Source organism: Ramlibacter aurantiacus, assembly GCF_016722895.1.
Lineage (GTDB): Bacteria > Pseudomonadota > Gammaproteobacteria > Burkholderiales > Burkholderiaceae_C > Ramlibacter > Ramlibacter aurantiacus.
Genome location: NZ_JAEQNA010000007.1, coordinates 223,677 through 278,955, shown reverse-complemented (window position 1 = coordinate 278,955; position 55,279 = coordinate 223,677). Strand labels below are relative to the sequence as shown.

The window sequence follows — 55,279 nt, the reverse complement described above, 5'->3', positions numbered from 1 at the left end:
TGTAGGAAAAGCCCGAAGTCCCGGACCCGGGGGCAAAGACCCCGCGCACAGCGGCTCGGAACCACGTCCTACACACGTCGCGGCTGCGGTCGCGCAAGCTCGCAGGCCATGAGGACTTCCTTGCGCCGCACCACTGCGCACCTGCACTTGACCTATGGCGGCGGTGAAGCCAGCGAGGCCCTGATCGGGCGGCGCTTCACGCTGGAGGTCGAGGGCAGTGCGCTGACCCTGATGATCGACCTGACGCCGAATTTCCAGACGCGCAACAAGATGGCCGCGAGCTACCTGGACGCGACGGCGCTGCTTCGCAACCACGACCGCCTGCAGTCCCTCCAGTGCGACGACAACCTGGTGCGAACCCGCCTGGTGCGCACCTGGAAGGACATGCACGAGCCCACGCTGCGCATGCTGCTGGACCTCGGTCCGCGTGGCCAATTCGCGTACGCGGTGCGGCCGCACCTGCTGTTCACCGGCGGGGTGCAACTGGACGTGCTGCAGGCCCTGGATGCGTCCGCCTTCGACTCCGGCGTGGCCGAGACCGCGTGAGGACAGGCATGCGGTTCTGGTCGCCCTGTTCGCGTGCGGCGTTGGTGTGCTCGCTGCTGCTGGGCCTGCAGGGGCCCGCCCTGGCTGATCCGGCCGCGCTGCGCGAGCGGCACGAGGCGTTGCGCGACGCCCTGCGCGGCAGCCCCTTTGGTCGTCCGCTGCACCTGGAGTCGCGTCAGATGGGCGAGAGCCTGCAGGGCGACGTGTACGCGGTGCTCGACCACTCGTTCGAGAAGGTGCGCGACGCGCTGGCCCAGCCGGCGAACTGGTGCGACGTGATGATCCTGCCGTTCAACACCAAGTACTGCCATGCGGTGCAGGCCGACGGCGGGCCGGCCCTGATGGTGCGCATCGGGCGCCGCTACGACCAGCCGGTCGAGCACGCGTTCCGGCTGCAGTTCGACCACCGGCTGGTGGCCGCCTCCCCGCGCTACTTCGAGTGCCGGCTCAGCGCGCAGGAAGGGCCGGTGGGGACGCGCGACTACCGCATCGTGGTGTCCGCCATCCCGCTGGACGGGGGGCGCACCTTCCTGCACCTGGGGTATGCCTACGGCTTCGGCACCATGGGCCGGATCGCCATGCACGCCTACCTGGCGACCGCGGGCGCCGACAAGGTGGGCTTCACCCGCGTGAACAACGGCGCGGGCGGCCACGGGCTCATCGGCGGCATGCGCGGCGCCGTCGAGCGCAACGCCATGCGCTATTACCTGGCCATCGACACCTTCCTCGATTCGCTCGACGCCCCGCCGGCGCAACGCGCGGAGCGACGCATCCAGGGCTGGTTCGATGCGACCGAGCGATATCCGCTGCAACTGCGCGAGATGGACCGCCGGACCTATGTGTCGATGAAGCGGATGGAGGTGGAACGGCAGCAGACCCTGCTGCCGTGAGTTGCCCCGGTCAGCGCAGCCCGGCCGCTGCACGCAGCACGGCCGCCCGGTCGGTCCGCTCCCAGGCGAACTCGGGTTCTTCGCGGCCGAAGTGGCCATAGGCCGCGGTCTTCTGGTAGATGGGGCGCAGCAGGTCCAGCATCTGGATGATGCCCTTGGGCCGCAGGTCGAAGTGCTCGTTGACCAATGCGGCGATGCGCTCGTCGGGGATGACGCCGGTGCCCTCGGTGTAGACCGTCACGTTCATGGGCCGGGCCACGCCGATGGCGTAGGCCACCTGCACCTGGCACTGGCGCGCCAGGCCGGCGGCGACCACGTTCTTGGCGACGTAGCGCGCAGCGTACGCGGCGGAGCGGTCCACCTTGGACGGGTCCTTGCCCGAGAACGCGCCGCCGCCGTGCGGGCAGGCGCCGCCGTAGGTGTCGACGATGATCTTGCGGCCGGTGAGGCCGCAGTCGCCCTGCGGGCCGCCGATGACGAAACGGCCGGTGGGATTGATGAGGTAGCGGGTTTCCTTGAGCCACTCGCGCGGCAGCACCGGCTTGATGATTTCCTCGACCACCGCCTCGACGAACGAGGCCTTCATCTTGTTGCCGTCGCTCTGCTCGGGGCTGTGCTGCGTGGACAGCACCACGGTGTCGATGCTGTGCGGCTTGCCGTCGACATAGCGCATGGTCACCTGGCTCTTGGCGTCGGGACGCAGGAAGGGCAGGCGCCCGTCCTTGCGCAGTTGCGCCTGGCGCTCCACCAGCCGGTGGGCATAGTGGATGGGCGCGGGCATGAGTTCGGGCGTCTCGTCGCAGGCGTAGCCGAACATCAGGCCCTGGTCGCCGGCGCCGGTGTTCAGGTAGTCGTCGCTGGCATGGTCCACGCCCTGGGCGATGTCGTTGGACTGCTTGTCGTAGCAGACCATCACGGCGCAGCCCTTGTAGTCGATGCCGTACTCGGTGTTGTCGTAGCCGATGCGCTTGATGGTGTCGCGCGCGACCTGGATGTAGTCGACGTGCGCGTTGGTGGTGATCTCGCCGGCCAGCACCACCAGGCCGGTGTTGGTCAGCGTCTCGGCGGCCACCCGGCTGCGCGGGTCCTGCGTGAAGATCGCGTCGAGGATGGCATCCGAAATCTGGTCGGCGACCTTGTCGGGGTGGCCTTCGGAAACCGATTCGGATGTGAAGAGGAAGTCGTTCGCCATTTGAGATACTCCGTCAGTTGAAAGGCGCGTTGCCTTTGCGGGAGCTTCGGCGAACGCTTTAGCAGCTCTTGTTTAACGTCGCCCTGCAAGTAGTCCAATAACTCAGCGACCGCCACATTCTATAGCCGGTTTTTTTCGTCGCTGGCTCCTTCTTCTTGCCCCATGTTGCTGCTGTTCCGGCTGCTGTCCCGTGTGCCCCTGCGCGCCCTGCACGCGCTCGGCGCGGTGCTGGGCTGGGTGGTGTTCCTGGCGTCGCCCACGTACCGGCGGCGCTTTCTCGAACACGCCCGGCAGGCGGGCTACGCCTTCGGCGAGGTGCGGCCGGCGGTGGCGCACATCGGCCGCATGGTCGGTGAGTTGCCTCGCATCTGGCTCGGTGCCCCGGTGCGCGCCGAGATGGAGAACGCCGCCAGTCTCGACGCAGCCTATGCGGCCGGCCGCGGCGTGCTGCTGCTCACGCCGCACCTGGGCTGCTTCGAGGTGACGGCGCAGGCCATCGCCGCACGGCACCAGGCCGCCCATGGTCCGTTCACGGTGCTGTTCCGGCCGGCGCGCAAACCCTGGCTGGCGCCGGTGGTGGCGGCCTCGCGCCAGCGGCCCGGGCTGGCGCCGGTGCCCACCACGCTGGCCGGCGTGCGACAGATGATCAAGGCGCTGCGGCAGGGCCAGGCCGTGGGGCTGTTGCCCGACCAGGTGCCGCCCGATGGCATGGGCCTGTGGGCGCCGTTCTTCGGACAACCCGCCTACACCATGACACTGGCCGCGCGCCTGGCACAGCAGACCGGCTGCGAGGTGCGCCTGGTCTGGGGCGAGCGCCTGCCGGCCGGCCGCGGCTACGTGCTGCACTTCCGCGAGTTGCAGGCGCCGTGGCCCGAGTCGCTGCAGGATGCCGTGGAGCAGATGAACCGCGAGATGGAGCGCGTGATCCGCGAGTGCCCGCAGCAGTACCTGTGGAGCTATGCGCGATACAAGAAGCCGCGCCGCCAGGAGGGCGCATGAATCGCCGTCGCTGGCGCGCACGCCTGGGAGGTTGGGTCACGCTCGGCTTCCTGTGGCTGTTCCATTGGCTGCCGCTGTCGTGGCAGGCGGCGTTCGGCCGGGTGATCGGCGGATGGCTCTGGCAGCTTGCCGGCTCGCGCCGGCGCATCACGTTGCGCAACCTGCAGCTGTGCCTGCCGGAGCTTTCCCCGGCGGATCACGAGCGCCTCGGCCGTGAGCTGTTCAAGTGGTTCAGCCGCAGCGTGCTCGAGCGCGGCCTGCTGTGGTGGGCGCCCGAAAGCCGATTGCGCAAATTGATCCACGTGGAAGGCGACGTGGGCTTCGCCGATCGGCACGAGGGCGCCGTGATGTGGCTGGCGCCACACTTCGTCGGGCTGGACGTGGCGGGCGCGGCCTGCCAGTTGTTCGTGAAGCGGCCGGGTGCCTCGATCTACCAGTCGCAGACCAACCCGGTGATCGATGCGGCCGTGCGTCGCGGCCGCCTTCGGCACGGCCGGGCCGAGATCTTCGCGCGGTCGGAGACGGCCAAGCCGCTGATGCGGGCGGTGCGCCAGGGCGCCGCCTTCTTCAACCTGCCCGACATGGATTTCGGGGCGCGTGATGCGGCCTTCGTCCCCTTCTTCGGCGTGCCGGCCGCCACGCTGCTGGCGCCTTCGCGCATGGCCCGCGCGCTGCGCATGACGGTGCAGCCGGTGGTGTGCACCATGCTGCCGGGCGGCGAGGGCTACCGGGTGCGCTTCCTGCCGCCGTGGGAGGACTTCCCCAGCGACGATGCCGTGGCCGACACGGCGCGCATGAACCGCTGGATCGAGGAGCGCGTGCGTGAATGCCCCGAGCAGTATTTCTGGGTGCACAAGCGCTTCAAGACCCGCCCGCCGGGCGAGCCGCCGCTCTATTGACCGGGGGCCGCTTCGGCGGCGGGATGCACCCACTGCCACAGCAGGTGCGCGGTCTCCTCCACTCCCTGCTTCTTGAGGGCCGAGAACAGCCGCACCTCGCCGCCACCGGCCTGCAGCCGCATGATCGATAGCGCCTTCTGCGCCTCGACCCGGTTGAGCTTGTCGGCCTTGGTCAGGAGCACCAGGAACTTCAGGCCCTGCTCGACGCGCGGGCGGATCACTTCCAGCAGGATCTCGTCGAGTTCGGTCAAACCATGCCGCGGGTCGCACAGCAGCACCACGCCACGCAGGTTCTCGCGGGTGACCAGGTAGTTGGCCATGACCTGCTGCCAGCGCACCTTGTCCTGCTTGGGCACCGCCGCGTAGCCGTAGCCGGGAAGGTCGGCCAGCACGGCGTCGGTGATGCCCTGGCGGCCCAGCGAAAACAGGTTGATGCTTTGCGTGCGCCCGGGCGTCTTGGAGGCGAACGCCAGCCGCTTTTGCTGCGTGAGCGTGTTGATGCAGGTGGACTTGCCGGCGTTGGAGCGGCCGACGAACGCGATTTCGGGGTGCTCGTGCGCGGGCAGGAACTCCAGCCGGGGTGCGGTGGTGAGGAAGCGCGCGGTGTGCATCCATCCCAACGCCTGGGCCGGCGTGATGCCGTCGGAGGTGGGGGGCGTGGTGCTCGGTTCGGGAGAGGCGGGCGGACCCGGCGGATGCGTCATGGGGAAGGTTCCAGCGGCCGGGTGGGCCAGGGACGGCATTGTAGAATCTGCCGGTTTTGCGCCCTCCAACTCGATACGAACTTATGAAGTTGCCCGCTTCCCTGCTGCTGGCGGCCGTGCTTGCGGCGCCGCTGCTGTCGACGGCCCAGGCCCCCCAGGCTCCGCAGGCTGCCCCCGCCCCGTCCGATGCGCCGGCGGCTGCGGCGCCCACCCAGGCTGCCAAGCCGGACCTTGCGCAGGGTGAGCAGCGCTACACCGCGGTTTGCGCGTCCTGCCACGGGCCGGCGGGCAACTCCGGCGCCCCGGCCAATCCCAAGCTGGCCCAGCAGCACCCTGAATACCTCATCAAGCAGCTGCAGGAATTCAAGAGCGGCAAGCGCCCGAGCCCCATCATGCAAGGCTTCGCGGCCCAGCTGACCCCACAGGACATGCAGAACATCTCCTATTGGCTCGCGAGCCAGCAGCTGAAGCCGGGCTTTGCCCGCGACAAGCAGGCGGTCGCGCTCGGTGAGCGCATCTGGCGCGGCGGCATCGCCGACCGCAACATCGCCGCCTGCGCGGGCTGCCACAGTCCCAATGGCGCCGGCATTCCGTCCATGTATCCGCGGCTGGCCGGCCAGCACGCCGACTACACCGCGGACCAGCTGATCGCATTCCGGGAGGGCAAGCGTCCGAACAGCCCGCAGATGACCCAGATCGCCGCCAAGATGAACGACCGCGAGATCCGCGCGGTGGCCGACTACGTGGCGGGCCTGCGTTGACCGCGGTCGTGAGCCGGGTGTGACTCGGCGGCGGCTTCCTCTGCGGGAACCAACGCCGCACCCTCACACCTAAGCAGGCGGGAGCTCCATCGGCCCCCGCCTTTTTTCTTTCCCCCGCCCCTCGTCTTTTTTCCATGACCGCATCGACCCAGGGACTCCAGGTCCGCCGAGGTTCGCACGCGCTGCGCTCCGCGGTGGAGTTGCTGTCGTCGATGCGCTTCGCCATCTCGCTGCTCACCGTGATCTGCATCGCCTCGGTGATCGGCACGGTGCTCAAGCAGCACGAGCCCGCGGTGAACTATGTCAACCAGTTCGGCCCGTTCTGGGCCGGCGTGTTCGGTGCGCTCAAGCTCAACGCCGTCTACAGCGCCTGGTGGTTCCTGCTGATCCTGGCCTTCCTGGTGGTGAGCACCTCGCTGTGCATCGCCCGGAACACCCCCAAGATCTTCGCCGACCTGCGCTCCTACAAGGAGAACATACGGGCGCAGAGCCTGCAGGCGTTCTCGCACCGGGCCCAGGGCGAGCTGGTCGATGCGCCGGAGGTGGCCGCGCAGCGGATCGGTTCGGCACTGGCGAAGGCCGGCTGGCGGGTCAAGCTGCAGCGCCGTGAAGGAACGGCCGGCACGGGCTGGATGGTGGCGGCGCGCGCGGGCGCGGCGAACAAGCTGGGCTACCTGGCCGCGCACGGGGCCATCGTGCTGGTTTGCCTGGGCGGCCTGCTCGATGGCGACCTGATCGTGCGGGCCCAGATGTGGTGGGGCGGCAAGACGCCCTACCAAGGCGGCGGAATGATCGCCGACGTGGCGCCCGTGCACCGGCTTCCCGCCACCAACCCCACCTTCCGGGGCAACCTGCTGGTGGCCGAGGGCACGCAATCGGGCACGGCCATCCTGAACCAGAGCGACGGCATCTTGCTGCAGGAGCTGCCGTTTTCGATCGAGCTGAAGAAATTCATCGTCGAGCACTACTCGACCGGCATGCCCAAGCTCTTCGCCAGCGAGATCGTGATCCACGACCGCCAGAGCGGCGAGAAGATCCCGGCGCGGGTGGAGGTGAACCATCCGGCGCGGCACCGCGGCATCGAGATCTACCAATCGAGCTTCGACGATGGCGGCTCGACCGTGCGGCTGCGGGCGGTGCCGCTCAACGGCAGCACCAAGCCGTTCGAGATCGAGGGCGTCATCGGTGGCAGTTCCCAGTTGACCCGCGGCGACGGCACGGACGCCGATCGCATGACGCTGGAGTACACCGGGCTGCGCGTGATCAACGTCGAGAACTTCGCCGGCGAAAGCGCCAGCGGTGCCGACGTCCGCAAGGTGGACCTGCGCGAATCGATCGAATCGCGACTGGGCGCGGCCAACAAGACGGTGAGCCGCCGCGAGCTGCGCAACGTCGGGCCCAGCGTGACCTACAAGCTGCGCGATGCGGCCGGGCAGGCCCGCGAGTTCCACAACTACATGCTGCCGGTGGACATGGGGCAAGGCACCGGGCCGGTGTTCCTGCTGGGCGTGCGCGACACGCCGGCCGAGGCGTTCCGGTACCTGCGCATTCCGGCCGATGACAAGGGCGAGCTCGACGGCTTCCTGCGCTTGCGCCAGGCGTTGGCCGACCCGGCGCTGCGCGAACAGGCGGTGCGCCGCTTCGCGACCCAGGCCACCGACCCCGGCAAGCCCGAGCTGACCGAGCAGCTGGCCGCCTCGGCCCAGCGCGCGCTCGAGCTCTTCGCGGGCGCTGCGCCGGGTCCCAATGGCAAGACGGTGGGCGGGCTGCAGGCGATCGCCGATTTCATGGAGGCCAGCGTGCCCGAGACCGAGCGCGCCCGAGCCGGCGAGGTGGTCATCCGCATCCTCAATGGCTCGCTCTTCGAGCTCGCGCAGCTGACGCGGCAGCAGGGCGGCCTTGCGCCGCTGGAGCCGGGCGAGGCGACCCAGTCTTTCATGAACCAGGCGGTGCTGGCGCTGAGCGACATGCACCTCTACCCGGCCCCCGTGGCCTTCCGGATGGTCGACTTCAACCAGGTCCAGGCCAGCGTGTTCCAGGTCGCCCGTGCCCCTGGCCGCAACATCGTCTACCTGGGGTGCCTGTTGTTGATCGTCGGCATCTTCGCCATGCTGTACGTCCGTGAGCGCCGGCTCTGGGTCTGGCTCGAGGCGACCGGCAGCGGCAGCGGCAGCCGCGCCAGCATGGCCCTGTCCACCAACCGCAAAACCATGGATGCCGACCGAGAATTCAACCACCTGCGCAGCCAGCTGATCGACACGCAAGGACCCGCATGAACACGGCGACCACCACCCTGATCCTGAACGAGGGCTTCCTGGCCCGGCGCAATTGGCTCGACTGGCTGTTCGCCGCCCTGGTGCTGGCGGGCGGCCTGTTCGCCTTGCAGCGCTACGGCAGCTACATGGACGTGTACGAGAAGGCCATCTTGCTCGGCTCGATCCCATCGGCGATCTGGTTGGGATGGTTCTGGCGGCCGCTGCGGGCGCTGATGGTCGCGGTGGCGGCGTTCTCGTTGCTGGCGATCGCCGCTTACCAGTCCGACCTGGCACGAGCCGACACCGTGTTCTGGTTGAAGTACTTCCTGTCCAGCCAGTCGGCCATTCTCTGGATGAGCGTGCTCTTCTTCATGAGCACCACGTTCTACTGGCTCGGCATGTTCGCTCGTGGGCAGGCGGCCGCGATGGAGCGCATCGGCTCCGGCGTCGCCTGGGCGGCGGTCACCATGGCGCTGATCGGCAGCATGGTGCGCTGGTACGAGAGCTACCTGATCAGCCCGGACGTCGGCCACATTCCGGTGAGCAACCTGTACGAAGTGTTCGTGTTGTTCTGCTGGATGACCGCGGCCTTCTACCTGTACTTCGAGCAGCAGTACGGCACCCGGGCGCTGGGCGCCTTCGTGATGCTGATCGTCAGTGCCGCGGTCGGCTTCCTGCTCTGGTACACGGTCGTGCGCGAGGCCCACGAGATCCAGCCGCTGGTGCCTGCGCTGCAAAGCTGGTGGATGAAGCTGCACGTACCCGCCAACTTCATCGGCTACGGCACCTTCGCCATCGCCGCCATGGTGGCCTTCGCCTATCTCATCAAGATGCACGCCGCCGAAACGCGGTGGTGGAAGCTGGCGCCGCTGTGGGCGCTGGGCGTGGTGCTGTGCTTCGAGCCGCTGGTGTTCCGGCAGTCTGCCAGCGGCGGCATGAGCGACTACTGGGCGGTGTATTTCGGGCTGTCGGCCCTGATCGCCGGTGGCATCGTCGCGCTGCGCGGTCGCATCGCGCAGCGCTTGCCCGCCTTCGAGGTGCTGGACGATGTCATGTACAAGGCCATCGCCGTCGGCTTCGCGTTCTTCACCATCGCCACCGTGCTGGGCGCCTTGTGGGCGGCCGAGGCCTGGGGCGGCTACTGGAGCTGGGACCCGAAGGAAACCTGGGCGCTGATCGTCTGGCTCAACTACGCGGCCTGGCTGCACATGCGGCTGATGAAGGGCTTGCGGGGTGCCGTGTCGGCGTGGTGGGCGCTGGTGGGGCTCGCCATCACGACCTTTGCGTTCCTGGGCGTGAACATGTTCCTGTCCGGCTTGCACAGCTACGGCAACCTCTGACGGGCCGGCCCGCATCAGGGTCTTGGCACCGGGCGCGAGAATGGATCACGATCACTTGACCGAAGAAGGATGGCCATGCAGATCAAGACAGACCGCGACGGCTTCGTGCATCCGGTGCCTAGCGAGATCACCCCGTGCACCGTCTATCAGAACCGCCGAGACTTGATCCGGTGGATGGCGGGCGGTGCGGCCGGTGCGGCCCTGGCCACGTGGGCCGGCCGTGATGCCCGGGCGCAGATGCAGCGGCCAGGAAAGCTGGCTCCGCTGCCGGGCGCGCGCTCCACGGTGGAAGGCGCAGTCACCATGGAAAAGGTCACGCCCTATCAGGACGCCACCACCTACAACAACTTCTACGAGTTCGGCACCGACAAGGACGACCCGGCGCGGTACGCGCACACGCTGGTGACGCAGCCCTGGACGGTGGAGGTCGATGGACTGGTGCGCAAGCCCGGCAAGTTCGGGCTCGAGGACCTGCTCAAGCTGTCGGCCCAGGAAGAGCGGATCTACCGCCTGCGCTGCGTCGAAGGCTGGTCGATGGTGATTCCCTGGGTCGGCTACTCGTTGTCGCACCTGATCGACCGGGTGGAGCCGCTGGGAAGCGCGAAGTACGTGGAGTTCGTGACCCTGGCCGACCCCAAGACCATGCCGGGTGTGCGCTCGCGCGTGCTCGATTGGCCATACGTCGAAGGACTGCGCCTGGACGAGGCGCGGCATCCGCTCACGCTGCTCGCCTTCGGCATGTACGGCGAGGTCTTGCCCAAGCAGAACGGCGCACCGCTGCGGCTGGTGGTGCCCTGGAAGTACGGCTTCAAGAGCGGCAAGTCGCTGGTGCGCATCCGCTTCACCGAGCAGGAGCCGCGCATCGCCTGGAACAAGGCAGCGGCCAACGAGTACGGCTTCTATTCCAACGTCAACCCGAACGTCGACCATCCGCGCTGGAGCCAGGCGACCGAACGCCGGATCGGCGAAGACGGGCTGTTCACCAAGCGGCGCAAGACGCTCATGTTCAATGGCTACGAGGCCCAGGTCGGGCAGCTCTACGCCGGCATGGACCTGCGCAAGTTCTTCTGATGGCGGCTGCCCCGGCGCGCGGGCGCCTGTTCGACCGGGCTTTGAAGCCCGCCGTCTTCCTGCTGTCGCTGGGACCGTTCGCGTACCTGTTCTGGGCAGCCGTGGCCAACGAACTGGGGCCCAATCCGGCGGAGGCCCTGATCCGTTCCTTGGGGGAGTGGGCGCTTCGCTTCCTGTGCCTGACCCTGGCCGTGACGCCGGCGCGCGTGATGTTCAACCTGCCGCGACTGGCGCTGCTGCGGCGGATGCTGGGCCTGTTCACCTACTTTTACGCCCTGCTGCACCTGCTGGGGTACGCGGCTTTCGACATGGGGTTCGACTGGGGCGAGATCGTGCGTGACATTCCCAAGCGGCCCTTCATCCTGGTGGGCTTCACCGCGTTCGTGCTGCTCACGCCGCTGGCCGCGACCTCGTTCAACCGGGCGATCCGAATGATGGGTGCGCGAAGGTGGCAGCAGCTGCATCGGCTCGTCTATGCGGTGGCGGGGCTGGTCATCCTGCACTTCTTCTGGATGCGCGCCGGCAAGAACGACTTCGCCGATGTGGCCGTCTATGGCGCCATCCTCGCGTGCCTGCTCGGCTGGCGCGTCTGGCGCCGGTTCGCGGCGCCGCGAACCGCCCGTCGCGGTGTCATGAGTCGATGAGGCGCTCGAGCCGCAGCTGGTCGGCAATGCCTTCGCGCTGCCGGATCAGGTGGGTGTGGCTGCCGTCCACCAGGATCTCCGCCGCGCGGCCCCGGCTGTTGTAGTTGCTGGCCATGCTCATGCAGTAGGCGCCGGCGGACAGCACCGCGACGTGGTCACCGGCCTTCACGGCGAGGTCACGGTCTCGGCCGATCCAGTCACCGCTTTCGCAGACGGGTCCGACCACGTCATAGCGGGTGGCCGGGCCGGCGCGGCGCTCCAAGGGCTCGATCCGGTGGTAGGCCTCGTACATGGCCGGCCGCGGCAAGTCGTTCATCGCCGCATCGACGATGCAGAAGTTCTTGTGTTCACCCGGCTTGAGGTACAGCACCTCGGCCAGGCACACGCCGGCGTTACCCACCAGCGAGCGGCCGGGCTCGACCATCAGGTGCCGGTCACCGAAGCCCCGGGCGTCGAGCCGCTGGAGCAGTTCGGCCCAAAGCGCATCGGCGGCCGGCGGCGTCTCGCCGTTGTAGTCGATGCCGAGGCCACCACCGAAGTCGATGTGCTGCAGGCGGATGCCTTCGGCTTCGATGGCTTCCACCAACTCGAGCACGCGGTCGAGCGCGTCCAGGTAGGGCGAGCCTTCGGTGATCTGCGAGCCGATGTGGCAATCGATGCCGATGACGCGCAGGCCGGGCAGGGCGGCCGCGCGTCGGTAGGCCTGCAGCGTCCGCTCGTGGGCCACGCCGAACTTGTTGTCCTTCAGCCCGGTGGAGATGTAGGGGTGCGTGCGCGCGTCGACATTGGGATTGACGCGGATGCTGACCGGCGCCACCCGGGCCGCTTGCGTGGCGACATCGCTCAGCACGTCCAGCTCGGCCTCGCTCTCGACGTTGAAACAGCCGATGCCCACGTCGAGTGCGCGACGCATCTCCACGCGGGTCTTGCCGACGCCGGAAAAGATCACCTTGCGCGGCTCGGCGCCCGCCTGCAGCACGCGCTCGAGTTCGCCGCCCGAGACGATGTCGAAACCGCAGCCGGCCCGAGCGAACAGCTGGAGCACGGCGAGGCTGGAGTTCGCCTTCATCGCATAGCAGATGGTGGCCCGACGCCCGGCGAATCCGCGCTGGTAGGCGGCCAGCGATGAGAGCATGGCGGCCTTGGAGTACACGTACAGCGGCGTGCCGTACTGGCGCGCCAATTCGGAAAGCGGCACGTCCTCGATGAACAAGGCGTCGCCGCGGCGGGCGACATGCGGATGTCCGGGCAGGGGCTTCATCGCAGGACCGGTTGGGGAGTGGGTTTCGCCGCGGGAGCCGATGGTGTGGTGCCGGGCTGGCGCGTGGGCAGCAGGGTCTCGGGCAACGTGGCCCGGCCGACGGCCGCTTCGCCCGTGGGCAGGACCAGTGGACCCTTCTGGCCGCACCCCATGAGCAGGGCTGCCATGGCCAGGGCCAATATTCCGCTCGCGGGGGGGCTGACTAGAATCGATTTCGACAACGCGAACATCGACGAATTGTAATGACCGACCTCGAATACATGGACCGGGCCGAGGCCTTGCTGCGCAGCGTCGAGACGACCTGCGACCGCATCAGCGACGAGTCCGATGCCGACCTCGACAGCCAACGCGTGGGCGGCATGGTGACGATCACCTTTCGCAACGGGAGCCAGATCGTGGTGAACCTGCAGAAGCCCCTGCAGGAGGTCTGGATGGCCGCGCGCGCGGGCGGCTTCCACTACCGCTACGACGGTTCGCGCTGGATGGACACCAAGGGGCAGGGCGAGTTCTTCGCCAGCCTGTCCCGGCTGGCGAGCGAACAGGCTGGACAAGCGCTCAGCTTCACCCCTTAGCGGAACAAGTCCAGGATGCTCTTGCGCTCCACGTTGGGAGGCAGGTGACGATCGGGTGGCTGGCCGTCCGAATTCATCAGGCTGCGGTCCCAGGTGGGATTGTTCGCCGGCGGCTGCTTCGCGCCATCGCGGAACAGCACCGGCGCACCCTCGCCCAGCGGCGCCAGCGGCGTGGTCGGCACGCCGAGGCTGCGCACGCCGCCACCCAGTGCGTATTCGCTGTAGGTCCACTCGCCGCCCACGTTCACCACGCCATCCGGCGGTGCCGGCTCGACAACCGGCACGCCCCGAAGGGCTGGCTCCATGAAGTTGATCCAGACCGGCAGCGTCAGCCCGCCGCCGGTTTCGCGGTCACCCAGTGAACGCGGGGTGTCGTAGCCGATCCAGGTGACCGCCACCAGGCTCGGGTGGAAGCCGGCGAACCAGGCATCGATCGAATCGTTGGTGGTGCCGGTCTTGCCGTAGACGTCGGGGCGCTTCAGGGTGGACTGCGCTCGCGCTGCGGTGCCCGACCGGGTGATCTCCTGCAGCAGCCGGTTCATGACGAAGGCATTGCGCGCGTCGATCGCACGCAGCGCCTCGTTGGGCAGCGGCGGCTGCGTCTCGACCAAGGTCTTGCCCCGGTGATCGGTGATCTTTCGGATCAGCCACGGATTGACGCGGTAGCCGCCGTTGGCGAACACGGCATAGCCCGCGGCCATCTGCATCGGCGTGACCGCGCCGGCGCCCAGCGCCATGGTGAGGTAGGCCGGGTGCCGCTCGGTGTCGAAGCCGAAGCGGCCGACCCATTGCTGCGCCTCCTGCGTGCCGATGGCCTGCAGGACCCGGATCGAGACCATGTTCTTCGACTTGGCCAGAGCGGTGTGCAAGGGCATCGGGCCCTCGAAGCGGCCGTCGTAGTTCTTGGGCTCCCAAGGCTGCCCGCCGGTCACGTCGGAGCCGAAGAACAAGGGCCCGTCATCGATGACCGTGGTCGGCGTGAAGCCCTTCTCCAGGGCCGCCGAATAAATGAAGGGCTTGAACGCGGAGCCAGGCTGGCGCCAGGCCTGGGTGACATGGTTGAACTTGTTCTTGTTGAAGTCGAAGCCCCCCACCATCGCCTGGATGGCGCCGTCGCGCGGATCGAGCGCGACGAACGCGCCCTCGACCTCCGGCAGCTGCGTGATCTCCCAGTTCTTGGCCGTCTTGACCACGCGGATCACGGCGCCACGGCGGATCTTGATCTTGGGCGGAGCCTTGTCGGACAAGCCGGATTGCGCCGGTCGCAGCCCCTCCCCGGTGATCTCGATGGGATCGGCGTTCTGGCGCACGGCCACCACGCGGCGGGGGCTCGCTTCCAGGACCACGGCCGACATCAGGTCGCCGTTGTCGGGGTGTTCGGCCAGCACGTCGTCGATCGCATCCTCCAGCGCGGCACGGTCGTCCGGCAGGTCCACGAACTGCTCGGGGCCGCGGTAGAACTGGCGCCGCTCGTAATCCATGATGCCCTTGCGCAAGGCGCGGTACGCCGCTTCCTGCTGGTCGGCGCGGATGGTGGAGTACACGTTCAGGCCGCGCGTGTAGGTTTCGGCGCCGTACTGCGCGTGGACCAGCTGGCGCACGGTCTCGGCCACGTATTCCGCGTGAACCCGCAGCGGGTCGGCCGTCGAGCGGAACTGCAGTTCCTGGCGCTTGGCCGCTTCGGCCTGCGCGGTGCTGATGAAGCCGTTCTCCTCCATGCGCTCGATGATGTAGAGCTGGCGGGAGCGGGCGCGCTTGGGATTGACCAGCGGGTTGTATGCCGAGGGAGCCTTCGGCAGTCCCGCCAGCATGGCCGCCTCGGCGATGGTCAGGTCCTGCATCGGCTTGCCGAAATAGGTCTCGGAAGCCGCCGCGAAGCCGTAGGCCCGATTACCCAGGAAGATCTGGTTCATGTAGATCTCCAGGATCCGGTCCTTGGACAACTGGTGTTCGAGCTTGAACGTCAGCAGCACCTCATAAAGCTTGCGGGTGAAGGTCTTCTCGGACGAGAGATACACGTTGCGCGCCACTTGCATGGTGATCGTCGACGCCCCCTGGCTCTTGGCCCGTCCGAGGTTGGCGATCGCCGCCCGCACCAGGCCGCGATAGTCCACGCCGCGGTGCTCGTAGAAACGGGCGTCCTCGATGGCGAGGACGGCATCCTTCATCACCTTGGGCACCTGGTCGATGGGCGTGAGGTTGCGCCGCTCTTCGCCGAATTCCCCGATCAGCATGCCGTCGGCGGTGTAGACCCGCATGGGAAGCTTGGGGCGGTAGTCGGCCAGGTCGGAGATGTCGGGCAGGTTGGGGTACGCCACCGACAACGCCACCGCGACCACGATCACGAGACTGACGCTTGCAGCCAACGATGCGCCCAGAAGCCAGAGAAGGCCCCGCGTGAGCAGGTGTCCCCACCCGTGGGGACGGGCCTTCTTGGGGGTGGGAGAGGGTGCAGCAGCCATAAATATTCGAGGACCGACGGGACCTCCGGATTATCCGGACTGCCACCGCCGAGTTAGAGTGCCGGCTGAGCAGCAGCCGCTCGCGTTCGACGCCGGTGAGGTGTGAGAGTTCGCAGTATCGCGGCACAGCTCGTCAGCTTTTGACAACGTAGAGCTTCGCTTCCCAGGGAAAGTCCTTTGCCCAGCAGGACGTTGCTGCTAGTATTTGAAGTGAAATCTTAAGTTTGTTACGACTCACTTACAGTCGTTTCTGGAGGCCTCCATTGATCTCGCTGGGCTCCTTGTTTAGCCGCCAGCCCGCACCCTTGCTGGGCTTGGATATCAGTTCGTCCAGTGTGAAGCTCGTGGAACTCGGACGCGGACCGGACGGCCGCTATGTCATCGAGCGCTGCGCCATCGAGTTGCTCGAGCGCGGTTGCATCAGCGACGGCAACATCGAGAAGTTCGATGAAGTCGCCGAAGCCATGCGCCGCGTCGTCAAGAAAAGCGGCACTCGCACGCGTAACGTCGCGATGGCCTTGCCGGCCTCGGCCGTCATCACGAAGAAGATCATCCTCCCCGGTGGCTTGTCCGAGCAGGAGCTGGAGGTGCAGGTCGAGGCCGAGGCCAACCAGTACATCCCGTTCTCGCTGGACGAGGTCAGCCTCGACTTCTGCGTGATCGGCCCGAGCCCCAGTTCGGCCGGCGACGTGGAGGTGCTGATCGCCGCGTCGCGCAAGGAAAAGGTCCAGGATCGGCAAGGCCTCGCCGAAGCAGCCGGCCTCAAGCCGGTGGTGCTCGACGTCGAGTCGTATGCCTCCCGCATGGCCGCCGGCCGTCTGATCGAGGGCCTTCCCCAGGGCGGGCTCGACACCATGGTGGCCTTGTTCGAGGTGGGTGCGTTCACCACCAGCATGCAGGTGATCCGCAACAGCGACGTGCTCTACGACCGCGACCAGGCTTTCGGCGGCGCCCAACTCACGCAGCTCATCGTGCGCCAGTACGGCTTCACGCCGGAAGAGGCCGAAGCCAAGAAGCGCAGCGGCGACCTGCCCGAAGACTACGCCGCCAGCGTGCTCAAGCCGTTCGTCGACAGCCTGGCCCAGGAGATCGGCCGCGCCCTGCAGTTTTTCTTCACCAGCACGCCGCACAACCGGGTCGACCACATTTTGGTCGCCGGCGGCTCGGCGGCCTTGCCCGGACTGGTCGACGCCATCACCGCGCACACCTCGTTCTCCTGCAGCCTGGCCGACCCGTTCGACGGCATGCAGGTGGCCGACACCGTGCGTGAAAAGAAGATGCGGCGCGAGGCCCCCTCTTACCTCACGTCTTGCGGCCTTGCGCTGCGGAGGTTCGCGCAGTGATCCTCATCAACCTGCTGCCTCACCGCGAGGCGGCCCGCAAGCGGCGCCGAGAGGTTTTCTACGCCACGCTGGGTGCTTCCGCCTTGGCCGGTTGCGCCGTTGCCGGTGCCATCTACGCCTGGTACGCCGGACAGATCACCTCCCAGCAAGAACGCAATACCGCCCTGCAGACCGAAGTCAAGCGCCTCGAGGCGCAGATCAAGGACATCGCCACCCTGCAGCAGGAGATCGTGGCCCTGCGGGCACGCCAGCAGGCCGTGGAAGACCTGCAGGCCGACCGCAACATGCCGGTCCATCTGCTCAACGAGCTGGTTCGCCAACTGCCCGATGGCGTCTACATCAGCAGCGTCAAGCAGGAAGGTCAGCTGATCACGCTGGCCGGGGTGGCCCAGTCGAACGAGCGCGTCTCCGAACTGCTGCGCAACCTGGGCAACAACAGCCCGTGGCTCACGCGGCCCGACCTGATCGAGATCGTCGCCGGTTCGACATCGCTCGGTGGCCGCGAACAGCGAAGGGTCGCCAACTTCACCATGCGCGTCCGAATCCTCCGTGCCAGCGAGGCCCAGCAGGTGCCCCCCACCCCGGCCGCGGCGCCTGCCGCAAAGACCTGATCGCCATGTCCAAGCCCCCGGAAAAGAAACAGAAGCTGCAGGCCGGCTTGAACGAACTGGCTAGCCAGTTCAAGGGCCTGCGAACCGATGATCCGGCCTCCTGGCCGCCGATCCCGCGCCTGGCCCTGTGCCTGGGCCTGATCGCCGCCATCGTGCTCGTGCTCTGGATGCTGGTGATCAAGGCTTCCGACGAAGAGCTCGAAGCCGAGAAGGCCCGCGAGGTGGCGCTCAAGGCGGACTACACCAAGAAGCTTGCCCAGGCGGTCAACCTCGAGTTGCTGCGCAAGCAGCGTGAGCAGGTCCTGCAGTATGTGACGCAACTGGAGAAGCAGCTTCCCGGCAAGGCCGAGATGGACGCCCTGCTGTCCGACATCAACCAGGCCGGCCTGGGCCGCAGCCTGAATTTCGAGCTGTTCCGCCCCGGTCAGGTGGTGGTGCGCGAGTACTACGCCGAACTGCCGATCGCCGTGCGCGTGGTGGGGCGCTACCACGACGTGGGCGCCTTCGCCGCCGACATCGCCAATCTCTCGCGCATCGTCACGCTCAACAACCTGTCCCTGGCCCCGCGCGAAGGCATGCTGACGATGGAAGCCACGGCCAAGACCTTCCGCTACCTCGATTCCGACGAAGTGAAGGCGCAGCGCAAAGTCGGAGCCAAGAAATGATGACTCGCCACTTCCTGATCGCGCTGGCCGCGGGTGTGGCGCTGGCCGGATGCGGCGCCTCGGATGACGACGAACTCCAGCGCTGGATGGCGGACCAGCGCGCGCAGATCCGTCCCAAGGTCGAGAGCATTCCCGAGCCCAAGACCTACACCCCGGAGGCGTACTCCGAGAGCGCGGCCGCCGACCCCTTCAGCCGGGACAAGCTGACCCAGGCACTGCGCCGCGACGCCGGCCCCGAGGTGGCCAACACCAAGCTGGTCGCCCCCGAGCTGGCGCGCCGCAAGGAGCCGCTGGAGAGCTTTCCGCTGGACACCATGGTCATGGTCGGCAGCCTGCACAAGCAGGGCAAACCCGTTGCGCTGATCAAGGTCAACGACCTGCTGTACCAGGTCCGGCCGGGCCAGTACCTCGGCCAGAACTATGGGCGCGTGATGAAGGTGGACGAATCCGAGGTCGTGCTGCGGGAAATCGTGCAGGACCCATCCGGGGACTGGGTCGAGCGCAGCGCCACGCTGCAGCTCCAAGAGAGGTCAAAACAATGAAGAACAAGCCGATCGGGGCAGCCTGGCTGCCGTTCCTGGCCTTGGCCGGGGTCTTGCTGGGGGCCGTCGGTTCCCCGGCTGCTCACGCGCAGGGCGCGCCTCAAGCACCCGTGGCGCCGCAGGCCGCTACGGCGTCGGCGGCGCCGCTGGCCGTCGAGAACATCAGCAGCTCCATCCAGGGGGGGGCCGAGGTCGTCCGGATCGACTTCTCCCAGCCGCTCACGGGCGTGCCCTCCGGGTTCACCATCCAGAACCCCGCGCGCATCGCGCTCGATGTGCCGGGGGCTCGCAACGCCCTGGGTCGTAACACCGTCGACATCAACCAGGGCAACTTGCGCTCGGTGAGCGTGGTGCAGGCCGGTGACCGCACCCGGCTGGTTTTGAACCTCAAGGCCGCCACCGCCTACAAGGCGCAAGTGCAGGGCCGTGCCCTGCTGGTCGCCCTCGACCCGGTGCCCGACACCAACGTCGCCAGCACCACGGCGCCGTTCGCGGAAAGCCGCAACCGCGATACCCAGCCGATCAAGGACATCGATTTCCGCCGCGGCACCGACAGTGCCGGCCGCGTGGTGGTCGAACTTCTCAACAACCAGGTCGGGGTGGATATCAAGCAGCAAGGCCAAACACTGGTCGTGGAGTTCCTGCGCTCGTCGCTGCCGGAGGGGCTGCGCCGTCGGCTCGACGTCACCGACTTCGGCACGCCGGTGCAGACCGTCACCACCACCCAGAGCGGTGACCGCGTTCGCATGGTGATCCAGCCCAGCGGCCAGTGGGAGCACAGTGCCTACCAGAGCGACAACCAGTTCGTGGTCGAAGTTCGCCAGCGCAAGGTCGATCCCAACCGGCTGTCGCAAGGCCCCGGCTACACGGGCGAGAAGCTGTCGCTCAACTTCCAGAACATCGACGTCCGCGCGCTGCTCCAGGTCATCGCCGACTTCACCAACTTCAACGTCGTCACCTCCGACGCCGTGACCGGCTCGGTCACGCTGCGGCTGAAGGACGTGCCCTGGGACCAGGCACTGGACATCATCCTGCAGGCCAAGGGCCTGGGCGTGCGCAAGGTTGGCAACGTGCTGTGGATTGCGCCCAAGGAAGAAATCGCCGCCAAGGAAAAGCTCGAACTCGAGGCGAATGCCGCCATCCAGGGCCTGGAGCCGGTCCGCACCCAGGCGTTCCAGCTGAACTACACCCGCGCGGCCACCGTCGCCGCCCAGCTCACCGCCGGTCCCGTGGCCAACCGCATGCTCAGCACGCGCGGCAGCGTGATGGCCGAGCCCCGGACCAACCAGCTGTTCGTCACCGACATTCCCTCGCGGCTGGAGCAGGTGCAGAGCCTCATCGCCAAGCTCGACATCCCGGTGCGCCAGGTGCTGATCGAGGCACGCATCGTCGAAGCGGCCGACACCTTCGGCAAGTCGCTGGGCATTCGGCTGGGTGGCAGCGACCTGCGCGCCATCCGTGGTGGCGACGCCGGCTACTCGCTGGGCGGCGGCAATCGCGTCGCTTTCGGCGGCACCTACAACGCGGTGTCGGGCACCACCGGCGAAGGCAACATCACGCTGGACACCGTCAACACCAACTTCGTCAACCTGCCGGCGGTGGGCCTGGCCGGCTTCAATGCGCCGAGCTTCGCGATTTCCCTCTTCAGCTCCGCGGCCAACCGGTTCCTGAACCTGGAACTGTCGGCGCTCGAAGCCGACGGCAAGGGCAAGCTGGTGTCCAGCCCCCGCATCGTCACCGCCGACCAGACCAAGGCGCTGATCGAGCAGGGCACCGAGTTCCCCTACCAGCAGGCCACCGCCAGCGGCGCAACGGCCGTCGCCTTCCGCCGCGCCACGCTCAAGCTGGAAGTGACGCCGCAGATCACGCCCGAGGGCAACATCATCCTGGACCTCGACATCAACAAGGACAGCCGCGGCGAGACCACGGCGGCCGGCATCGCCATCAACACCAAGCACATCCGCACCCAGGTGCTGGTGGAGAACGGCGGCACGGTGGTGATCGGCGGCATCTTCGAACTCACGGAAACCGAGAACGAGGCGCGGGTGCCGGTGCTGGGTGAACTGCCCGGCGTGGGCAACCTGTTCAAGAACCGCCAACGCACGGCGAACAAGCAGGAAATGCTGGTGTTCATCACGCCGAAGATGATCACGGACCGGACCGCGGCGCGGTAATCGAGACACATCTGCCAGTCGGCCTGGGGTGGGTGACCCCAGGGGCTGGCCACAGGATCCAGAAAGGCGGAGGGATGATGAGAGTATCCAAGCGCGCGGCCACGCTGTTGCTGTGCGTCGCGCTCGCTGCGTGCGGCGGCGGCGGCGGCAGTGCTGGAACGACCACGAACAGCGGCGGCACGAGTGGCGGCACGAGTGGCGGCACAAGTGGCGGGAGCACGACCGACGCGAAGATCGCCAGCTTCATCTACCAGCTGTCCAAGCCGTCGCTCACGACGGCAGGTGATGACGCCGCACTGCTCACCGTCACCGCCCTGGACGCCAACAACAACCCCGTGACCGGTGCGCCGGTGACGGTTGCGGTCGATACCGGCGTGTACACGCCGTCGACCACGACGACGGATGCGAAGGGCCAGACCACGGGCAACATCTCCATCGGGGCCGACAAGTCCAACCGCAGCATCACGGCCACGATCAAGGTCGGAGCGCAGTCGGCGAAGGCGATGGTCGCTGTCGCCGGCAGCCAGTTGGCCATGACTCCGGTGCCCGCGACGCCTGCGCCGGGGACCCAGGTTCGCATCGACCTGAAGGTGACCGATGCCAACGGCAATGGAGTCAGCAACGTGCCGGTGCAGCTCGCCGGAACGCTGGGCTTCAACAGCACCGTGACCACCGACTTCCGAGGCAACGCGAGCGCGACGCTGGGCGCTGCGCCAGCCACGCCGGGAACATACAGCATCGATGCCACCGCCCTCGGTGCCAAGAGCTCGCGTTCGGTGCAGGTGATGACCGCAGGCGCCTCGGGAATCCCGTCGGTCACCGACGTGATCCAGGCCGCCAACCTATCCATCGTGCCTAACACCATCGCGCCCAACGCGACCGGCAGCACGACCAACCGGGCAGCGCTGCGGGCGAAATTCCTGAACTCATCGAACGGGGCCATCCAGAACGTGCGCGTTCGCTTCGAAATCGAGGCCCCGGGCCTTGGCGGCGGAGAGCAGATCAGTACTGGGATGGCTACCGTCTACACGGACGGCAACGGAGAAGCGATTGCCGACTACATCGCCGGTACCCGTTCTAGCCCGACCGATGGTGTGAAGATCCGTGCGTGCTATGGCAGGACCGACGCCGACATCGCCGACGGCCTGTGTCCTCAGTTCGTGCGGCAGACGCTCACAGTGGCCAGCCAGCCGCTGTCGATCACGATCGGTGAGAACAACAAGCTGGAGAAGGGCAACCAGGAACTCACGTACATCAAGAAGTTCGACATTGCCGTGGCGGACTCAGCTGGCTTGGCGGTGTCCGGTGCAATCGTGTCCGCCAGCGTCGATCTGGTGCAATACGGCATGGGCACCGTCGACAAGAGCGTCACTCCGCCGACGGCTGCGCCGACCTGGTGTGCCAACGAGGACCTGAACCGCAACGGAACCCTCGATATCGGCGAAGACCGTAACGGCAACGGCGAGCTCGATCCTCGCAAGGCCGACCTCATCCTGTCGTTCGTCGGCGCGAATACGACCGGCACCGATGGTCGTATGGTTCTGCAAGTCCAGTACGCGCAGAACTTCGCTGTGTGGCTGCGCTACACGCTGAAGGTGACCACCAACGTCGCGGGCTCAGAAGGCACCGCCTCCAAGACCTACGTCACCAACTTCGTCGAGGGCGACGAGAAGAACGGCACGTTCCTGGTATCTCCCTACGGTACGGCCACGACTTGTCCCTGAGACAGGAGGGGCTGATGGCATGACGCACATCGCCCTCATCGGCCTGCCCGGCTCCGGCAAGACCACCATCGGCCGCCAGTTGGCGCGCCGATTGGGGCTGCCCTTCGTCGACACCGACGAAGCCATCGAGCAGGAACTGGGCTGCTCGATCCGCGACTTCTTCGAAGCCGAAGGTGAAGTTGCATTCAGGGACGTCGAGTCGCGGGTGCTGCACCGTCTCACCGAGGGCCCGCCCTGCCTGCTGTCTACGGGTGGTGGCATCGTGCTGCGCCCCGAGAACCGGCAGCGACTGCGCGAGGCGTGTCGCGTGGTCTACCTGCGGGCCTCGGCAAACGATTTGTTCCGGCGGCTGCGGCATGACCAGAAGCGGCCGCTGTTGCAGGTGGCCGACCCGCTCGAGCGCCTGAAGGCGCTGGAAGCCGAGCGAGGTCCGCTCTACAGGGAGACCGCCCACTTCACGGTCGATGCCGGGCGCTCCCACTTGCACCAGGTGGTGAACAAGTTGGCGGCGCAGATCGAACTCGAAGGCGGCGCCCCCGAGCCCTGAGCGCGAGTGGCTCACGGGCCGCGCCCCCGGCGCAGTGCGTACACTCGCCCGCATGTCCGTTTCCTCCAGGCCGCAGCAGGTCGACATCGACCTCGGCGAGCGCAGCTATCCCATCCTCATCGGCCAAGGCCTGCTCGGCCAATCCGGCGCCTGGCCCCTGTCCAAGGGCCATTCGGCCCTGATCGTCACCAACACCACCGTCGGACCCCTGTATGCCGAGGGGCTGCGCGTGGCGCTGCAAGACCGGTACGACCGCGTGTCCACCCTGGCCCTGCCAGACGGCGAGGAGCACAAGAACTGGGAGACCCTGCAGTCGATCTTCGACGCCCTGCTCGAACGCGGCAGCGACCGCGGCACCGTGCTGTATGCGCTGGGGGGCGGGGTAGTGGGCGACATCACCGGCTTCGCCGCCGCCTGCTACATGCGCGGCGTGCCTTTCGTGCAGGTGCCCACCACCTTGCTGGCCCAGGTCGACTCCTCGGTCGGCGGCAAGACCGCCATCAACCACCCGCTGGGCAAGAACATGATCGGGGCCTTCTACCAGCCGCGCCTGGTGCTGTGCGACCTCGACACGCTGCGCACCCTGCCTGATCGGGAGCTGAGCGCCGGGCTGGCCGAGGTGATCAAGTACGGCCCGATCTATGACATGGCCTTCCTCGACTGGATCGAGGCGAGCTTGCCGGCCCTGCTGGCGCGTGATCCGCGGGCGCTGGCGCACGCGGTACGCCGCAGCTGCGAGATCAAGGCGGCCGTGGTGGGCCAGGACGAGCGTGAGTCCGGCCTGCGCGCCATCCTCAACTTCGGCCACACCTTCGGCCACGCCATCGAGGCGGGAATGGGTTATGGCGAGTGGCTGCACGGAGAGGCGGTGGGCTGCGGCATGGTGATGGCGCTGCACCTGTCGCGTGAGCTCGGCTTGGTCGATGCCGCGCTGGTGGATCGCTGTACCGGCCTGATCGCGCGCGCCGGCCTGCCCACCACCGGACCGCGCCTCGGTGTCGAGCGCTACCTCGAGCTGATGCGCATGGACAAGAAATCCCAGGCCGGCGAGATCCGCTTCGTGGTGATTCGCCGACCGGGCGAAGCCGAGGTGCGGCCCGCGCCCGACGAGATGGTGGGTCGGGTGATCGAATCCTGCTGCGCCTGACGGCTTCGGCGGCCCGCCACATGCTCGCGCCCTATGCCAGCGACCCCGCGCACAGCCGCGGTCGGCGCCATCCCGAGGCGCCGACGCCGCATCGCACGGAATTCCAGCGTGACCGCGACCGCATCGTCCACTCCACGGCGTTCCGGCGGCTGGTCTACAAGACTCAGGTGTTCCTCAATCACGAGGGCGACCTGTTTCGCACGCGACTGACGCATTCGATCGAGGTGGCGCAGCTGGCCCGGTCGATCGCCCGTCCGCTGGGCCTGGCCGAAGACCTGGTCGAAGCGATTGCCCTGGCCCACGACCTGGGCCACACGCCGTTCGGCCACGCCGGCCAGGACGCGCTGCACGAGTGCATGGCCGCGCACGGCGGCTTCGAGCACAACCTGCAGAGCCTGCGGGTGGTCGACCATCTGGAGGAGCGGTACCCCCGCTACGACGGCCTCAATCTGTGCTTCGAAACCCGCGAAGGCATCCTCAAGCACTGCTCCCGCGCCAATGCCGAGCGGCTGGAGGCGGCGGAGCCGGGCGGGGTGGGGCGGCGTTTCCTCGACCGCACCCAGCCCAGCCTGGAGGCGCAGCTGTGCAACCTGGCCGACGAGATCGCCTACAACGCGCACGACATCGACGATGGCGTCCGCTCGGGCCTGATCACGATGGAGCAGCTGGGGCAGGTGCCGCTGTTCGATCGCTACCGTCGCGAGGCCGAGCAGGCCCACCCGGGGCTTGGCGGCCGCCGCTTGTTGTACGAATCCATACGCCTGATGCTGAGCGCGCAGGTGCACGACGTGATCGACGCCACCCGCCAGGCCTTGCTGCGCACCGGCGTCTCGCGCGTCGAGGACGTGCGGCAAGCTCCCCAGCTCGTGTGCTTCAGCGATGCGATGCGCGAGCAGTCCAGCCAGCTCAAGCAGTTCCTCCTGCACAACCTGTACCGCCATCCGCAGGTGGGCGAGACCACCGGCTTGGCCAAGGAGGTGGTGCGTGAGTTGTTCGCCGCCTACGCCGCCGAGCCAGCGGAAATGCCGCCGGCGCATGCCGAGCGCGCCCCCACGCCGCGCGCGATCGCCGACTACATCGCCGGCATGACCGATCGCTTCGCCGCCCGCGAACACGAGCGGCTGACCGGTCGGCGCCTGCTGCCGGCATGAAGCGAAACGGCATCGACCCGTCGCTGCTGGTGATCGCCGGCGGCATCGCCGCCGCGGTCCACGTGGGCAAGCTGCCGCCGGCGCTGCCGGCGCTGCGCGAGGGTCTGGGTATTGGCCTGGTGCAGGGCGGCTTCCTGATCTCGCTGGTGCAACTGGCCGGCATGGGCCTGGGACTGTTCGTCGGCCTGGCGGCCGACAGCCTGGGGCTGCGCCGCACCATGTTGACCGGGCTTGGCCTGCTGACGGTGGCCAGCCTCCTGGCCGGCCTGGCCGACGGCCCCTGGACGCTGCTGGTGCTCCGTGCGGTCGAAGGCCTGGGCTTCCTGCTGGCCGTGATGCCGGGGCCGGGCCTGGTGCGCCGGCTGGTCCCACCCGAGCGGTTGGCGCCACGCCTGGGGTTCTGGGGCACCTTCATGCCCTTGGGCACCGGCGCCGCGCTGCTGGCCGGACCTGCCTGGGTGTCGCAGTGGGGCTGGCCCAGCTGGTGGTGGCTGGGCTCGGCGATCTCGGCGGCCGTCGCCCTGGCGCTGCTGTGGTGGGTGCCGGCGGATCCGCCGACGGTCGCCGCCGCGCGGGCAGGGGGCTGGGGCGGCCGCCTGTCCGACACGCTCGCTTCCCGGGGCGTCTGGCTGGTGGCGTTGACCTTCGCCGCGTACTCGGGGCAGTGGCTGGCGATCATCGGCTTCCTGCCCAGCTTCTACGCGCAGGCCGGCGTGTCCCCGGCCGTTGCCGGTGTGGCCACCGCCCTGGCGGCGGTGGTCAACGGCGTCGGCAACGTGGCGGCCGGCCGCGCCTTGCAGCGCGGCGTGCCTCCCGAGGTCTTGCTGCGCACCGGCTTCATCACGATGGCGCTGGGCGGGTTGATCGCCTTCGCGCCCCTGGGCAACTGGTTGCCGTACCTGGCCGTGCTCGCTTTCTCCGCCGTCGGCGGGCTGATCCCCGGCACGCTCTACTCGCTGGCCGTGCGCGTCGCGCCCGGCCCCGGCACGGTGTCGACGACGGTGGGCTGGATGCAGCAGTGGTCGGCGTTCGGACAAGTGTCGGGGCCGCCGCTGGTGGCCTGGGTGGCCAGCCGGGTCGGCGGCTGGGAGTGGAGCGGCCTGGTGACCGCCAGCGCCGCCATCGTCGGCCTGCTGCTGGCGGGGCCACTGGCCCGGCACGGCCGTGCCGCCGGCCGGGCACCGGCATAATTTCGGCCCTTTCCAAGCCCCTGCCGCACATGCCTTCCGATCCCACGCAGGCGCTGGCCGACACCCGCCTGTGGCTCGAGCGAGCCGTCATCGGGCTGAACCTCTGCCCCTTCGCCAAGGCCGTCCACGCGAAGGGCCAGGTGCACCTGGCGCTGACCGGGGCGCCCGACTGGGCCGGCATTCTCGGGGCGCTCGAGGCCGAGGCCGCGGAGCTGGCGCGGCGCGATGCCTCCGAACGCGACACCACCCTGCTGGTCGCGCCTGCCGGCCCCGCCGATTTCATCGAGTTCGCCGGGCTGGTGGCGCAGGGCGAGCGCCAGTTGCGCACGCAAGGCCTGGAAGGCGTGCTGCAACTGGCGAGCTTCCATCCGCGCTTCCACTTCGCCGGCACCGACGTGGACGACGTGACCAACTACACCAACCGCTCGCCCTGGCCCACCTTGCACCTGCTGCGCGAGGCCAGCATCGACCGGGCGGTCGATGCTTTCCCCGACGCCGCAGACATCTACGAGGCCAATATGCGCACCCTGCGCGTGCTCGGCGAGTCCGGCTGGAAGCGCCGGATGGAGGGCGGGCAGTGAGCAAGGACAAGGACGACATCCGGCCCGGCCAGTCCGCCGAGCTGCTCAAGGAGCTGCACATCCTCACCCGCGAGGGCAAGCTCAACCAGGACTCACGGCGCAAGCTCAAGCAGGTCTACCACCTCCACCAGTTCATCGAGAAGCTGCTGCTGGAGCTGCCCGCCGCGCCCGAGCACCCGAGCATCGTCGACCACGGCGCCGGCAAGTCGTACCTGGGCTTCATCCTCTACGACCTGTTCCTGAAGCCTCGCGGCGTGGGCCAGGTCTACGGCGTCGAAACCCGTCCCGAGCTGGTGGAGCGTTCCCGCCAGCTGGCGGCCCGGTTGGGGTTTGACCGCATGAGCTTCCTGCACCTGAGCGCGGCGGACGCCGTCCGCTCCGACAGCCTCCCGGCCGAGGTCGACATGGTCACGGCGCTGCATGCGTGCGACACGGCCACCGACGACGCCATCGAGTTCGGGCTGGCGCGGCGCGCGAGGTTCATGGTGCTGGTGCCGTGCTGCCAGGCCGAGGTCGCGGCCTGCCTGCGCCAGTCCAAGGCCTTGCAGCTCTCGCGTACGCCGCTGGCCGAGCTCTGGCGGCACCCCCTGCACACGCGCGAGTTGGGCAGCCAGGTGACCAATGTGCTGCGTTGCCTTTATCTGGAAGCCTGCGGGTACCAGGTGACGGTCACCGAACTGGTCGGCTGGGAGCACAGCCTGAAGAACGAACTCATCCTTGCGAGGCGCGTGGGCCACGGCAAACGCAGCGCAGCCGAGCGGCTGCGGCAACTCTTGTCGGAGTTCGGCCTGGACGCGCTGGCATCCAGCCGCTTCAGCCGCCTGCCCCCCGCTTGAGGCGCTGGCGCCGATAGGCCACGACCAGGGCGATCACGCCCAACGCGACCACGACGAGCACAGCCAGGCCGATGTAGGGCTGCGGCAGGCCGATGACGACGGCTGTCCAGACCAGGACGGCCATGAGCAGCAAGAAGCCAATCATCCAGGCGGCGAACATCGTGGGACCCCCAATCACCGCATCGATCCTGCGACCGCGCAGGTTGGCCTGGTGTCCGCCGAGGTTGCATCAACTCGTCGGACCCGTCCGGCACGAAAATGGGGTCAGATAAGCGGAATCGACCCATGGCACGACTGTCACGGCTGGCGCTGGCCGGCCATACCCACCACGTGATGCAACGCGCACTGGATCCCCTGGTGTTGTTCGAGGACGAGGCGGACTACCGCTTCATGCACCAGCTGCTGGTGGAGCAGGGGCGGGAGCAGCAGGTGGCGTTGCACGCCTACGTGCTCATGCCGGACCGTTTCCACCTGCTGCTCACCCCTGCCAGCGATGAAGGCCTGGCCCGGCTGATGCAGGGATTGGGGCGCCGCTATGTGCGCTATCGCAACGCCCGGGCCGCCCGCGCCGGAACGCTCTGGGAGGGGCGATACCGCGGCGCACCGCTGCAGCCTGAGGCCTGGCTGGTGCCCTGCATGGCTTTCCTGGATCTGGCCCCGGTCCGGGCGGGGCTCGTGGAGCTGGCGGCCGACTGGGCCTGGTCCAGCCACCGGCACTACGTCGGCCTGGACAACGACCGGGCCGTCACGCCACATGCGCTGCACTGGACGCTCGGCAACACCCCTTTCGCGCGCGAACACGCCTATGCCCGCCGCACCCAGGCCGGGCTGTCGCCCGCCGAACTGAGTGCCTTGGTCGATTCGGCGCAGCACGGTTGGCCGCTGGGCGATGCGTCGTTCCGGACGGCCCTCGAGCAGCGCAGCGGGCGTCGAACGGAGCGTGGCAAGCCTGGTCGACCCCGGCGAGCCGCACCTGATTGATCTGTCCCTGTTTTTATCTGACCTCTTTTGGTGCGTCATTTAACAAGTATCTGACCCCGATTCTTTTTGGTTGACGGCGTGCTGCGACGCACTATCCTTCCGGCTCTCGCGAAAAGTCGAAGGAATTCCCATGGCCACGCCCGCCGAAATCACGCACCTCCAGGAACAAGGCCTGTACACCTCGGCCCATGAGCACGATGCCTGCGGTGTCGGCTTCGTGGCGCACATCAAGGGCCAGAAGTCGCACGCCATCGTTCGCCAGGCGCTCAAGATCCTGGAGAACCTGGATCACCGAGGCGCGGTGGGCGCCGACAAGCTCATGGGCGACGGCGCCGGCATCCTGATCCAGCTGCCTGACGCGCTGTACCGCGAGGAAATGTCCAGGCAGGGCGTGGAGTTGCCCCCGCCCGGCGAGTACGGCGTGGGCATGATCTTCCTGCCCAAGGAGCATGCCTCCCGCCTGGCCTGCGAGCAGGAAATGGAGCGGGCCATTCGGGCCGAAGGGCAGGTGCTGCTGGGCTGGCGCGACGTACCGGTCGATCGCGACATGCCGATGTCGCCGGCGGTGCGCGAGAAGGAGCCGGTGCTGCGCCAGGTTTTCATCGGCCGCGGCAACGACGTGATCGTGCAGGACGCGCTGGAGCGCAAGCTGTACGTGATCCGCAAGACCGCCAGTGCCGCCATCCAGGGGCTGAAGCTCAAGCACAGCAAGGAGTACTACGTCCCCAGCATGTCCAGCCGCACCGTGGTCTACAAGGGCCTGCTGCTGGCCGACCAGGTGGGCACCTACTACAAGGACCTGCAGGACGAGCGCTGCGTGTCCGCCCTGGGCCTGGTGCACCAGCGCTTCTCCACCAACACCTTCCCCGAATGGCCGCTGGCGCACCCCTACCGGTACGTCGCGCACAACGGTGAGATCAACACCGTCAAGGGCAACTACAACTGGATGAAGGCGCGCGAGGGCGTGATGTCCTCGCCGGTGCTGGCCGCCGACCTGAAGAAGCTCTATCCGATCAGCTTCCCGGACCAGTCCGACACCGCCACCTTCGACAACTGCCTGGAGCTGCTGACCATGGCGGGCTACCCGCTCAGCCAGGCGGTGATGATGATGATCCCCGAGCCCTGGGAGCAGCACGCCACCATGGACCCACGCCGGCGCGCGTTCTACGAGTACCACGCCGCCATGCTCGAGCCCTGGGACGGCCCGGCTTCCATCGTGTTCACCGACGGCCGCCAGATCGGCGCCACGCTGGACCGCAACGGCCTGCGCCCCGCGCGCTACTGCGTCACCGACGACGACCTCGTGATCATGGGCTCCGAGTCGGGCGTGCTGCCGGTTCCCGAAAACAAGATCGTTCGCAAGTGGCGCCTGCAGCCCGGCAAGATGTTCCTGATCGACCTCGAGCAGGGCCGCATGATCGACGACGAGGAGCTGAAGGCGAACCTGGCCAACAGCAAGCCGTACAAGCAGTGGATCGAGAACCTGCGCATCAAGCTCGACGACCTGTCCGACAGCACCGGCCACGCACCGGCCAGCGAGGTTTCGCTGCTCGATCGGCAGCAGGCGTTCGGCTACACGCAGGAGGACATCAAGTTCCTGCTCTCGCCCATGGCGCAGGCCGGCGAAGAGGGCGTGGGCTCCATGGGCAACGACAGCCCGCTGGCCGTGCTCTCGGACAAGAACAAGCCGCTGTACAACTACTTCAAGCAGTTGTTCGCGCAGGTGACCAACCCGCCGATCGACCCGATCCGCGAGGCCATCGTGATGTCGCTGGTGTCCTTCATCGGACCCAAGCCCAACCTGCTGGACATCAACCAGGTCAACCCGCCGATGCGGCTGGAGGTGAGCCAGCCCATCCTCGACTTCGCCGACATGGCCAAGCTGCGCGACGTCGACAAGGTCACGCAGGGCAAGTTCCGCAGCTACACGCTCGACATCACCTATCCGCTGGCCTGGGGCCGCGAGGGTGTGGAAGCCAAGCTGGCCTCGCTGAACGCGGAGGCGGTGGACGCGATCCGCAGCGGCAAGAACATCCTGATCATCAGCGACCGCGGCGTGAGCGCGACGCAGCTCGCCATCCCCGCGCTGCTGGCCCTGTCGTCGATCCACCAGCACCTGGTGCGCGAGGGCCTGCGCACCACGGCCGGCCTGGTGGTGGAAACCGGCAGCGCGCGCGAGGTGCATCACTTCGGCGTGCTGGCCGGCTATGGCGCCGAGGCGGTGCATCCTTACCTCGCGATGGAGACCCTGGTCGCGATCCACAAGGACCTGCCGGGTGAGCTCTCGGGCGAGAAGGCCGTCTACAACTACGTCAAGGCGATCGGCAAGGGCCTTTCCAAGATCATGTCCAAGATGGGCGTGAGCACCTACATGAGCTATTGCGGCGCGCAGCTGTTCGAGGCGATCGGCCTGAACCGCGACACGGTGGCCCAGTACTTCACCGGCACCGCCAGCAGCGTCGAGGGTATCGGTGTGTTCGAGATCGCCGAAGAGGCGATCCGCATGCACCGCGCAGCCTTCGGCAAGGACCCGGTGCTGGCGCACATGCTGGACGCCGGCGGCGAATACGCCTGGCGCGTGCGCGGCGAGGAGCACATGTGGACGCCCGACGTCATCGCCAAGCTGCAGCACAGCACCCGTGCCAACAACTGGAACACCTACAAGGAATACGCCCAGTTGATCAACGACCAGAGCCGCCGCCACATGACGCTGCGCGGCCTGTTCGAGTTCAGGGTCGATCCGTCCAAGGCCATCCCCATCGACGAAGTGGAGCCGGCCAAGGACATCGTCAAGCGCTTCGCCACCGGCGCGATGTCGCTGGGCTCCATCTCCACCGAGGCGCACGCTACCCTGGCCATTGCCATGAACCGCATCGGCGGCAAGAGCAACACCGGCGAAGGCGGCGAGGATCCGGCGCGCTACCGCCAGGAGCTCAAGGGCATTCCCATCAAGCAGGGCCAGAGCCTGGCCGAGGTGGTGGGCCGCGACGTGATTGAAATCGACCTGCCGCTGAACGAAGGCGATTCGCTGCGTTCGCGCATCAAGCAGGTGGCCTCGGGGCGCTTCGGCGTCACGGCCGAATACCTGGTGTCGTCCGACCAGATCCAGATCAAGATGGCCCAGGGCGCCAAGCCGGGCGAGGGCGGCCAGCTGCCCGGCGGCAAGGTGTCCAACTACATCGGCAAGCTGCGCTACTCGGTGCCGGGCGTGGGCCTGATCTCGCCGCCGCCGCACCATGACATCTACTCCATCGAGGACCTGGCCCAGCTGATCCACGACCTGAAGAACGTGGCGCCGCACGCCAGCATCAGCGTCAAGCTGGTGTCGGAAGTGGGCGTGGGCACCATCGCGGCCGGCGTGGCCAAGTGCAAGAGCGACCACGTGGTGATCGCCGGCCACGACGGCGGCACCGGCGCCTCGCCCTGGTCGTCGATCAAGCACGCCGGTTCGCCCTGGGAGATCGGCCTGGCCGAGACCCAGCAGACCCTGGTGCTGAACCGCCTGCGCGGCCGCATCCGGGTGCAGGCCGACGGCCAGATGAAGACCGGCCGCGACGTTGCCATCGGCGCGCTTCTCGGCGCCGACGAGTTCGGCTTCGCCACCGCGCCGCTGGTGGTCGAGGGCTGCATCATGATGCGCAAGTGCCACCTGAACACCTGCCCGGTCGGCGTGGCCACGCAGGACCCGGTGCTGCGCCGCAAGTTCGCCGGCAAGCCCGAGCACGTCGTCAACTACTTCTTCTTCGTCGCCGAGGAAGTGCGCCAGATCATGGCGCAGCTGGGCATCCGCAAGTTCGACGACCTGATCGGCCGCACCGACCTGCTCGACATGCGCCAGGGCATCGAGCACTGGAAGGCGCGCGGCCTGGACTTCAGCCGCCTGTTCACGCAGCCGCGCGTGCCGGCCGAAGTGGCGCGTTTCCATGTCGACCAGCAGGATCACGGGCTCGAGCGCAGCCTCGACCGCGTGCTGATCGAGAAGTCGCGCCCGGCCATCGAGAAGGGCGAGAAGGTGCAGTTCATCGAGGTGGCGCGCAACGTCAACCGCTCGGTCGGCGCCATGCTTTCGGGCGCGGTGACCCGGGCGCATCCCGAGGGTCTGCCCGACGACACCATTCGCATCCAGCTCGAAGGCACGGGCGGCCAGTCGTTCGGCGCCTTCCTGGCGCGCGGCATCACGCTGTACCTGATCGGGGACGCCAACGACTACACCGGCAAGGGGCTGTCGGGCGGGCGGATCATCGTGCGGCCCAGCATCGACTTCCGCGGCGCCGCCACGCAGAACATCATCATCGGCAACACCGCGCTGTACGGCGCCACCACGGGCGAAGCCTTCTTCAGCGGCGTCGCCGGCGAGCGATTCGCGGTGCGGCTGTCGGGCGCGACGGCGGTGGTCGAGGGCACGGGCGACCACGGCTGCGAGTACATGACCGGCGGCACGGTGGTCGTGCTGGGCAAGACCGGCCGCAATTTCGCCGCGGGCATGTCCGGCGGCGTGGCCTACGTGTACGACGAGGACGGCCAGTTCGCCAGCCGCTGCAACACCGCCATGGTGTCGCTGGACAAGGTCATGCCATCGGGCGAGCAGAAGGCCGCGGCGGCGGGCAGCAAGATGCACGGCAACGTCACCGACGAAGTCCTGCTCAAGCGGCTGCTCGAGTCGCACCACCGCTGGACCGGCAGCAAGCGCGCCCGCGACCTGCTGGACCAGTGGGAGGAGAGCCGCCAGAAGTTCGTGAAGGTGTTCCCGAACGAATACAAGCGCGCCCTGGTGGAGATGCACGAGCGCGAGGTGAACGAGGCCAGCACGGGCAACAACGCCGTGGCCGCGGTCCACGATGGCGTCGCCGCCGCCTGAAGCGCGGGAACCCCGAGATACGGAGCAAGCACATGGGAAAAGTCACCGGCTTCATGGAATACGAGCGCATCGAGGAGGGCTACAAGCCCGTTCCCGAGCGCATCAAGCACTACAAGGAATTCGTCATCGGCCTGAGCGACAAGCAGGCCCAGGTGCAGGGCGCGCGCTGCATGGATTGCGGCATTCCGTTCTGCAACAGCGGCTGCCCGGTCAACAACATCATTCCGGACTTCAACGACCTCGTGTACCACCAGGACTGGCAGGGCGCCTGGCTGGTGCTGGATTCGACCAACAACTTTCCCGAGTTCACGGGGCGCATCTGCCCCGCGCCCTGCGAGGCGGCCTGCACCCTCAACTTCAACAGCGACGCCGTGGGCATCAAGTCGATCGAGCACGCGATCATCGACCGCGCCTGGCAGAACGGCTGGGTCACGCCGCGCGTGCCCGAGGTGCGCACGGGCAAGAAGGTGGCCGTGGTCGGCTCGGGGCCGGCCGGCATGGCCGCCGCCCAGCAGCTGGCGCGCGCCGGCCATGAGGTGACGCTGTTCGAGAAGAACGACCGCATCGGCGGGCTGCTGCGCTATGGCATCCCCGACTTCAAGATGGAGAAGCACCACATCGATCGGCGGGTGGAGCAGATGAAGGCCGAGGGCGTCACCATGCGCACCGGCGTGTTGATCGGCAAGCTGCCCGAGGGCTCCAAGGTGACCAGCTGGGCCAAGGAGGTCATCAGTCCCGAGCAGCTGCAGAAGGATTTCGACGCCGTGGTGCTGGCCGGCGGTGCCGAGCAGTCGCGGGACCTGCCGGTGCCCGGCCGCGACCTGGACGGCATCCACTTCGCCATGGAGTTCCTGCCGCAGCAGAACAAGGTGAACGCGGGCGACAAGGTCAAGGGCCAACTGCGGGCGGACGGCAAGCACGTCATCGTGATCGGCGGCGGTGACACCGGCAGTGACTGCGTGGGCACCAGCAACCGGCACGGCGCCGCCAGCGTGGTGCAGTTCGAACTGATGCCGCAACCACCCGAGCACGAGAACAAGCCGCTGACCTGGCCCTACTGGCCCTACAAGCTGCGCACCAGCTCCAGCCACGAGGAAGGCTGCGAGCGCGAGTTCGCGATCGCCACCAAGGAGTTCATCGGCGAGAAGGGCAAGGTCACCGGTCTGAAGACGGTTCGAGTCGAGTGGAAGGACGGCAAGATGGTCGAGGTGCCCGGGACCGAGCAGGTCCTCAAGGCCGACCTGGTGCTGCTGGCCATGGGCTTCGTGAGCCCGGTGTCCACCATCCTCGAAGGCTTCGGCGTCGACAAGGACCCGCGCGGCAATGCCCGCGCCACCACCGAAGAAACCGGCGGCTATGCCACCAACGTGCCCAAGGTGTTCGCGGCGGGCGACATGCGCCGCGGCCAGAGCCTGGTGGTCTGGGCCATCCGCGAAGGCCGGCAGGCGGCGCGCGCGGTCGACGAGTTCCTGATGGGGCGCAGCGAGTTGCCACGCTAACCCGCCGCCGGCCAAGGGGCGACAGCACGCCCGGTATCATCGCGGGCACCCATGGCCGGGCTTGACCCGGCCGCCGGCCGCACCCCCCATGCCCGATCCCTACCCCTCCCCACTCGTTGAATGCCGCGACCTGCGCTTCGGCTACGGTGAGCGGCCCATCCTCGACGGGGTGAGCTTCACCGTCCCGCGCGGCCAGGTGACGGCCCTGATGGGCGCCTCGGGTGGCGGCAAGACCACGGTGCTCAGGCTGATCGGTGGTCAGGTGCGTGCGCAATCGGGCGAGTTGCTCTTCGACGGCCAGGATGTGGGTCGCCTCGATGCCGCGGGCCTGTTCGCGGTGCGCCGGCGCATGGGCATGCTGTTCCAGTTCGGCGCCCTCTTCACCGACCTTTCGGTCTTCGACAACGTGGCCTTTCCGCTGCGCGAGCACACGCGGCTGCCCGAGCCCCTGATCCGCGACATCGTGCTGATGAAGCTGAACGCGGTGGGCTTGCGCGGTGCCCGCGACCTGATGCCGAGCCAGGTGTCCGGCGGCATGGCGCGGCGGGTCGCATTGGCGCGGGCCATCGCGCTCGACCCTGAGCTCATCATGTACGACGAGCCCTTCGCTGGCCTGGACCCGATCTCGCTGGGCACCTCCGCCCAGCTGATCCGCCAACTGAACGACACGCTCGGCATCACCAGCATCGTGGTGTCGCACGACCTGGACGAGACCTTTCGCATTGCCGACCAGGTGATCATCCTGGCCAACGGACGGGTCGCGGCCCAGGGCACGCCGGACGAGGTTCGCGCCTCCACCGACCCGCTGGTGCGGCAGTTCGTCCACGCCGAGCCCGAGGGGCCGGTGCATTTCCACTACCCCGGTCCTACGGTGGACCAGGATTTCGGCGCGGGACTCGGCCCATGAAGCCCGTCGCCGGCCTCGCCCAGCTGGGCTTCGTCACCCGTCGCAAGCTGGCCGACCTGGGTCGCGGCCTGCGTCTGTTCCTGCGGCTGCTGTCCCTCACCGGCCCCAGCCTGCGTCGCTTCGGCCTGGTGCGCGACCAGGTGCATTTCCTGGGCAACTATTCGTTGGCCATCATTGCCGTGTCGGGCCTGTTCGTCGGGTTCGTGCTGGGCCTGCAGGGCTACTACACGCTGCAGCGCTACGGCTCATCCGAGGCGCTGGGCTTGCTGGTCGCGCTGAGCCTGGTGCGCGAACTCGGCCCGGTGGTCACGGCGCTGCTGTTCGCGGGCCGCGCCGGGACCTCGCTCACTGCGGAGATCGGCCTCATGAAGGCCGGCGAACAGCTCTCGGCGATGGAGATGATGGCGGTCGACCCGGTGCGTCGCATCCTGGCCCCCCGCTTCTGGGCCGGCGTGATCACCATGCCCTTGCTCGCCGCGATCTTCAGCGCGGTCGGCATCATCGGCGGCTGGGTCGTGGGCGTGCTGATGATCGGTGTCGATCCCGGCTCGTTCTGGAGCCAGATGCAAGGCGGCGTGGACGTCTGGCGCGACGTGGGCAACGGGGTCATCAAGAGCATCGTGTTCGGCTTCACCGTGACCTTCGTCGCGCTGCTGCAGGGGTTCGAGGCGCACCCCACGCCCGAAGGCGTGTCGCGCGCGACGACCCGCACGGTGGTGGTCGCCTCGCTGTCGGTGCTGGGGCTGGACTTCCTCCTCACGGCCATGATGTTCAGCATATGAAGCTCGGCAGCACGTGTGACCCGCGCGCGGGTGTCGTGCTGAATCGGAAGGATTGGAATGGATCGATCGAAGAATGACGTGTGGGTGGGCCTGTTCGTGCTGCTGGGCGCGCTCGCCATCCTGTTCCTGGCCCTGCAGTCGGCCAACCTGTTGAGCCTGAGCTTCCAGCCGACCTACCAGGTGTCGGCGCGGTTCGACAACATCGGCGGGCTCAAGCCCGGCGCCGCGGTCCGCAGCTCGGGCGTGGTGGTCGGGCGCGTCGAATCGATCAGCTTCGACGACAAGACCTACCGCGCACGGGTGAACCTCGAGCTGGAGAAGCGCTACCAGTTTCCGCGCGACAGCTCCATGAAGATCCTCACCAGCGGCCTGCTGGGCGAGCAGTACCTGGGGATCGAAGCGGGCGCCGAGGAGCAGATGCTCGCGGCCGGAGATACCATCACCAACACCCAGTCGGCCGTCGTCCTGGAGAACCTGATCGGCCAATTCCTCTACAACAGGGCTGCCGAGCCTGCGCCTGCGCCGCCCTCGGCACCCGCTACCGCGCCGCGTCGATGATGTTCTCGACCCTCGGCCAGCTGCTGTCACGCTGGCTTCTTCTCCTGCCCCTGGTGATGCTGGGGGCCTGCGCCACCGGGCCCAATCCGGTGGACCCCTACGAGTCGTGGAACCGCAAGGTGGCGACGTTCAACGAGCGGGTCGATTCGGTCGTGCTCCAGCCGGCCGCGATCGCCTACCGGCAGGCCGTGCCGCCGCTGGCCCGGACCGGGGTCAACAACTTCTTCAACAACTTCAACGACGTCTGGTCCACGGCCAACAACGTGTTCCAGCTGCGGCTGGTGAATGCGGCCGAGAGCTGGATGCGGGTCAGCGTGAACACCGTCTTCGGGCTGGGCGGACTGCTCGACATCGCCACCGAGTTGGGGATCGAGCGGCATCGCGAGGACTTCGGCAAGACCCTGGGGCGCTGGGGCGTGCCGACCGGCCCCTACATGGTGCTGCCGCTGCTAGGCCCGTCGACGGTGCGGGACACGGTGGGCATGCCGGTCGACTACATGCTCGATCCGCTGAGCGCCATCGATCCGGCCAGTGCCGAAACGGCCTTCGCCGTGCTGCGCGTGATCGACGCCCGCTCCAACCTGTTGCGCGCCAGTTCGGTGCTGGACCAGGCGGCCCTGGACAAATACAGCTTCACCCGGGACGCCTACCTGCAGCGGCGCGAGTCGCAGATCTACCGCGGCCGCAGGGCCCAGGAGGACGAGAGCGACGGTGACATCCCGCCGGAAGAAGGCCGCTGAGCGAAAGCAAGCGTGTGAAACGGCCGGAACCGCCCCGCCGCGCGAACCCTCGAACCCGCAGGGGCCGCATGGCCCGGCCATTCATTCGAAAGATCAAGACATGAAGAGACGTGTATTCAGTTTGGCGGCCGGTGGCGCCGCGTTCGGCCTGTCGTCGATCGCCTACCTGCCTTCCGCCTGGGCCGCCGACGAGGCACCGGATGCGCTCATCAAGCGCCTGTCCGACGAGGTGCTGACGCAGATCCGCTCCGATCCGGCCCTGCGGGCGGGGGACATCAACCGCATCATGACGGTGGTGGACAACAAGATCATGCCCAACGTGAACTTCCGCCGCATGACCGCGGCCACGGTGGGCCCCGCCTGGCGGCAGGCGACCCCCGAGCAGCAGAAGCGGCTGCTGGAGGAGTTCAAGAGCCTGCTGGTGCGCACCTATTCGGGCGCGCTGGCCCAGATCGGCGACGAAACCGTGTCGGTGCGGCCCGCCCGCTTCTCGCCCGAGGACAAGGAAGTCGTGGTGCGCACCGAGATCCGCGGGCGGGGCGAACCCATCCAGCTCGACTACCGGCTCGAGCGCACCCCCGGCGACGGGGCCGGCTGGAAGATCTACAACCTGAACGTGCTGGGCGTCTGGCTGGTCGAGACCTACCGCAGCCAGTTCGCGCAGGAGATCAATGCCCGCGGCATCGACGGCTTGATTGCGACGCTCACCGAACGCAACCGGGCCAACAACGCGGCTCGTCGCAGTTGACGGACGCGCGCCGGTGACCATCTTGCTGCTGCCCGCGGTCGTGACCCACGAGCAGGCCGGCGCCTGCTCGCGCATGCTTGCCCAGGCTTTGCGCCGCGTGCCGGAATCGCACGCCGTCGCCGACGCCTCGGCGCTCGATCGCTTCGACTCGTCGGCCCTGGCGGTGCTGCTGGAGTGCCGCCGCGACGCATTGGCCATGGGCAAGACTTTCGGCGTGCGCAAGCTGCCGCCGCGGCTGCGGGCGCTGGCCTCGCTCTACGGCATCGAGCCGCTGCTGCCCCAGGAGGCGTAGGGACGCCGACGCGGCCGCACGAGGGCCTGGCGCCCCGCGGCCTAGAATCGCGGGTTGCCTATGCCCGCGATCTCCTTCCAATCGGTCACCAAGACCTATGCCACCGCACGCGGCGAATTCCGTGCCCTGTCGGACGTGAGCCTGGACATCGAGGAGGGCGAGTTCTTCGGCCTGCTGGGCCCCAACGGTGCAGGCAAGACCACCCTGATCAGCATCCTGGCGGGCCTGGTGCGCGGCAGCGCCGGCCGCGTGGTCGTTCGCGGCCACGATGTGCAGTCCGACTACGCGCAGGCGCGCCGCCAGCTGGGCGTCGTGCCGCAGGAACTGGTGTTCGATCCGTTCTTCTCGGTCCGCGAGGCCCTTCGCATCCAGTCGGGCTACTTCGGCATCCGCCACAACGACGACTGGATCGACGAACTGCTCCAGAGCCTGGGGCTGGCGGACAAGGCCACCGCCAACATGCGCCAGCTCTCCGGCGGCATGAAGCGGCGGGTGCTGGTGGCCCAGGCCCTCGTGCACAAGCCGCCGGTGATCGTGCTGGACGAGCCCACCGCGGGGGTCGACGTGGAATTGCGACAGACGCTGTGGCAGTTCATCGCGCGACTGAATCGGCAGGGCCACACCGTCCTGCTGACCACCCACTACCTCGAGGAGGCCGAAGCCCTGTGCGGGCGCATCGCCATGCTCAAGGCCGGGCAGGTGGTGGCCCTGGCGCGCACTTCCGAGCTGCTGAAAGCGGCCTCCAGCAACGTGCTGCGCTTCAAGACCGAAGGCCACCAGTTGCCGCCCGAGCTGGCGGCCAAGGCCCGCATCACGGGCCGCATCGTGCAACTGCCCGCCCATGACGCCCACGAGATCGAGGCCTACCTGGCGGCGATCCGTCAGGCCGGGCTGCGGGTGGAGGACGTGGAGATCCGCAAGGCCGACCTGGAAGACGTGTTCCTGGACGTGATGGCGGAAAAAAAGAAGGACCTGGTGGCGACGTGACCGGCTGGCAAACGCTTTTCTACAAGGAAGTCCTGCGGTTCTGGAAGGTGAGCTTCCAGACCGTGGCCGCGCCGGTGCTCACCGCGCTGCTGTACCTGATGATCTTCGGGCACGTGCTGCAGGACCATGTGAAGGTCTACGACCGCATCTCCTACACCGCCTTCCTGGTGCCGGGCCTGGTGATGATGAGCGTGCTGCAGAACGCGTTCGCCAACAGCTCGTCTTCGCTGATCCAGAGCAAGATCATGGGCAGCCTGGTGTTCGTGCTGCTCACGCCCTTGTCCCACCGCGCCTGGTTCGTGGCCTACGTGGGTTCGTCCGTTGCGCGCGGGCTGGCGGTGGGCACCGGGGTGCTGCTGGTCACCACCTTGTTCGTGCGGCCGCAGTTCGCATCACCGCTGTGGATCCTGGCCTTCGGCTTCATGGGGGCCTGGATGCTCGGTGCGCTGGGCGTGATCGCCGGCTTGTGGGCCGAGAAGTTCGACCAGATGGCCGCATTCCAGAACTTCGTGATCATGCCCATGACCTTCCTGTCGGGCGTGTTTTATTCCATCCACTCGCTCCCCGGCTTCTGGCAGCAGGTGAGCCATCTCAACCCGTTCTTCTACATGATCGACGGGTTCCGCTACGGCTTCTTCGGCGTGAGCGATGTCTCCCCCTGGACCAGCCTGTCCATCGTGGCCACCGCGCTGGTGGTGGTCAGTGCGATCGCACTGCACCTGCTGCGCATCGGCTACAAGATCCGCAACTGATGCCGGCGCCGCATGGCGCCCCATGCCCATGACCGCAGACGAACTCAAAGCCATCATTGCCGCAGGCCTGGCCTGCGAACACCTCGAAGTCGAAGGCGACGGCCGCCACTGGTCGGCCGTCATCGTCTCGAGCGAGTTCGAGGGCAAGCGCCCGATCCAGCGCCACCAGCGGGTCTACGCCACCCTGGGTGCGAGAATCCAGAGCGACGAGGTGCATGCCTTGTCGATGAAGACACTGACGCCGGCCGAGTGGTCCGCGTCCTGATCCCAGCCGCACACCCCTGAATCCCATGGACAAGCTCTTGATCCGCGGTGGCCGTCCCTTGCAGGGAGAGGTCCGGATTTCCGGCGCCAAGAATGCCGCGCTCCCCGAAATGTGCGCGGCCCTGCTCACCGCCGATCCGGTCACGCTGGACAACGTGCCGCGGCTGCAGGACGTGGCCACCATGGCCACGTTGATCGCCAACATGGGCGTCTCGGTCGAGCGCTCCGACGACCGGCTGGCCATCGATGCCAGCCGCCTGAGTTCACCCGAGGCGCCCTACGAACTGGTGAAGACCATGCGGGCCTCGGTGCTGGCGCTCGGTCCCTTGCTGGCGCGCTTCGGCGAGGCCACGGTGTCCTTGCCCGGCGGCTGCGCCATCGGCTCGCGCCCGGTCGACCAGCACATCAAGGGCCTGCAGCAGATGGGGGCGGAGATCGTGGTCGAGCACGGCTACATGATCGCCAAACTGCCCAAGGGCCGCGAGCGGCTGCGCGGCGCGCACATCCGCACGGACATGGTGACCGTCACCGGCACCGAGAACTTCCTGATGGCCGCCTCGCTGGCCGAGGGCGAGACCGTGCTGGAGAACGCGGCAATGGAGCCCGAGATCGCCGACCTGGCCGAGATGCTGATCGCCATGGGCGCCGACATCGAGGGGCACGGCACCAGCCGCATCCGCGTGCGCGGCGTCGCCAGGCTGCGTGGCTGCCAGCACCGGGTGGTGCCCGACCGCATCGAGGCCGGCACCTTCCTGTGCGCGGTCGCCGCCACCGGTGGCGACGTGCTGCTGCGAGGTGGTCGGGCCGACCACCTCGAAGCCGTCATCGACAAGCTGCGCGAGGCGGGTGCCGCGGTCGAAGCGGTCGAGGGCGGCATTCGCGTGCGCGCCAGCGGCCGGCTGGCGGCCCAGAGTTTCCGCACCACCGAATACCCGGGCTTTCCCACCGACATGCAGGCCCAGTTCATGGTGCTCAACGTGATCGGGCAGGGCTCGTCCCTGGTCACCGAGACCATCTTCGAGAACCGCTTCATGCACGTGAACGAACTGGTCCGGCTGGGTGCGCACATCCAGGTCGACGGCAAGTCGGCGCTGGTCGAGGGGGTCGAGCGGCTGTCGGGTGCCGCCGTCATGGCCACCGACCTGCGCGCCTCGGCCAGCCTGGTGATCGCCGGCCTGGTGGCCGACGGCGAGACCCTGGTCGATCGCATCTACCACCTGGACCGGGGCTACGACCGCATGGAAGACAAGCTGCGCGGGATGGGCGCCGACATCCAACGGATCAAATGAGTTCGACCGCTGCCATCACGCTCGCCCTGTCCAAGGGCCGCATCTTCGACGAGACGCTGCCGCTGCTTCGTGCCGCCGGCATCGAGGTGCTCGAAGACCCCGAAACCTCGCGCAAGCTGATCCTGGCGACCAGCCAGCCCGATGTGCGGGTGGTGCTGGTGCGCGCCACCGACGTGCCCACCTACGTGCAGTATGGCGGCGCCGACCTGGGGGTGACCGGGCTGGACACCTTGATCGAGCACGGCAGCCAGGGGCTGTACCAGCCGCTGGACCTGGCCATCGCCCGCTGCCGTGTCAGCGTCGCCGTGCGCCAGGACTTCGACTACGCGAGCGCGGTGCGCCAGGGTTCGCGGCTGCGCGTGGCCACCAAGTACGTGTCCATCGCGCGCGAATTCTTCGCCGCCAAGGGCGTTCACGTGGACCTGATCAAGCTGTACGGCAGCATGGAGCTGGCGCCGCTGACCGGCCTGGCCGATGCGATCGTCGACCTGGTATCCACCGGCAGCACGCTGCGCGCCAACCAGCTGGTGGAGGTCGAGCGCATCATGGACATCAGCTCGCGCCTGGTGGTCAACCAGGCTTCGCTCAAACTCAAGCGGGTGCCGATCCGGCGCCTGATCGATGCCTTCGCCGGCGCCACCGGCTCCGGCAACCGCGCCCCATGACCCCAGCTGCCCAGCCCCTGCGCCTGTCCACCGCCCAGCCCGATTTCGAGTCGGCCTTCCAGGCGCGGCTGCACTGGTCGGCCGACACCGACGCCGAGGTCGAGCAGCGCGTGGCGTCCATCCTGGCCGACGTCGCCGCACGAGGCGACGCCGCCGTGCTCGAGTACACGGCGCGCTTCGACCAGCTGCAGGTCGCCTCGATGGCCGAGCTCGAACTGAGCCAGGGCGAGCTCAAGGCGGCCTTCGACTCCCTGCCCGCGCCGCAGCGCGACGCGCTCGAGCAGGCCACGGCCCGCGTGCGGACCTACCACGAGGCCCAGAAGAGGGCTGCCGGCGAAAGCTGGAGCTACCGCGACGCCGATGGCACGCTGCTCGGGCAGAAGGTGACGCCCCTGGACCGCGTGGGCATCTACGTGCCGGGCGGCAAGGCCGCTTACCCCTCGTCGGTGCTGATGAACGCGCTGCCGGCACGGGTGGCCGGGGTCGAGGACATCGTGATGGTCGTGCCCACGCCGCGCGGCGAGAAGAACGCCCTGGTGCTGGCGGCTGCCTGGCTGGGTGGCGTCACGCGTGCCTTCTGCGTCGGCGGCGCGCAGGCGGTGGCCGCGCTCGCCTACGGCACCGCCACCGTGCCGCGCGTGGACAAGATCACCGGTCCCGGCAACGCCTATGTGGCCAGCGCCAAGCGGCGCGTGTTCGGCCAGGTGGGCATCGACATGATCGCCGGGCCCAGCGAAATCCTGGTGCTGGCCGACGGCAGCACGCCGGCCGATTGGGTGGCCATGGACCTGTTCTCGCAGGCCGAGCACGACGAGCTGGCGCAGAGCATCCTGCTGAGCCCCGACGCGACCTATATCGAGCGGGTGCAGGCCGAGATCGATCGCCTGCTGCCCCAGATGCCGCGCGCCGGCATCATCGCCCGCTCGCTGAGCGGGCGGGGCGCGCTGATCCACACGCGCAGCATGGAAGAGGCCTGCGAGATCAGCAACCGCATCGCACCCGAGCACCTGGAGATCGCCAGCGCCGAGCCGCAGCGCTGGGAACCCTTGCTGCGCCATGCCGGCGCGATTTTCCTGGGCGCCTTCACCAGCGAATCGCTGGGTGATTACTGCGCCGGCCCCAACCACGTGCTGCCCACCAGCCGCACGGCGCGCTTTTCCAGCCCGCTGGGCGTGTACGACTTCCAGAAACGCAGCAGCCTGATCGAAGTGAGCGAGCAGGGTGCGCAGGTGCTGGGGCGCATCGCCTCGGTGCTCGCCCATGGCGAGGGCCTGCAGGCCCACGCCCGTGCCGCCGAAATGAGGCTCAAGCCATGACCGACGCCATCCTTTCCGAGCGCCTGCGGCCCCTGATCCGGCAGGACATCCAGTCGATGCAGGCCTATGCGGTGCAGGACGCCGCCGGCCTGGTCAAGCTCGACGCCATGGAGAACCCGTTCACCCTCCCGCCCCCCCTGCAGGCCGAGCTGGGCCGGCGCCTGGGCGCGCTGGCACTCAACCGCTATCCGGGCCCGCGGCTGGACGATCTGCGAGAGGCGCTGGTGCGGCATGCGAACCTGCCCGAGGGCTGCGCACTGATGCTGGGCAATGGATCCGATGAGCTGATTTCGCTGCTCGCCATGGCTTGCGACGTGCCCGGCGCGGCCATCCTGGCGCCGGTGCCGGGCTTCGTGATGTACGCCATGAGCGCGCAGCTGCAGGGCCTGCGGTTCATCGGCGTCGACCTGCGACCCGACTTCCAGCTCGACGAAGCCGCCATGTTGAACGCCATCGAGCGCGAGCGTCCGTCCATCATCTACTTGGCCTACCCCAACAACCCGACCGCCGGGCTGTGGGACGACGCGGTGATCGAACGCATCGTGCGCGCCGCACCGGGCCTGGTGGTCATCGACGAGGCCTACCAGCCGTTCTCCAGCCGCAGCTACATCGACCGGCTCGCGTCGCACCCGCACGTGCTGCTCATGCGCACGCTCAGCAAATTCGGCCTGGCCGGCGTGCGCATCGGCTACCTGGCCGGCGCCCAGCCGCTCATCGCCGAAATCGACAAGGTGCGCCCGCCCTACAACGTGAGCGTGCTCAACGCCGAGGCGGCGCTGTTCGCCCTGGAGCACGCGGACGTGTACGAGGCGCAGGCAGCGCTGCTGCGCGAGCAACGCGCCGGCCTGATGCGAAGCCTGGCCGAGCTGCCGGGCGTGCAGCCGTGGCCCAGCGACGCCAACATGATCCTGGTGCGCGTGCCCGACGCGGCGCGGGCCTTCGCCGGCATGAAGCAGCGCGGCGTGCTGGTGAAGAACGTTTCTAAAATGCATTCCTTGCTTGTCAACTGCCTGCGACTGACCGTCGGTACGCCCGAGGAAAACGCCCGGATGCTGCAGGCGCTGCAGGCTTCCCTATGACCACCACCCCCGACACTGCGCGCACCGCCGAGGTCGTGCGCCATACCGCAGAGACGCAGATTCGCGTGGCCGTCAACCTCGACGGCACCGGGCAGGCTCGCCTGTCCACCGGCATCGGCTTTTTCGATCACATGCTCGACCAGATCGCCCGCCACGGGCTGATCGACCTGGACATCGAGGCCAAGGGTGACCTGCACATCGACGGGCACCACACCGTGGAGGACGTCGGCATCACGCTGGGCCAGGCGGTGGCCAAGGCCGTGGGCGACAAGAAGGGCATCCGACGCTATGGGCACGCCTACGTCCCGCTGGACGAGGCCCTGTCGCGCGTGGTGATCGATTTCTCCGGCCGCCCGGGCCTGGTGATGAACGTGCCGTTCAAGAGCGGCATGATCGGCAGCTTCGACACCCAGCTGGCGCACGAATTCTTCCAGGGCTTCGTCAACCATGCCTTCGTGACCCTGCACGTGGACAACCTGCGGGGCGAAAACGCGCACCACCAGTGCGAAACCGTGTTCAAGGCCTTCGCCCGTGCGCTGCGCGGCGCGCTGGAGCGCGATCCGCGCGCCGCCGGCGTCATCCCTTCCACCAAGGGCACGCTCTGACATGGCTGCGGTGAAGACCGTCGCGGTCGTCGACTACGGCATGGGCAACCTGCGCTCGGTGACGCAGGCGGTGCTGCATGCCGCGCGCGGCAGCGGGGTCGACGTCGTGTGGGCGCGCCGCCCCGAGGAGGTGCTGGCCGCCGAGCGCGTGGTGCTGCCAGGACAGGGCGCCATGCGTGACTGCGTGCGCGAACTGCACGCCTCCGGCATGCATCCTTCCGTCATGCACGCGGCGGCCAACAAGCCCTTGATGGGGGTCTGCGTGGGCATGCAGATGCTGCTCGATCGCAGCGAGGAAGGCCCCACCGAGTCGCTGGGACTCGTCCCCGGAGAGGTCGTGCGCTTTCGCCTGCAGGACCGGCGGCAGCCGGACGGCAGCCGCTACAAGGTGCCGCAGATCGGCTGGAACCAGGTGCGCCAGTCGCAACCGCACCCCGTGTGGGAGGGCGTGGCCGACAACAGCTGGTTCTACTTCGTCCACAGCTACTACGCCCGCCCGTCGGATGCCTGCCACAGCGTCGGTGAAGCCGATTACGGCGGCGTCTTTACCGCCGCCATCGCGCGCGGTAATATTTTTGCTACACAGTTCCACCCCGAAAAAAGCGCTGAGTCCGGTCTTGCCCTTTATCGGAACTTCCTGCTCTGGAATCCCTGACTTCGCGCTGGCTTTGATGCGGTAGGCGCGGTCTCCAATCGATCCATTCTTTTTTCCTCCATGCTTCTCATTCCCGCCATCGACCTGAAGGACGGTCATTGCGTGCGCCTCAAGCAGGGCGACATGGACCAGGCCACCACCTTCAGCGAAGAACCGGCCGCCATGGCGGCAAGCTGGCTGGAAAAAGGGGCCCGGCGCCTGCACCTGGTCGACCTCAACGGCGCGTTCGCGGGCAAGCCGCAGAATTTCAGCGCCATCCGCTCCATCCTGAAGGCCGTGGGGGACGACATCCCGGTGCAGCTCGGTGGCGGCATCCGTGATCTGGACACCATCGAGAAGTACATCGACGGCGGGCTTCGCTACGTGATCATCGGCACGGCCGCGGTGAAGAACCCCGGCTTCCTCAAGGACGCGTGCAGTGCCTTCGGCGGCCACATCATCGTGGGGCTGGATGCCAAGGACGGCAAGGTCGCCACCGATGGCTGGAGCAAGCTCACAGGGCACGAGGTGGTCGATCTGGCCCGCAAGTTCGAAGACTGGGGTGTCGAGTCCATCATCTACACCGACATCGGTCGCGACGGCATGCTTTCGGGCATCAACGTCGAAGCCACCGTGAAGCTCGCGCAGGCCCTCACCATCCCGGTCATCGCCTCCGGCGGGCTTTCGGGCATGGCGGACATCGAGAAGCTGTGCGAGGTGGAAGACGAAGGCATCGAAGGTGTCATCTGCGGGCGCGCCATCTATTCCGGCGACCTCGATTTCGTGGCCGCACAGGCCAAGGCCGATCAACTGAGCGCCTGAATTTGCTGGCCAAACGCATCATTCCCTGCCTGGACGTCACGGGCGGACGGGTCGTCAAAGGGGTCAACTTCGTCGAGCTGCGCGACGCGGGCGATCCGGTCGAGATCGCCGCGCGCTACAACGAGCAAGGCGCCGACGAGCTCACCTTCCTGGACATCACCGCCACCAGCGACGACCGGGACCTCATCCTGCCCATCATCGAGGCGGTGGCCTCGCAGGTGTTCATCCCCTTGACCGTCGGTGGCGGTGTTCGCACGGTGGACGATGTCCGGCGGCTGCTCAATGCCGGCGCCGACAAGACCAGCTTCAACTCGGCGGCCATCGCCAATCCCCAGGTGATCTCCGAAGCCTCGGATCGATATGGCTCTCAGTGCATCGTGGTGGCGATCGACGCCAAGCGGCGGGGCGGTGGCGACGATCTCGCCCGCGGACCCGGGTGGGACGTCTATAGCCACGGCGGGCGCCGGAACACCGGTCTCGATGCCGTGGCGTGGGCCCGCGAGATGGCTCGTCGCGGCGCCGGCGAGATCCTGCTGACCAGCATGGACCGCGACGGCACTCGCTCGGGCTTCGACCTCGCATTGACACGTGCGGTGTCCGACGCGGTCGAGGTCCCGGTGATCGCCTCGGGGGGCGTCGGCATGCTCGAACACCTCGCCGATGGCGTGACGCTGGGCGGGGCCGATGCGGTCCTGGCGGCCAGCATCTTCCATTACGGCGAGTTCACCGTCGGCCAGGCCAAGCAGCATCTTCGCGACCGCGGGATCCCGGTGCGCCTGTAACAGGCGAGGGGGCCTGGCGCGTCGTCGTGCGGATCACCGATGACGGACAATCGACCCATGAATTGGCTGGATCAGGTCAGGTGGGACGAGCGCGGGTTGGTCCCGGCGATCGCGCAGGAGGCGTCGAGCGGTGACGTCCTGATGTTTGCGTGGATGGACCGCGAGGCCCTGCGGCAAACTGCCGAGCTGGGGCGCGCCGTCTACTTCAGCCGCTCGCGTGGCCGGCTGTGGTTCAAGGGCGAGGAGTCCGGACACGTGCAGCGGGTGCATGAGCTACGGCTCGATTGCGACCAGGACGTGGTCCTGCTGCGGGTCACCCAGGAAGGGCACGACCCTGGCATCGCCTGCCACACCGGGCGGCACAGCTGTTTTTACCTGCGGCTGGAGCAGGGCGCCTGGCAGCCTGTCGAGCCGGTGATCAAGGAGCCCGGGCAGATCTACGGCAAGGGGTACGCATCATGAGCTCGTCGGAGGTGCTGGACCGACTCGCCGCGGTCATCGAGAGCCGCAAGCCGGCGTCTGGCGGCGACCCGCAGCGCAGTTACGTGGCGCGCCTGTTGCACAAGGGGCCGGACGCCTTCCTCAAGAAGATCGGCGAGGAGGCTTGTGAGACCGTGATGGCTGCCAAGGATTGCGACCATGGCGGCGACCGATCGCGGCTGGTCGGCGAAGTGGCCGACCTGTGGTTCCACAGCATGATCGCGCTGGCGCATTACGGGCTCGGACCGGCCGATGTCGTGGCCGAACTGGCACGCCGCGAAGGTCTGGGCGGCCTGCAGGAAAAGGCCATGCGCGCAATCGGCGAGAGCGATTCGTCAGCCGCCTGAGGGCCGGGCAGTCGTGCAGGAGCAGAGATGAACCAACCTGTGATCTACGAAGAAAAGACCGCGAACGACCGACTGGTCATGCACGTGCTCTACGGCATGCACACGGTGGCTTGGCTGAGCATGGGAACCCTGGCCGTGATCGCGCTGATCGTCAATTACATCAAGCGCGGCGATGAGCAGGACCCGGGCTATATCGCGCACCACAGCTACATGATCGCCACCTTCTGGTGGACCATCTTCTGGCTGGTGCTGACTTCGCCGCTGTACCTGCTGTTCATCGTGCCGGGCATGGCCGCCTGGACGATCGTGGGGCTGTGGTACCTGTACCGCTGCATCCGCGGATGGCTGAGGTTTACCAATGGCACGCTTCCCTGAGCGCGTAGCACCATGAACGAGCGCGACCCGAACTGCATCTTCTGCAAGATCGTGGAGGGGCAACTGCCCTCCCGCAAGCTGTACGAGGACGAGGAACTCCTGGCCTTCCACGACATCCACCCGTGGGCGCCGGTGCACTTCCTGGTCGTTCCCAAGCGGCACATCCTGTCGATGGCCCATGTCACGTCCGAGGACGCACCCTTGCTGGGGCGCATGATGAGCCTCATACCGCAGCTGGCGATGCAGGCCGGCTGCAGCCCCTACCCACATGGCGGCTACCGGATCATGGTGAACACGGGGGACCATGGCGGGCAGGAGGTGCATCACCTGCACCTTCACGTGATCGGGGGGCCGAGGCCCTGGATCAAGGGGTAAGTCCCTGTCCCTTCCGTCGAGTGCACATCCGCACGCCGACTAAAATTCGAGCAATTCTTTCAGGAGTGATTCCATGGGTTCGTTTTCCATCTGGCATTGGCTGGTCGTGCTGTTGATCGTCGTGCTGGTGTTCGGCACCAAGAAGCTGAAGAACATGGGCTCTGACCTTGGCGGCGCGGTGAAGGGCTTCAAGGACGGCATGAAGGACGGGTCCGCGCCTGAAGCCGAAACGCCGCCGCAGCAGGTGACGTCGGCCCCGTCCGCCACGGACAGCAACAAGAACACCATCGACGTCGAAGCCCGCAACAGGTCCTGAGCCACTGACCGGCTGAACTGGCTGTGATCGATCTCGGCATTTCCAAGATGGCTTTGATCGGCGCCGTGGCGCTGATCGTCATCGGGCCTGAGAAGCTGCCCCGTGTGGCGCGTACCGTCGGCACGCTGCTGGGCAAGGCCCAGCGTTACGTGAACGACGTCAAGGCCGAGGTGAACCGGTCCATGGAGCTCGACGAGCTCCGCAAGATGAAGGACTCGGTGGAGACCGCGGCGCGTGATGTGGAATCCTCCATCCACGGCGCCGCGTCCGACATCGACCGGCAATTCAACGACGCGGCCGCCGCCTTCGATTCGGCCGCGCCGTCGCCGATGCTCGACGTGCCGCCCGATTCCCCCGAGTACAAGCGGCCGCGCAAGAACTGGCGGCTCAAGCAGGGCGCGGTGCCCAGTTGGTACAAGGCCCGCAACGGCGTCCGCACGCGCGCACTGTCGGGCGCGGCCCGGGTTGCGCGGTACCGGCCCAAGAAACTCAACTGATGGCCGACCCCAATAAAGAAGACGAGCTCGCCGGGACTGAACAACCATTCGTCGCCCATCTGGTCGAGCTTCGTGACCGCCTGATCAAGGCGCTGATCGCCGTCGGCGCCGTCGCGGCCGTCCTGGCAATCTGGCCTGGGCCGGGTGCCCTGTACGACCTGCTGGCCGCCCCGCTGACGGCCACCTTGCCCAAGGGTGCGACGCTGATCGCGACCTCGGTCATTTCGCCGTTTGTCGTGCCGCTGAAGATCCTGCTGATGTCGGCGTTCATGATCGCCTTGCCGGTCGTGCTCTATCAGGTGTGGGCGTTCGTTGCGCCGGGGCTTTACAGCCACGAAAAGAAGCTCATGCTGCCGCTGGTGATTTCCAGCACGCTGCTGTTCTTCGTCGGCGTGGCATTCTGCTATTTCTTCGTGTTCGGACAGGTTTTCACCTTCATCCAGAGCTTCGCGCCCAAGAGCATCACCGCTGCGCCTGATATCGAGGCCTACCTGAGCTTCGTGCTGACCATGTTCCTGGCTTTCGGCCTGGCCTTCGAGGTTCCCATCGTGGTGGTGGTGCTGGCGCGGCTGGGCATGGTGAGCATCGACAAGCTCAAGTCGTTCCGCAGCTACTTCATCGTGCTGGCCTTCATCGTGGCCGCGGTCGTGACGCCGCCGGACGTGGTCTCGCAGCTGGCGCTGGCGATCCCGATGATCATCCTCTACGAAGTGGGCATCTGGGCGGCGCAAGTGTTCATCAAGCACACGAAGGCACCCGACGAAGAGGGCGCTGCCGCAACCGACGCCTGACCCGACCTCCGGTAGGCGCTGCCGTCCGCTCCTTGCGGCGGCCGGACGGGATCAGCGCTGCGAGACGGGGCGTGGTGCGGGGCGAAGGCCCGGCGTGACGTTCAGGTCCACCGCGTCATCTCTACGCATCAGCTTGAAGGCGGCTGTGGTGCCCGGCCGCAGGGCTGCGACCTGGGTCAGCAGTTCGGACACACTGGCCACGCGCTGTCCGGCGACCTCGGTGATCACATCCCCCGGGCGGATGCCCGCTTGCGCCGCCGGGCCGTTCTGCAGCACCCCGGTGATCAGCACCCCCTGCCGAGTCTTCACGCCGAAGGTCGACATCAGTTCAGGCGACAGGTCGACGGGCTCGACGCCAATCCAGCCGCGCCGGACGACGCCGTCGCGGACGATCGACTCCAGGACCATCTTGGCGGTCGAGGCTGGAATCGCGAAGCCGATGCCCATGTTGCCGCCCGAGCGCGAGTAGATGGCCGTGTTGATGCCCAGCAAGCGGCCCTCGGTATCGATCAGGGCGCCACCCGAATTGCCGGGATTGATGGCCGCGTCGGTCTGGATGAAGTTCTCGAAGGTGTTGATGCCGAGCTGGTTGCGCCCGAGCGCACTGACGATGCCGCTGGTCACCGTCTGCCCCACGCCGAACGGGTTGCCGATGGCGAGCACCTGGTCGCCCACCTGCAGGTCGTCCCCGCTGCCGAGCGTGACCACCGGCAGACCGTCCAGCTTGACCCTCAGCACGGCCAGGTCGGTTTCCGGGTCGGTGCCGATGACGCTGGCGCGCGCGGACCGGCTGTCGTTCAGGACCACCTCGATTTCGTCCGCACCCTCGATCACGTGGTTGTTGGTGAGGATGTAGCCGTCCGGGCTGATGATCACGCCGCTGCCCAGCCCGGACTGCGGTGCGGGGCCGCGGTCACCGAAGAAGAAGCGGAACCATGGGTCGGTCGTCTGGGGCGACTGGGCAGCCCGCATGGTGTTGATGCTCACCACGGCCGGAGATGCTTTCTGCGCGGCCTGGCGCAGGCTGCCAGCCGGAATGGTGCCCGCCGGCAGGGGTGGGGCCTCGATCAGGGTGACGCCCGTGCTGCGGCTGAGGGAGGGCGACCGGCCGAGCCACTCGGGTTTGAGCGTGGCGATGACGAACCAGGCGGCCAGCAGCACGGTGACGGCCTGGGAAAACACGAGCCAGTAACGACGCATGAAGGGTGGGGTAGCAGGTAAACGCGAAAGTGTAGAGCCGCGGCACGCATCGGCGCGACACAATCGGCCTTTCGACGCACCTTTCCGATGGTTGACCGACAAGAGCTGCTTCGCGCATTCGACGACCTGCTGCAACCCGAGCGCTACAAGGACTACGGTCCGAACGGCCTGCAGGTGGAGGGTCGCGCCGAGATCCGCAGGATCGTCTCCGGCGTGACCGCCAGCGTGGCGCTGATCGATGCCGCCGTGCAGGCCCGGGCCGATGCCGTGTTCGTGCATCACGGGCTGTTCTGGCGCGGCCAGGACGGCCGTGTCACCGGGTGGATGAAGCAGCGGCTTTCCAGGCTGCTGGCGCACGACATCAACCTGTTCGCCTACCACCTGCCTTTGGATGGGCACCAGGACCTGGGCAACAACGCGCAGCTCGGCTGGCGGCTGGGGCTTCGGGCGCAGGCGCGGTTCGGTGAGCAGGAGCTGGGCTTCATCGGCGAGCCGGCCGATGCAGGCGGCTTCCACGACACCGACGCGCTGGCGAGCCATGTCCGCAGCGTGCTGGGCCGCGAAGTGGTGGCCGTGGCGGGTGCGCACCAGCCACTTCGACGCATTGCCTGGTGCACCGGGGGCGCGCAAGGCTATTTCGAGGCCGCCATCGCCGCCGGGGCACAGGCCTTCATCACCGGGGAGATCTCCGAGCCACAAGCGCACTACGCCCGCGAGTGCGGCGTGAGCTTCATCGCCTGCGGCCACCATGCCAGCGAGCGCTACGGCGCGCCGGCGGTGGCGGGGCATGTCGCGCAAGCGCTCGGGCTCGAGCATCGGTTCATCGACATCGACAACCCGGCATGACGGCGCGAACACTGGCCTTGACCATGGGTGATCCGGCCGGCATCGGTCCCGAGATCCTGGTGCGTGCCTTCATGCGGGAGCCACGACGGCTGGCGGGCTGCTTCGTGGTGGGCGACCTGCCGCACCTGCGTCGAGCGACCCGGGTGGTTTGCGGCGCGGGCGCGCTGCCATGGACTGTCGCCTTGATCGACCGCCCCGCCGAGGCGCTGGAAGTGCCGCCGCGATGCCTGCCGCTGCTGCAGGTGGGAGAGCCGGCGTCGCAGCTGCTGCCCTGGGGACAGGTGCATGCGGCGGGTGGGCGCATGGCGGCCGATGCGGTCACCTGGGCGGCTCGGGCTGCGCTGCGCGGGGACGTCGCCGCCGTCGTCACGGCGCCATTGCACAAGGAATCGCTGGCGGCCGCCGGCGTGCCGCATCCGGGTCACACCGAACTGCTGCAGGCCGAAGCGGCGGCATACCTGGAGCGACCGCTGGCGCAGGTGCCGGTCCGAATGATGCTCGCCAGCGATGAGCTGCGGACCGTGCTGGTAAGCATCCACGTCTCGCTGCGCCAGGCGATCGACGCCGTTACGCTGGAGAACGTGCGCCAGACCATCCGCATCACCCACGACGCTTTGTCCCGCGCGCTCGGCCGGCCTCCGCGCCTGGCGGTGGCGGGGCTGAATCCACACGCGGGGGAGGGCGGGTTGTTCGGACGCGAGGAGTTGGAGGTCATCGGCCCCGCCGTGGCGGCGAGCCGGACCGAAGGGTTGGACGTGCAGGGCCCCTTCGCGCCCGATACGGTGTTCATGCGGGCTCGCGGGCTCAAGGAGTTCGACGCGGTGGTGGCCATGTACCACGACCAGGGCCTGATCCCGGTGAAGTACCTGGGGCTCGACAAAGGAGTGAACGTCACCCTGGGCCTGCCGCTCGTGCGCACCAGCCCGGACCACGGCACTGCCTTCGACATCGCCGGCCAGGGCCTCGCCGACCCGGCCAGCCTGCTCGAGGCCGTGCGGGTGGCGCGGCAGCTGGCCCAATTCGACGGGCGCGGTCCTATCGCTTGAGGCTGTCGCGGATCTCGCGCAGCAGCACGATGTCCTCGGCCGGCGCCGCGGGTGCGGCCGCCGGCGGCTCGGCGCTGGCGCGGCGCAGGCGGTTGATCTGCCGCACCATCACGAAGATCACCAGCGCCAGGATCAGGAAGTTCACCAGCACGGTGATGAAGTTGCCCCAGGCGAAGACCGGCACGCCCGCGCGGGTGAGGTCGGCCAGGGTGCGCGGTGTGCCGGGTGGAATGGCGCCGAGCACGACGAACAGGTTGGAGAAGTCGAGCCGGCCGGTGACCAGGCTCACCAACGGCATCACCAGGTCCTTGACCAGCGAGTCGACGATCTTGCTGAAGG

General features: G+C 67.8%; 59 protein-coding genes (1 of these 59 running past the window's edge). 51 read left to right on the top strand and 8 right to left on the bottom strand.

All coding sequences use genetic code 11. The features are described 5' to 3' along the window. Positions 1-108 precede the first annotated feature (108 nt). Together JI739_RS18510 and JI739_RS18505 are read left to right on the top strand one after the other, a co-directional pair. The gene (locus JI739_RS18510; RefSeq protein WP_236589844.1) at positions 109-546 is read left to right on the top strand and encodes a hypothetical protein; all 438 of its coding nucleotides are present in this window, start codon (positions 109-111) and stop codon (positions 544-546) included. 8 nt (positions 547-554) lie between these two features. Then, the gene (locus JI739_RS18505) at positions 555-1,436 is read left to right on the top strand and encodes a hypothetical protein (RefSeq protein ID WP_201685407.1); all 882 of its coding nucleotides are present in this window, start codon (positions 555-557) and stop codon (positions 1,434-1,436) included. A gap of 10 nt (positions 1,437-1,446) precedes the next feature. Here the strand turns inward: JI739_RS18505 and metK are convergent, their stop codons facing one another. Further along, a complete protein-coding gene (gene metK / locus JI739_RS18500) occupies positions 1,447-2,628 on the bottom strand; it encodes a methionine adenosyltransferase (RefSeq protein WP_201685406.1) in 1,182 nt (393 codons plus the stop codon). 162 nt (positions 2,629-2,790) lie between these two features. Here metK and JI739_RS18495 point away from each other — a divergent pair, with 162 nt between their 5' ends. Then, the gene (locus tag JI739_RS18495) at positions 2,791-3,627 is read left to right on the top strand and encodes a lysophospholipid acyltransferase family protein (RefSeq protein ID WP_201685405.1); all 837 of its coding nucleotides are present in this window, start codon (positions 2,791-2,793) and stop codon (positions 3,625-3,627) included. After that, positions 3,624-4,526 (top strand): LpxL/LpxP family acyltransferase, encoded by a 903-nt coding sequence (locus JI739_RS18490; protein WP_201685404.1) that lies wholly within the window; start codon positions 3,624-3,626, stop codon positions 4,524-4,526. Before JI739_RS18495 ends, JI739_RS18490 begins: the two co-directional genes overlap by 4 nt. Here JI739_RS18490 and yihA read toward each other — a convergent pair. Further along, on the bottom strand, positions 4,520-5,137 hold the full coding sequence (gene yihA / locus JI739_RS18485; RefSeq protein WP_236589867.1) for a ribosome biogenesis GTP-binding protein YihA/YsxC: 618 nt from the start codon (positions 5,135-5,137) through the stop codon (positions 4,520-4,522). The genes JI739_RS18490 and yihA overlap by 7 nt on opposite strands. Before the next feature lie 176 nt (positions 5,138-5,313). Between yihA and JI739_RS18480 the strand changes: the two genes are divergently transcribed. The 5 genes from JI739_RS18480 to msrQ all read left to right on the top strand — a co-directional run bounded on the left by JI739_RS18480 (position 5,314) and on the right by msrQ (position 11,301). Beyond that, positions 5,314-5,991, top strand: coding sequence for a c-type cytochrome (locus JI739_RS18480; RefSeq protein WP_201685403.1), 678 nt, complete (start codon positions 5,314-5,316; stop codon positions 5,989-5,991). 134 nt (positions 5,992-6,125) lie between these two features. Beyond that, complete coding sequence (locus tag JI739_RS18475; protein ID WP_201685402.1) at positions 6,126-8,267, top strand: cytochrome c biogenesis protein ResB; 2,142 nt, start codon at positions 6,126-6,128, stop codon at positions 8,265-8,267. Next, entirely contained in the window at positions 8,264-9,586 is a 1,323-nt protein-coding gene (gene ccsB, locus JI739_RS18470; protein ID WP_201685401.1) for a c-type cytochrome biogenesis protein CcsB, read from the top strand. The genes JI739_RS18475 and ccsB overlap by 4 nt, the downstream gene beginning before the upstream one ends. Positions 9,587-9,661: 75 nt before the next feature. Then, a complete protein-coding gene (gene msrP / locus JI739_RS18465; RefSeq protein WP_201685400.1) occupies positions 9,662-10,657 on the top strand; it encodes a protein-methionine-sulfoxide reductase catalytic subunit MsrP in 996 nt (331 codons plus the stop codon). Continuing rightward, positions 10,657-11,301 carry a protein-methionine-sulfoxide reductase heme-binding subunit MsrQ gene (gene msrQ / locus JI739_RS18460; RefSeq protein WP_201685399.1) on the top strand — a complete coding sequence of 215 codons (645 nt, stop codon included), beginning with the start codon at positions 10,657-10,659 and terminating at the stop codon, positions 11,299-11,301. Before msrP ends, msrQ begins: the two co-directional genes overlap by 1 nt. Here msrQ and lysA read toward each other — a convergent pair. Beyond that, entirely contained in the window at positions 11,288-12,562 is a 1,275-nt protein-coding gene (lysA, locus tag JI739_RS18455; RefSeq protein ID WP_201685398.1) for a diaminopimelate decarboxylase, read from the bottom strand. The genes msrQ and lysA overlap by 14 nt on opposite strands. After that, entirely contained in the window at positions 12,559-12,714 is a 156-nt protein-coding gene (locus JI739_RS24560) for a lipoprotein (protein ID WP_236589866.1), read from the bottom strand. The genes lysA and JI739_RS24560 overlap by 4 nt, the downstream gene beginning before the upstream one ends. Positions 12,715-12,804: 90 nt before the next feature. On the opposite strand from JI739_RS24560, the gene cyaY reads away from it, so the two are divergent. Further along, positions 12,805-13,134 (top strand): iron donor protein CyaY, encoded by a 330-nt coding sequence (gene cyaY / locus JI739_RS18450; RefSeq protein ID WP_201685397.1) that lies wholly within the window; start codon positions 12,805-12,807, stop codon positions 13,132-13,134. Here the strand turns inward: cyaY and JI739_RS18445 are convergent. Then, the gene (locus JI739_RS18445) at positions 13,131-15,596 is read right to left on the bottom strand and encodes a penicillin-binding protein 1A (RefSeq protein ID WP_201685396.1); all 2,466 of its coding nucleotides are present in this window, start codon (positions 15,594-15,596) and stop codon (positions 13,131-13,133) included. The two genes, cyaY and JI739_RS18445, sit on opposite strands and share 4 nt — an antisense overlap. A gap of 263 nt (positions 15,597-15,859) precedes the next feature. Here JI739_RS18445 and JI739_RS18440 point away from each other — a divergent pair, with 263 nt between their 5' ends. The 12 genes from JI739_RS18440 (at position 15,860) to JI739_RS18385 (ending at position 28,107) form a co-directional block, all read left to right on the top strand. After that, positions 15,860-16,939, top strand: coding sequence for a pilus assembly protein PilM (locus JI739_RS18440; protein WP_201685395.1), 1,080 nt, complete (start codon positions 15,860-15,862; stop codon positions 16,937-16,939). Beyond that, complete coding sequence (locus JI739_RS18435; RefSeq protein WP_201685394.1) at positions 16,936-17,550, top strand: PilN domain-containing protein; 615 nt, start codon at positions 16,936-16,938, stop codon at positions 17,548-17,550. The genes JI739_RS18440 and JI739_RS18435 overlap by 4 nt, the downstream gene beginning before the upstream one ends. Before the next feature lie 5 nt (positions 17,551-17,555). Further along, complete coding sequence (locus JI739_RS18430; protein ID WP_201685393.1) at positions 17,556-18,215, top strand: type IV pilus inner membrane component PilO; 660 nt, start codon at positions 17,556-17,558, stop codon at positions 18,213-18,215. Next, the gene (locus JI739_RS18425) at positions 18,215-18,757 is read left to right on the top strand and encodes a pilus assembly protein PilP (RefSeq protein ID WP_201685451.1); all 543 of its coding nucleotides are present in this window, start codon (positions 18,215-18,217) and stop codon (positions 18,755-18,757) included. The genes JI739_RS18430 and JI739_RS18425 overlap by 1 nt, the downstream gene beginning before the upstream one ends. Further along, positions 18,754-20,931, top strand: a complete 2,178-nt coding sequence (locus JI739_RS18420) for a type IV pilus secretin PilQ (protein ID WP_201685392.1) — start codon at positions 18,754-18,756, stop codon at positions 20,929-20,931. Before JI739_RS18425 ends, JI739_RS18420 begins: the two co-directional genes overlap by 4 nt. Positions 20,932-21,008: 77 nt before the next feature. Beyond that, a complete protein-coding gene (locus tag JI739_RS18415) occupies positions 21,009-22,655 on the top strand; it encodes an Ig-like domain-containing protein (RefSeq protein ID WP_201685391.1) in 1,647 nt (548 codons plus the stop codon). Positions 22,656-22,674: 19 nt separating this feature from the next. After that, positions 22,675-23,202, top strand: coding sequence for a shikimate kinase (locus tag JI739_RS18410; RefSeq protein WP_201685390.1), 528 nt, complete (start codon positions 22,675-22,677; stop codon positions 23,200-23,202). A gap of 52 nt (positions 23,203-23,254) precedes the next feature. Beyond that, positions 23,255-24,349 carry a 3-dehydroquinate synthase gene (gene aroB / locus JI739_RS18405; protein ID WP_201685389.1) on the top strand — a complete coding sequence of 365 codons (1,095 nt, stop codon included), beginning with the start codon at positions 23,255-23,257 and terminating at the stop codon, positions 24,347-24,349. Between the two features lie 20 nt (positions 24,350-24,369). Continuing rightward, entirely contained in the window at positions 24,370-25,500 is a 1,131-nt protein-coding gene (locus JI739_RS18400) for a deoxyguanosinetriphosphate triphosphohydrolase (RefSeq protein ID WP_201685388.1), read from the top strand. Beyond that, entirely contained in the window at positions 25,497-26,690 is a 1,194-nt protein-coding gene (locus JI739_RS18395; protein WP_201685387.1) for an MFS transporter, read from the top strand. The genes JI739_RS18400 and JI739_RS18395 overlap by 4 nt, the downstream gene beginning before the upstream one ends. Before the next feature lie 29 nt (positions 26,691-26,719). Then, the gene (locus JI739_RS18390) at positions 26,720-27,271 is read left to right on the top strand and encodes a DUF1415 domain-containing protein (protein WP_201685386.1); all 552 of its coding nucleotides are present in this window, start codon (positions 26,720-26,722) and stop codon (positions 27,269-27,271) included. After that, entirely contained in the window at positions 27,268-28,107 is an 840-nt protein-coding gene (locus tag JI739_RS18385) for a class I SAM-dependent methyltransferase (RefSeq protein ID WP_354003753.1), read from the top strand. Before JI739_RS18390 ends, JI739_RS18385 begins: the two co-directional genes overlap by 4 nt. Here the strand turns inward: JI739_RS18385 and JI739_RS18380 are convergent. Beyond that, on the bottom strand, positions 28,085-28,285 hold the full coding sequence (locus JI739_RS18380; protein ID WP_201685385.1) for a hypothetical protein: 201 nt from the start codon (positions 28,283-28,285) through the stop codon (positions 28,085-28,087). The two genes, JI739_RS18385 and JI739_RS18380, sit on opposite strands and share 23 nt — an antisense overlap. A gap of 107 nt (positions 28,286-28,392) precedes the next feature. Between JI739_RS18380 and JI739_RS18375 the strand changes: the two genes are divergently transcribed. The 27 genes from JI739_RS18375 (at position 28,393) to tatC (ending at position 51,848) form a co-directional block, all read left to right on the top strand. Beyond that, a complete protein-coding gene (locus tag JI739_RS18375; protein ID WP_201685384.1) occupies positions 28,393-29,088 on the top strand; it encodes a transposase in 696 nt (231 codons plus the stop codon). A 130-nt stretch (positions 29,089-29,218) separates the two neighbouring features. Next, positions 29,219-33,946, top strand: coding sequence for a glutamate synthase-related protein (locus tag JI739_RS18370; protein ID WP_201685383.1), 4,728 nt, complete (start codon positions 29,219-29,221; stop codon positions 33,944-33,946). A 32-nt stretch (positions 33,947-33,978) separates the two neighbouring features. Beyond that, positions 33,979-35,445, top strand: a complete 1,467-nt coding sequence (locus tag JI739_RS18365; protein WP_201685382.1) for a glutamate synthase subunit beta — start codon at positions 33,979-33,981, stop codon at positions 35,443-35,445. Positions 35,446-35,533: 88 nt separating this feature from the next. Further along, a complete protein-coding gene (locus JI739_RS18360; RefSeq protein WP_201685381.1) occupies positions 35,534-36,352 on the top strand; it encodes an ABC transporter ATP-binding protein in 819 nt (272 codons plus the stop codon). Continuing rightward, complete coding sequence (mlaE, locus tag JI739_RS18355) at positions 36,349-37,134, top strand: lipid asymmetry maintenance ABC transporter permease subunit MlaE (RefSeq protein WP_201685380.1); 786 nt, start codon at positions 36,349-36,351, stop codon at positions 37,132-37,134. The genes JI739_RS18360 and mlaE overlap by 4 nt, the downstream gene beginning before the upstream one ends. Before the next feature lie 57 nt (positions 37,135-37,191). Then, complete coding sequence (gene mlaD, locus JI739_RS18350; RefSeq protein WP_201685379.1) at positions 37,192-37,692, top strand: outer membrane lipid asymmetry maintenance protein MlaD; 501 nt, start codon at positions 37,192-37,194, stop codon at positions 37,690-37,692. Continuing rightward, on the top strand, positions 37,689-38,432 hold the full coding sequence (locus JI739_RS18345) for an MlaA family lipoprotein (protein WP_201685378.1): 744 nt from the start codon (positions 37,689-37,691) through the stop codon (positions 38,430-38,432). Before mlaD ends, JI739_RS18345 begins: the two co-directional genes overlap by 4 nt. Positions 38,433-38,532: 100 nt before the next feature. Beyond that, positions 38,533-39,180, top strand: coding sequence for an MlaC/ttg2D family ABC transporter substrate-binding protein (locus JI739_RS18340; RefSeq protein WP_201685377.1), 648 nt, complete (start codon positions 38,533-38,535; stop codon positions 39,178-39,180). After that, positions 39,128-39,472, top strand: a complete 345-nt coding sequence (locus JI739_RS18335) for an STAS domain-containing protein (protein ID WP_354003752.1) — start codon at positions 39,128-39,130, stop codon at positions 39,470-39,472. Before JI739_RS18340 ends, JI739_RS18335 begins: the two co-directional genes overlap by 53 nt. 60 nt (positions 39,473-39,532) lie before the next feature. Beyond that, positions 39,533-40,459: an ABC transporter ATP-binding protein gene (locus tag JI739_RS18330; RefSeq protein WP_201685376.1), complete on the top strand. Its 927-nt coding sequence runs from the start codon at positions 39,533-39,535 to the stop codon at positions 40,457-40,459. Continuing rightward, entirely contained in the window at positions 40,456-41,211 is a 756-nt protein-coding gene (locus tag JI739_RS18325) for an ABC transporter permease (RefSeq protein ID WP_201685375.1), read from the top strand. Before JI739_RS18330 ends, JI739_RS18325 begins: the two co-directional genes overlap by 4 nt. A 28-nt stretch (positions 41,212-41,239) precedes the next feature. Beyond that, complete coding sequence (locus JI739_RS18320) at positions 41,240-41,476, top strand: BolA family protein (protein ID WP_201685448.1); 237 nt, start codon at positions 41,240-41,242, stop codon at positions 41,474-41,476. Positions 41,477-41,501: 25 nt separating this feature from the next. Then, positions 41,502-42,764 (top strand): UDP-N-acetylglucosamine 1-carboxyvinyltransferase, encoded by a 1,263-nt coding sequence (gene murA / locus JI739_RS18315; protein WP_201685374.1) that lies wholly within the window; start codon positions 41,502-41,504, stop codon positions 42,762-42,764. Then, positions 42,761-43,429, top strand: a complete 669-nt coding sequence (hisG, locus tag JI739_RS18310) for an ATP phosphoribosyltransferase (protein ID WP_201685373.1) — start codon at positions 42,761-42,763, stop codon at positions 43,427-43,429. The genes murA and hisG overlap by 4 nt, the downstream gene beginning before the upstream one ends. Continuing rightward, the gene (gene hisD, locus JI739_RS18305) at positions 43,426-44,745 is read left to right on the top strand and encodes a histidinol dehydrogenase (RefSeq protein WP_201685372.1); all 1,320 of its coding nucleotides are present in this window, start codon (positions 43,426-43,428) and stop codon (positions 44,743-44,745) included. Before hisG ends, hisD begins: the two co-directional genes overlap by 4 nt. After that, a complete protein-coding gene (hisC, locus tag JI739_RS18300; protein ID WP_201685371.1) occupies positions 44,742-45,824 on the top strand; it encodes a histidinol-phosphate transaminase in 1,083 nt (360 codons plus the stop codon). Before hisD ends, hisC begins: the two co-directional genes overlap by 4 nt. Continuing rightward, positions 45,821-46,429, top strand: coding sequence for an imidazoleglycerol-phosphate dehydratase HisB (gene hisB, locus JI739_RS18295; protein WP_201685370.1), 609 nt, complete (start codon positions 45,821-45,823; stop codon positions 46,427-46,429). The genes hisC and hisB overlap by 4 nt, the downstream gene beginning before the upstream one ends. 1 nt (position 46,430) lies before the next feature. Then, positions 46,431-47,084 carry an imidazole glycerol phosphate synthase subunit HisH gene (gene hisH, locus JI739_RS18290; RefSeq protein ID WP_201685369.1) on the top strand — a complete coding sequence of 218 codons (654 nt, stop codon included), beginning with the start codon at positions 46,431-46,433 and terminating at the stop codon, positions 47,082-47,084. A gap of 60 nt (positions 47,085-47,144) precedes the next feature. After that, on the top strand, positions 47,145-47,885 hold the full coding sequence (gene hisA / locus JI739_RS18285; RefSeq protein WP_201685368.1) for a 1-(5-phosphoribosyl)-5-[(5-phosphoribosylamino)methylideneamino]imidazole-4-carboxamide isomerase: 741 nt from the start codon (positions 47,145-47,147) through the stop codon (positions 47,883-47,885). 2 nt (positions 47,886-47,887) lie between these two features. After that, positions 47,888-48,667 carry an imidazole glycerol phosphate synthase subunit HisF gene (hisF, locus tag JI739_RS18280; protein ID WP_201685367.1) on the top strand — a complete coding sequence of 260 codons (780 nt, stop codon included), beginning with the start codon at positions 47,888-47,890 and terminating at the stop codon, positions 48,665-48,667. Positions 48,668-48,724: 57 nt separating this feature from the next. Then, positions 48,725-49,129 carry a phosphoribosyl-AMP cyclohydrolase gene (gene hisI, locus JI739_RS18275; RefSeq protein ID WP_201685366.1) on the top strand — a complete coding sequence of 135 codons (405 nt, stop codon included), beginning with the start codon at positions 48,725-48,727 and terminating at the stop codon, positions 49,127-49,129. Then, on the top strand, positions 49,126-49,494 hold the full coding sequence (locus JI739_RS18270) for a phosphoribosyl-ATP diphosphatase (RefSeq protein WP_201685365.1): 369 nt from the start codon (positions 49,126-49,128) through the stop codon (positions 49,492-49,494). The genes hisI and JI739_RS18270 overlap by 4 nt, the downstream gene beginning before the upstream one ends. A 27-nt stretch (positions 49,495-49,521) precedes the next feature. After that, positions 49,522-49,869, top strand: a complete 348-nt coding sequence (locus JI739_RS18265) for a DUF4870 family protein (protein ID WP_201685364.1) — start codon at positions 49,522-49,524, stop codon at positions 49,867-49,869. Positions 49,870-49,881: 12 nt separating this feature from the next. Then, complete coding sequence (locus JI739_RS18260) at positions 49,882-50,244, top strand: histidine triad nucleotide-binding protein (RefSeq protein WP_201685363.1); 363 nt, start codon at positions 49,882-49,884, stop codon at positions 50,242-50,244. A 73-nt stretch (positions 50,245-50,317) separates the two neighbouring features. Continuing rightward, positions 50,318-50,560 (top strand): Sec-independent protein translocase subunit TatA, encoded by a 243-nt coding sequence (gene tatA / locus JI739_RS18255; protein WP_201685362.1) that lies wholly within the window; start codon positions 50,318-50,320, stop codon positions 50,558-50,560. A 23-nt stretch (positions 50,561-50,583) separates the two neighbouring features. Next, the gene (tatB, locus tag JI739_RS18250; protein WP_201685361.1) at positions 50,584-51,057 is read left to right on the top strand and encodes a Sec-independent protein translocase protein TatB; all 474 of its coding nucleotides are present in this window, start codon (positions 50,584-50,586) and stop codon (positions 51,055-51,057) included. Further along, positions 51,057-51,848: a twin-arginine translocase subunit TatC gene (tatC, locus tag JI739_RS18245; protein WP_435531619.1), complete on the top strand. Its 792-nt coding sequence runs from the start codon at positions 51,057-51,059 to the stop codon at positions 51,846-51,848. Before tatB ends, tatC begins: the two co-directional genes overlap by 1 nt. Positions 51,849-51,899: 51 nt before the next feature. Here tatC and JI739_RS18240 read toward each other — a convergent pair whose 3' ends face one another. After that, positions 51,900-53,048, bottom strand: coding sequence for a S1C family serine protease (locus tag JI739_RS18240; RefSeq protein WP_201685360.1), 1,149 nt, complete (start codon positions 53,046-53,048; stop codon positions 51,900-51,902). 87 nt (positions 53,049-53,135) lie between these two features. On the opposite strand from JI739_RS18240, the gene JI739_RS18235 reads away from it, so the two are divergent. Then, positions 53,136-53,894, top strand: coding sequence for a Nif3-like dinuclear metal center hexameric protein (locus JI739_RS18235; protein ID WP_201685359.1), 759 nt, complete (start codon positions 53,136-53,138; stop codon positions 53,892-53,894). Beyond that, positions 53,891-54,940, top strand: coding sequence for a 4-hydroxythreonine-4-phosphate dehydrogenase PdxA (gene pdxA, locus JI739_RS18230; protein WP_201685358.1), 1,050 nt, complete (start codon positions 53,891-53,893; stop codon positions 54,938-54,940). Before JI739_RS18235 ends, pdxA begins: the two co-directional genes overlap by 4 nt. On the opposite strand, the gene mscL is transcribed toward pdxA, so the two are convergent. After that, positions 54,930-55,279: the 3' portion of a large conductance mechanosensitive channel protein MscL gene (gene mscL, locus JI739_RS18225; protein WP_201685357.1), read on the bottom strand. It continues 82 nt past the right edge of the window; only the last 350 of its 432 coding nucleotides appear in the window; its start codon lies beyond the right edge, outside the window; the stop codon is at positions 54,930-54,932. The two genes, pdxA and mscL, sit on opposite strands and share 11 nt — an antisense overlap.

Coding starts and splice junctions, on each gene's coding strand:
- JI739_RS18510 (WP_236589844.1), top strand. CDS start 109: ATGAGGACTTCCTTGCGCCGCACCACTGCGCACCTGCACTTGACCTAT.
- JI739_RS18505 (WP_201685407.1), top strand. CDS start 555: ATGCGGTTCTGGTCGCCCTGTTCGCGTGCGGCGTTGGTGTGCTCGCTG.
- metK (WP_201685406.1), bottom strand. CDS start 2,628: ATGGCGAACGACTTCCTCTTCACATCCGAATCGGTTTCCGAAGGCCAC.
- JI739_RS18495 (WP_201685405.1), top strand. CDS start 2,791: ATGTTGCTGCTGTTCCGGCTGCTGTCCCGTGTGCCCCTGCGCGCCCTG.
- JI739_RS18490 (WP_201685404.1), top strand. CDS start 3,624: ATGAATCGCCGTCGCTGGCGCGCACGCCTGGGAGGTTGGGTCACGCTC.
- yihA (WP_236589867.1), bottom strand. CDS start 5,137: ATGCACACCGCGCGCTTCCTCACCACCGCACCCCGGCTGGAGTTCCTG.
- JI739_RS18480 (WP_201685403.1), top strand. CDS start 5,314: ATGAAGTTGCCCGCTTCCCTGCTGCTGGCGGCCGTGCTTGCGGCGCCG.
- JI739_RS18475 (WP_201685402.1), top strand. CDS start 6,126: ATGACCGCATCGACCCAGGGACTCCAGGTCCGCCGAGGTTCGCACGCG.
- ccsB (WP_201685401.1), top strand. CDS start 8,264: ATGAACACGGCGACCACCACCCTGATCCTGAACGAGGGCTTCCTGGCC.
- msrP (WP_201685400.1), top strand. CDS start 9,662: ATGCAGATCAAGACAGACCGCGACGGCTTCGTGCATCCGGTGCCTAGC.
- msrQ (WP_201685399.1), top strand. CDS start 10,657: ATGGCGGCTGCCCCGGCGCGCGGGCGCCTGTTCGACCGGGCTTTGAAG.
- lysA (WP_201685398.1), bottom strand. CDS start 12,562: ATGAAGCCCCTGCCCGGACATCCGCATGTCGCCCGCCGCGGCGACGCC.
- JI739_RS24560 (WP_236589866.1), bottom strand. CDS start 12,714: ATGGGGTGCGGCCAGAAGGGTCCACTGGTCCTGCCCACGGGCGAAGCG.
- cyaY (WP_201685397.1), top strand. CDS start 12,805: ATGACCGACCTCGAATACATGGACCGGGCCGAGGCCTTGCTGCGCAGC.
- JI739_RS18445 (WP_201685396.1), bottom strand. CDS start 15,596: ATGGCTGCTGCACCCTCTCCCACCCCCAAGAAGGCCCGTCCCCACGGG.
- JI739_RS18430 (WP_201685393.1), top strand. CDS start 17,556: ATGTCCAAGCCCCCGGAAAAGAAACAGAAGCTGCAGGCCGGCTTGAAC.
- JI739_RS18425 (WP_201685451.1), top strand. CDS start 18,215: ATGACTCGCCACTTCCTGATCGCGCTGGCCGCGGGTGTGGCGCTGGCC.
- JI739_RS18420 (WP_201685392.1), top strand. CDS start 18,754: ATGAAGAACAAGCCGATCGGGGCAGCCTGGCTGCCGTTCCTGGCCTTG.
- JI739_RS18415 (WP_201685391.1), top strand. CDS start 21,009: ATGAGAGTATCCAAGCGCGCGGCCACGCTGTTGCTGTGCGTCGCGCTC.
- JI739_RS18410 (WP_201685390.1), top strand. CDS start 22,675: ATGACGCACATCGCCCTCATCGGCCTGCCCGGCTCCGGCAAGACCACC.
- aroB (WP_201685389.1), top strand. CDS start 23,255: ATGTCCGTTTCCTCCAGGCCGCAGCAGGTCGACATCGACCTCGGCGAG.
- JI739_RS18400 (WP_201685388.1), top strand. CDS start 24,370: ATGCTCGCGCCCTATGCCAGCGACCCCGCGCACAGCCGCGGTCGGCGC.
- JI739_RS18395 (WP_201685387.1), top strand. CDS start 25,497: ATGAAGCGAAACGGCATCGACCCGTCGCTGCTGGTGATCGCCGGCGGC.
- JI739_RS18390 (WP_201685386.1), top strand. CDS start 26,720: ATGCCTTCCGATCCCACGCAGGCGCTGGCCGACACCCGCCTGTGGCTC.
- JI739_RS18375 (WP_201685384.1), top strand. CDS start 28,393: ATGGCACGACTGTCACGGCTGGCGCTGGCCGGCCATACCCACCACGTG.
- JI739_RS18370 (WP_201685383.1), top strand. CDS start 29,219: ATGGCCACGCCCGCCGAAATCACGCACCTCCAGGAACAAGGCCTGTAC.
- JI739_RS18365 (WP_201685382.1), top strand. CDS start 33,979: ATGGGAAAAGTCACCGGCTTCATGGAATACGAGCGCATCGAGGAGGGC.
- JI739_RS18360 (WP_201685381.1), top strand. CDS start 35,534: ATGCCCGATCCCTACCCCTCCCCACTCGTTGAATGCCGCGACCTGCGC.
- mlaE (WP_201685380.1), top strand. CDS start 36,349: ATGAAGCCCGTCGCCGGCCTCGCCCAGCTGGGCTTCGTCACCCGTCGC.
- mlaD (WP_201685379.1), top strand. CDS start 37,192: ATGGATCGATCGAAGAATGACGTGTGGGTGGGCCTGTTCGTGCTGCTG.
- JI739_RS18345 (WP_201685378.1), top strand. CDS start 37,689: ATGATGTTCTCGACCCTCGGCCAGCTGCTGTCACGCTGGCTTCTTCTC.
- JI739_RS18340 (WP_201685377.1), top strand. CDS start 38,533: ATGAAGAGACGTGTATTCAGTTTGGCGGCCGGTGGCGCCGCGTTCGGC.
- JI739_RS18330 (WP_201685376.1), top strand. CDS start 39,533: ATGCCCGCGATCTCCTTCCAATCGGTCACCAAGACCTATGCCACCGCA.
- JI739_RS18320 (WP_201685448.1), top strand. CDS start 41,240: ATGACCGCAGACGAACTCAAAGCCATCATTGCCGCAGGCCTGGCCTGC.
- murA (WP_201685374.1), top strand. CDS start 41,502: ATGGACAAGCTCTTGATCCGCGGTGGCCGTCCCTTGCAGGGAGAGGTC.
- hisG (WP_201685373.1), top strand. CDS start 42,761: ATGAGTTCGACCGCTGCCATCACGCTCGCCCTGTCCAAGGGCCGCATC.
- hisD (WP_201685372.1), top strand. CDS start 43,426: ATGACCCCAGCTGCCCAGCCCCTGCGCCTGTCCACCGCCCAGCCCGAT.
- hisC (WP_201685371.1), top strand. CDS start 44,742: ATGACCGACGCCATCCTTTCCGAGCGCCTGCGGCCCCTGATCCGGCAG.
- hisB (WP_201685370.1), top strand. CDS start 45,821: ATGACCACCACCCCCGACACTGCGCGCACCGCCGAGGTCGTGCGCCAT.
- hisH (WP_201685369.1), top strand. CDS start 46,431: ATGGCTGCGGTGAAGACCGTCGCGGTCGTCGACTACGGCATGGGCAAC.
- hisA (WP_201685368.1), top strand. CDS start 47,145: ATGCTTCTCATTCCCGCCATCGACCTGAAGGACGGTCATTGCGTGCGC.
- hisI (WP_201685366.1), top strand. CDS start 48,725: ATGAATTGGCTGGATCAGGTCAGGTGGGACGAGCGCGGGTTGGTCCCG.
- JI739_RS18270 (WP_201685365.1), top strand. CDS start 49,126: ATGAGCTCGTCGGAGGTGCTGGACCGACTCGCCGCGGTCATCGAGAGC.
- JI739_RS18265 (WP_201685364.1), top strand. CDS start 49,522: ATGAACCAACCTGTGATCTACGAAGAAAAGACCGCGAACGACCGACTG.
- JI739_RS18260 (WP_201685363.1), top strand. CDS start 49,882: ATGAACGAGCGCGACCCGAACTGCATCTTCTGCAAGATCGTGGAGGGG.
- tatA (WP_201685362.1), top strand. CDS start 50,318: ATGGGTTCGTTTTCCATCTGGCATTGGCTGGTCGTGCTGTTGATCGTC.
- tatC (WP_435531619.1), top strand. CDS start 51,057: ATGGCCGACCCCAATAAAGAAGACGAGCTCGCCGGGACTGAACAACCA.
- JI739_RS18240 (WP_201685360.1), bottom strand. CDS start 53,048: ATGCGTCGTTACTGGCTCGTGTTTTCCCAGGCCGTCACCGTGCTGCTG.
- JI739_RS18235 (WP_201685359.1), top strand. CDS start 53,136: ATGGTTGACCGACAAGAGCTGCTTCGCGCATTCGACGACCTGCTGCAA.
- pdxA (WP_201685358.1), top strand. CDS start 53,891: ATGACGGCGCGAACACTGGCCTTGACCATGGGTGATCCGGCCGGCATC.